The 56,805-nt window shown below is 50.3% G+C and carries 56 protein-coding genes, 7 tRNA genes, 1 rRNA gene and 2 riboswitches; of the genes, 17 read left to right on the top strand and 47 right to left on the bottom strand.

Going from position 1 to position 56,805, the window contains the following annotated elements; all coding sequences use genetic code 11:
- Positions 1-17 precede the first annotated feature (17 nt).
- The 7 genes from cbiB to cobT all read right to left on the bottom strand — a co-directional run bounded on the left by cbiB (position 18) and on the right by cobT (position 5,857).
- Positions 18-1,019 carry an adenosylcobinamide-phosphate synthase CbiB gene (gene cbiB / locus I8U19_RS03180; RefSeq protein WP_052153836.1) on the bottom strand — a complete coding sequence of 334 codons (1,002 nt, stop codon included), beginning with the start codon at positions 1,017-1,019 and terminating at the stop codon, positions 18-20.
- 19 nt (positions 1,020-1,038) lie between these two features.
- The gene (locus tag I8U19_RS03175; RefSeq protein ID WP_052153837.1) at positions 1,039-1,731 is read right to left on the bottom strand and encodes an adenosylcobinamide amidohydrolase; all 693 of its coding nucleotides are present in this window, start codon (positions 1,729-1,731) and stop codon (positions 1,039-1,041) included.
- Positions 1,731-2,342 carry a histidine phosphatase family protein gene (locus I8U19_RS03170; RefSeq protein ID WP_198055176.1) on the bottom strand — a complete coding sequence of 204 codons (612 nt, stop codon included), beginning with the start codon at positions 2,340-2,342 and terminating at the stop codon, positions 1,731-1,733. Before I8U19_RS03170 ends, I8U19_RS03175 begins: the two co-directional genes overlap by 1 nt.
- Positions 2,330-3,085, bottom strand: a complete 756-nt coding sequence (gene cobS, locus I8U19_RS03165) for an adenosylcobinamide-GDP ribazoletransferase (protein ID WP_198055175.1) — start codon at positions 3,083-3,085, stop codon at positions 2,330-2,332. The genes I8U19_RS03170 and cobS overlap by 13 nt, the downstream gene beginning before the upstream one ends.
- A complete protein-coding gene (gene cobU / locus I8U19_RS03160) occupies positions 3,082-3,612 on the bottom strand; it encodes a bifunctional adenosylcobinamide kinase/adenosylcobinamide-phosphate guanylyltransferase (protein ID WP_198055174.1) in 531 nt (176 codons plus the stop codon). The genes cobS and cobU overlap by 4 nt, the downstream gene beginning before the upstream one ends.
- Before the next feature lie 4 nt (positions 3,613-3,616).
- Positions 3,617-4,732 carry a threonine-phosphate decarboxylase CobD gene (gene cobD / locus I8U19_RS03155; protein ID WP_033099104.1) on the bottom strand — a complete coding sequence of 372 codons (1,116 nt, stop codon included), beginning with the start codon at positions 4,730-4,732 and terminating at the stop codon, positions 3,617-3,619.
- Between the two features lie 75 nt (positions 4,733-4,807).
- Positions 4,808-5,857: a nicotinate-nucleotide--dimethylbenzimidazole phosphoribosyltransferase gene (cobT, locus tag I8U19_RS03150; RefSeq protein WP_370589755.1), complete on the bottom strand. Its 1,050-nt coding sequence runs from the start codon at positions 5,855-5,857 to the stop codon at positions 4,808-4,810.
- 224 nt (positions 5,858-6,081) lie between these two features.
- Between cobT and leuC the strand changes: the two genes are divergently transcribed.
- Entirely contained in the window at positions 6,082-7,521 is a 1,440-nt protein-coding gene (gene leuC / locus I8U19_RS03145) for a 3-isopropylmalate dehydratase large subunit (protein ID WP_198055172.1), read from the top strand.
- Positions 7,508-8,116, top strand: a complete 609-nt coding sequence (gene leuD, locus I8U19_RS03140; protein ID WP_198055171.1) for a 3-isopropylmalate dehydratase small subunit — start codon at positions 7,508-7,510, stop codon at positions 8,114-8,116. Before leuC ends, leuD begins: the two co-directional genes overlap by 14 nt.
- Positions 8,117-8,193: 77 nt before the next feature.
- Here leuD and I8U19_RS03135 read toward each other — a convergent pair whose 3' ends face one another.
- Positions 8,194-9,594 (bottom strand): amino acid permease, encoded by a 1,401-nt coding sequence (locus tag I8U19_RS03135; protein ID WP_033099108.1) that lies wholly within the window; start codon positions 9,592-9,594, stop codon positions 8,194-8,196.
- 15 nt (positions 9,595-9,609) lie between these two features.
- Complete coding sequence (locus I8U19_RS03130) at positions 9,610-9,804, bottom strand: YqgQ family protein (protein ID WP_033099109.1); 195 nt, start codon at positions 9,802-9,804, stop codon at positions 9,610-9,612.
- 67 nt (positions 9,805-9,871) lie between these two features.
- Between I8U19_RS03130 and I8U19_RS03125 the strand changes: the two genes are divergently transcribed.
- On the top strand, positions 9,872-10,264 hold the full coding sequence (locus I8U19_RS03125; protein WP_033099110.1) for a hypothetical protein: 393 nt from the start codon (positions 9,872-9,874) through the stop codon (positions 10,262-10,264).
- Between the two features lie 28 nt (positions 10,265-10,292).
- On the opposite strand, the gene I8U19_RS03120 is transcribed toward I8U19_RS03125, so the two are convergent.
- On the bottom strand, positions 10,293-10,862 hold the full coding sequence (locus tag I8U19_RS03120; RefSeq protein ID WP_033099111.1) for a biotin transporter BioY: 570 nt from the start codon (positions 10,860-10,862) through the stop codon (positions 10,293-10,295).
- Positions 10,863-11,047: 185 nt separating this feature from the next.
- Here I8U19_RS03120 and I8U19_RS03115 point away from each other — a divergent pair, with 185 nt between their 5' ends.
- Positions 11,048-11,773 carry a S1C family serine protease gene (locus I8U19_RS03115; RefSeq protein WP_198055170.1) on the top strand — a complete coding sequence of 242 codons (726 nt, stop codon included), beginning with the start codon at positions 11,048-11,050 and terminating at the stop codon, positions 11,771-11,773.
- A 193-nt stretch (positions 11,774-11,966) separates the two neighbouring features.
- Here I8U19_RS03115 and sat read toward each other — a convergent pair whose 3' ends face one another.
- Genes sat through I8U19_RS03090 form a run of 5 tightly spaced genes read right to left on the bottom strand, consistent with a single transcriptional unit; the run spans position 11,967 to position 16,471 of the window.
- Positions 11,967-13,142, bottom strand: coding sequence for a sulfate adenylyltransferase (gene sat / locus I8U19_RS03110; RefSeq protein WP_198055169.1), 1,176 nt, complete (start codon positions 13,140-13,142; stop codon positions 11,967-11,969).
- A gap of 13 nt (positions 13,143-13,155) precedes the next feature.
- Positions 13,156-13,902: a sulfite exporter TauE/SafE family protein gene (locus I8U19_RS03105; RefSeq protein ID WP_052153841.1), complete on the bottom strand. Its 747-nt coding sequence runs from the start codon at positions 13,900-13,902 to the stop codon at positions 13,156-13,158.
- A complete protein-coding gene (locus tag I8U19_RS03100; protein WP_052153842.1) occupies positions 13,902-14,648 on the bottom strand; it encodes a phosphoadenylyl-sulfate reductase in 747 nt (248 codons plus the stop codon). The genes I8U19_RS03105 and I8U19_RS03100 overlap by 1 nt, the downstream gene beginning before the upstream one ends.
- A 24-nt stretch (positions 14,649-14,672) precedes the next feature.
- Positions 14,673-14,894, bottom strand: a complete 222-nt coding sequence (locus I8U19_RS03095) for a DUF3906 family protein (RefSeq protein WP_033099114.1) — start codon at positions 14,892-14,894, stop codon at positions 14,673-14,675.
- The gene (locus tag I8U19_RS03090; RefSeq protein WP_052153846.1) at positions 14,894-16,471 is read right to left on the bottom strand and encodes a nitrite/sulfite reductase; all 1,578 of its coding nucleotides are present in this window, start codon (positions 16,469-16,471) and stop codon (positions 14,894-14,896) included. Before I8U19_RS03090 ends, I8U19_RS03095 begins: the two co-directional genes overlap by 1 nt.
- Positions 16,472-16,582: 111 nt before the next feature.
- A riboswitch (SAM riboswitch) is annotated at positions 16,583-16,680 on the bottom strand.
- A gap of 234 nt (positions 16,681-16,914) precedes the next feature.
- Between I8U19_RS03090 and I8U19_RS03085 the strand changes: the two genes are divergently transcribed.
- Positions 16,915-17,355: a YtoQ family protein gene (locus I8U19_RS03085; RefSeq protein ID WP_033099115.1), complete on the top strand. Its 441-nt coding sequence runs from the start codon at positions 16,915-16,917 to the stop codon at positions 17,353-17,355.
- Positions 17,356-17,439: 84 nt separating this feature from the next.
- Here I8U19_RS03085 and I8U19_RS03080 read toward each other — a convergent pair whose 3' ends face one another.
- Both I8U19_RS03080 and I8U19_RS03075 read right to left on the bottom strand, forming a co-directional pair.
- On the bottom strand, positions 17,440-17,742 hold the full coding sequence (locus I8U19_RS03080) for a spore coat protein GerQ (RefSeq protein WP_198055168.1): 303 nt from the start codon (positions 17,740-17,742) through the stop codon (positions 17,440-17,442).
- A 12-nt stretch (positions 17,743-17,754) separates the two neighbouring features.
- Complete coding sequence (locus tag I8U19_RS03075) at positions 17,755-18,180, bottom strand: cell wall hydrolase (RefSeq protein WP_198055167.1); 426 nt, start codon at positions 18,178-18,180, stop codon at positions 17,755-17,757.
- Positions 18,181-18,439: 259 nt separating this feature from the next.
- On the opposite strand from I8U19_RS03075, the gene I8U19_RS03070 reads away from it, so the two are divergent.
- Positions 18,440-18,859, top strand: coding sequence for an endonuclease domain-containing protein (locus I8U19_RS03070; RefSeq protein ID WP_160173773.1), 420 nt, complete (start codon positions 18,440-18,442; stop codon positions 18,857-18,859).
- A 39-nt stretch (positions 18,860-18,898) separates the two neighbouring features.
- Here I8U19_RS03070 and I8U19_RS03065 read toward each other — a convergent pair whose 3' ends face one another.
- Positions 18,899-20,512, bottom strand: coding sequence for an amidohydrolase (locus tag I8U19_RS03065; protein ID WP_198055166.1), 1,614 nt, complete (start codon positions 20,510-20,512; stop codon positions 18,899-18,901).
- Between the two features lie 158 nt (positions 20,513-20,670).
- Between I8U19_RS03065 and I8U19_RS03060 the strand changes: the two genes are divergently transcribed.
- On the top strand, positions 20,671-21,900 hold the full coding sequence (locus I8U19_RS03060) for a DNA polymerase IV (RefSeq protein ID WP_198055165.1): 1,230 nt from the start codon (positions 20,671-20,673) through the stop codon (positions 21,898-21,900).
- On the top strand, positions 21,897-22,247 hold the full coding sequence (locus I8U19_RS03055; RefSeq protein WP_033099118.1) for a YolD-like family protein: 351 nt from the start codon (positions 21,897-21,899) through the stop codon (positions 22,245-22,247). Before I8U19_RS03060 ends, I8U19_RS03055 begins: the two co-directional genes overlap by 4 nt.
- 199 nt (positions 22,248-22,446) lie before the next feature.
- Here I8U19_RS03055 and I8U19_RS03050 read toward each other — a convergent pair whose 3' ends face one another.
- Positions 22,447-22,830 (bottom strand): hypothetical protein, encoded by a 384-nt coding sequence (locus I8U19_RS03050; RefSeq protein ID WP_033102400.1) that lies wholly within the window; start codon positions 22,828-22,830, stop codon positions 22,447-22,449.
- Between the two features lie 688 nt (positions 22,831-23,518).
- Between I8U19_RS03050 and I8U19_RS03045 the strand changes: the two genes are divergently transcribed.
- Positions 23,519-24,145: a YdbC family protein gene (locus tag I8U19_RS03045; RefSeq protein ID WP_198055164.1), complete on the top strand. Its 627-nt coding sequence runs from the start codon at positions 23,519-23,521 to the stop codon at positions 24,143-24,145.
- A gap of 143 nt (positions 24,146-24,288) precedes the next feature.
- On the opposite strand, the gene I8U19_RS03040 is transcribed toward I8U19_RS03045, so the two are convergent.
- The 3 genes from I8U19_RS03040 to I8U19_RS03030 all read right to left on the bottom strand — a co-directional run bounded on the left by I8U19_RS03040 (position 24,289) and on the right by I8U19_RS03030 (position 27,212).
- The gene (locus I8U19_RS03040) at positions 24,289-24,777 is read right to left on the bottom strand and encodes a GNAT family N-acetyltransferase (protein WP_052154465.1); all 489 of its coding nucleotides are present in this window, start codon (positions 24,775-24,777) and stop codon (positions 24,289-24,291) included.
- 290 nt (positions 24,778-25,067) lie between these two features.
- Positions 25,068-25,580 (bottom strand): SUKH-4 family immunity protein, encoded by a 513-nt coding sequence (locus tag I8U19_RS03035; protein ID WP_198055163.1) that lies wholly within the window; start codon positions 25,578-25,580, stop codon positions 25,068-25,070.
- Between the two features lie 219 nt (positions 25,581-25,799).
- The gene (locus I8U19_RS03030; protein ID WP_198055162.1) at positions 25,800-27,212 is read right to left on the bottom strand and encodes an MDR family MFS transporter; all 1,413 of its coding nucleotides are present in this window, start codon (positions 27,210-27,212) and stop codon (positions 25,800-25,802) included.
- A gap of 169 nt (positions 27,213-27,381) precedes the next feature.
- Between I8U19_RS03030 and I8U19_RS03025 the strand changes: the two genes are divergently transcribed.
- Positions 27,382-27,981, top strand: a complete 600-nt coding sequence (locus I8U19_RS03025; RefSeq protein WP_033102395.1) for a TetR/AcrR family transcriptional regulator — start codon at positions 27,382-27,384, stop codon at positions 27,979-27,981.
- A 312-nt stretch (positions 27,982-28,293) separates the two neighbouring features.
- On the opposite strand, the gene rlmD is transcribed toward I8U19_RS03025, so the two are convergent.
- Entirely contained in the window at positions 28,294-29,685 is a 1,392-nt protein-coding gene (rlmD, locus tag I8U19_RS03020) for a 23S rRNA (uracil(1939)-C(5))-methyltransferase RlmD (RefSeq protein ID WP_232330820.1), read from the bottom strand.
- Between the two features lie 494 nt (positions 29,686-30,179).
- Here rlmD and I8U19_RS03015 point away from each other — a divergent pair, with 494 nt between their 5' ends.
- Positions 30,180-30,719 (top strand): GNAT family N-acetyltransferase, encoded by a 540-nt coding sequence (locus I8U19_RS03015; protein ID WP_198055161.1) that lies wholly within the window; start codon positions 30,180-30,182, stop codon positions 30,717-30,719.
- A gap of 516 nt (positions 30,720-31,235) precedes the next feature.
- On the opposite strand, the gene I8U19_RS03010 is transcribed toward I8U19_RS03015, so the two are convergent.
- The 7 genes from I8U19_RS03010 to I8U19_RS02980 all read right to left on the bottom strand — a co-directional run bounded on the left by I8U19_RS03010 (position 31,236) and on the right by I8U19_RS02980 (position 38,360).
- The gene (locus I8U19_RS03010; RefSeq protein ID WP_198055160.1) at positions 31,236-32,549 is read right to left on the bottom strand and encodes a homoserine dehydrogenase; all 1,314 of its coding nucleotides are present in this window, start codon (positions 32,547-32,549) and stop codon (positions 31,236-31,238) included.
- Positions 32,550-32,625: 76 nt separating this feature from the next.
- A riboswitch (SAM riboswitch) is annotated at positions 32,626-32,738 on the bottom strand.
- Between the two features lie 76 nt (positions 32,739-32,814).
- Positions 32,815-33,822, bottom strand: coding sequence for a fumarylacetoacetate hydrolase family protein (locus I8U19_RS03005; RefSeq protein WP_033102394.1), 1,008 nt, complete (start codon positions 33,820-33,822; stop codon positions 32,815-32,817).
- A gap of 97 nt (positions 33,823-33,919) precedes the next feature.
- Positions 33,920-35,065, bottom strand: a complete 1,146-nt coding sequence (locus tag I8U19_RS03000) for an MGDG synthase family glycosyltransferase (RefSeq protein WP_152568643.1) — start codon at positions 35,063-35,065, stop codon at positions 33,920-33,922.
- A gap of 77 nt (positions 35,066-35,142) precedes the next feature.
- Positions 35,143-35,424: an alpha/beta-type small acid-soluble spore protein gene (locus I8U19_RS02995; RefSeq protein WP_198055159.1), complete on the bottom strand. Its 282-nt coding sequence runs from the start codon at positions 35,422-35,424 to the stop codon at positions 35,143-35,145.
- A gap of 113 nt (positions 35,425-35,537) precedes the next feature.
- On the bottom strand, positions 35,538-36,230 hold the full coding sequence (locus I8U19_RS02990; protein ID WP_370589754.1) for a cell wall hydrolase: 693 nt from the start codon (positions 36,228-36,230) through the stop codon (positions 35,538-35,540).
- Between the two features lie 258 nt (positions 36,231-36,488).
- Positions 36,489-37,103: a superoxide dismutase gene (locus I8U19_RS02985; RefSeq protein ID WP_198055158.1), complete on the bottom strand. Its 615-nt coding sequence runs from the start codon at positions 37,101-37,103 to the stop codon at positions 36,489-36,491.
- Positions 37,104-37,217: 114 nt separating this feature from the next.
- On the bottom strand, positions 37,218-38,360 hold the full coding sequence (locus I8U19_RS02980; RefSeq protein WP_232337218.1) for an HAD family hydrolase: 1,143 nt from the start codon (positions 38,358-38,360) through the stop codon (positions 37,218-37,220).
- A gap of 257 nt (positions 38,361-38,617) precedes the next feature.
- On the opposite strand from I8U19_RS02980, the gene I8U19_RS02975 reads away from it, so the two are divergent.
- Positions 38,618-39,778, top strand: a complete 1,161-nt coding sequence (locus I8U19_RS02975; RefSeq protein ID WP_232337212.1) for an SH3 domain-containing protein — start codon at positions 38,618-38,620, stop codon at positions 39,776-39,778.
- A gap of 164 nt (positions 39,779-39,942) precedes the next feature.
- Here the strand turns inward: I8U19_RS02975 and nadA are convergent, their stop codons facing one another.
- The 3 genes from nadA to I8U19_RS02960 are packed head-to-tail and all read right to left on the bottom strand — an operon-like array spanning position 39,943 to position 43,424.
- A complete protein-coding gene (gene nadA, locus I8U19_RS02970) occupies positions 39,943-41,049 on the bottom strand; it encodes a quinolinate synthase NadA (protein WP_370589197.1) in 1,107 nt (368 codons plus the stop codon).
- Positions 41,049-41,897 (bottom strand): carboxylating nicotinate-nucleotide diphosphorylase, encoded by an 849-nt coding sequence (nadC, locus tag I8U19_RS02965; RefSeq protein ID WP_198055155.1) that lies wholly within the window; start codon positions 41,895-41,897, stop codon positions 41,049-41,051. The genes nadA and nadC overlap by 1 nt, the downstream gene beginning before the upstream one ends.
- A 12-nt stretch (positions 41,898-41,909) precedes the next feature.
- A complete protein-coding gene (locus I8U19_RS02960; protein WP_033102387.1) occupies positions 41,910-43,424 on the bottom strand; it encodes an L-aspartate oxidase in 1,515 nt (504 codons plus the stop codon).
- 240 nt (positions 43,425-43,664) lie between these two features.
- On the opposite strand from I8U19_RS02960, the gene I8U19_RS02955 reads away from it, so the two are divergent.
- Together I8U19_RS02955 and I8U19_RS02950 are read left to right on the top strand one after the other, a co-directional pair.
- Complete coding sequence (locus I8U19_RS02955; protein ID WP_033102386.1) at positions 43,665-44,825, top strand: cysteine desulfurase family protein; 1,161 nt, start codon at positions 43,665-43,667, stop codon at positions 44,823-44,825.
- An 18-nt stretch (positions 44,826-44,843) separates the two neighbouring features.
- A complete protein-coding gene (locus I8U19_RS02950) occupies positions 44,844-45,485 on the top strand; it encodes an Asp23/Gls24 family envelope stress response protein (RefSeq protein ID WP_033102385.1) in 642 nt (213 codons plus the stop codon).
- Between the two features lie 45 nt (positions 45,486-45,530).
- Here the strand turns inward: I8U19_RS02950 and pepV are convergent, their stop codons facing one another.
- From pepV to I8U19_RS02920, 6 genes are all read right to left on the bottom strand, one after another.
- Positions 45,531-46,946, bottom strand: a complete 1,416-nt coding sequence (gene pepV, locus I8U19_RS02945) for a dipeptidase PepV (protein WP_198055154.1) — start codon at positions 46,944-46,946, stop codon at positions 45,531-45,533.
- Positions 46,947-47,217: 271 nt separating this feature from the next.
- On the bottom strand, positions 47,218-48,213 hold the full coding sequence (locus I8U19_RS02940; protein ID WP_198055153.1) for an inorganic phosphate transporter: 996 nt from the start codon (positions 48,211-48,213) through the stop codon (positions 47,218-47,220).
- Positions 48,206-48,826 (bottom strand): DUF47 domain-containing protein, encoded by a 621-nt coding sequence (locus I8U19_RS02935; protein ID WP_033102382.1) that lies wholly within the window; start codon positions 48,824-48,826, stop codon positions 48,206-48,208. Before I8U19_RS02935 ends, I8U19_RS02940 begins: the two co-directional genes overlap by 8 nt.
- A gap of 131 nt (positions 48,827-48,957) precedes the next feature.
- Entirely contained in the window at positions 48,958-50,379 is a 1,422-nt protein-coding gene (locus I8U19_RS02930) for a basic amino acid/polyamine antiporter (RefSeq protein ID WP_198055152.1), read from the bottom strand.
- Between the two features lie 156 nt (positions 50,380-50,535).
- Entirely contained in the window at positions 50,536-50,865 is a 330-nt protein-coding gene (locus I8U19_RS02925) for a hypothetical protein (RefSeq protein WP_033102380.1), read from the bottom strand.
- Positions 50,866-50,892: 27 nt separating this feature from the next.
- Positions 50,893-52,476: a VWA domain-containing protein gene (locus tag I8U19_RS02920; protein ID WP_052154460.1), complete on the bottom strand. Its 1,584-nt coding sequence runs from the start codon at positions 52,474-52,476 to the stop codon at positions 50,893-50,895.
- A 460-nt stretch (positions 52,477-52,936) separates the two neighbouring features.
- Here I8U19_RS02920 and mnmA point away from each other — a divergent pair, with 460 nt between their 5' ends.
- Both mnmA and I8U19_RS02910 read left to right on the top strand, forming a co-directional pair.
- Positions 52,937-54,025 carry a tRNA 2-thiouridine(34) synthase MnmA gene (mnmA, locus tag I8U19_RS02915; protein WP_198055151.1) on the top strand — a complete coding sequence of 363 codons (1,089 nt, stop codon included), beginning with the start codon at positions 52,937-52,939 and terminating at the stop codon, positions 54,023-54,025.
- Between the two features lie 218 nt (positions 54,026-54,243).
- Positions 54,244-54,858, top strand: a complete 615-nt coding sequence (locus I8U19_RS02910) for a hypothetical protein (protein ID WP_198055150.1) — start codon at positions 54,244-54,246, stop codon at positions 54,856-54,858.
- 38 nt (positions 54,859-54,896) lie between these two features.
- Here I8U19_RS02910 and I8U19_RS02905 read toward each other — a convergent pair.
- The 7 genes from I8U19_RS02905 to I8U19_RS02875 all read right to left on the bottom strand — a co-directional run bounded on the left by I8U19_RS02905 (position 54,897) and on the right by I8U19_RS02875 (position 55,555).
- Positions 54,897-54,973 (bottom strand) — tRNA-Arg (locus I8U19_RS02905).
- A 4-nt stretch (positions 54,974-54,977) separates the two neighbouring features.
- Positions 54,978-55,064, bottom strand: a tRNA-Leu gene (locus tag I8U19_RS02900).
- Between the two features lie 18 nt (positions 55,065-55,082).
- A tRNA-Cys gene (locus tag I8U19_RS02895) sits at positions 55,083-55,156 on the bottom strand.
- A gap of 33 nt (positions 55,157-55,189) precedes the next feature.
- Positions 55,190-55,263 (bottom strand) — tRNA-Trp (locus I8U19_RS02890).
- 4 nt (positions 55,264-55,267) lie between these two features.
- Positions 55,268-55,343: transfer RNA gene (locus I8U19_RS02885), tRNA-Thr, on the bottom strand.
- Positions 55,344-55,348: 5 nt separating this feature from the next.
- Positions 55,349-55,424, bottom strand: a tRNA-Phe gene (locus tag I8U19_RS02880).
- A gap of 37 nt (positions 55,425-55,461) precedes the next feature.
- Positions 55,462-55,555, bottom strand: a tRNA-Ser gene (locus tag I8U19_RS02875).
- A 921-nt stretch (positions 55,556-56,476) separates the two neighbouring features.
- Here I8U19_RS02875 and I8U19_RS02870 point away from each other — a divergent pair.
- Positions 56,477-56,644 (top strand): hypothetical protein, encoded by a 168-nt coding sequence (locus I8U19_RS02870; protein ID WP_198055149.1) that lies wholly within the window; start codon positions 56,477-56,479, stop codon positions 56,642-56,644.
- 91 nt (positions 56,645-56,735) lie between these two features.
- Here I8U19_RS02870 and rrf read toward each other — a convergent pair.
- Positions 56,736-56,805: ribosomal RNA gene (gene rrf / locus I8U19_RS17850) — 5S ribosomal RNA — on the bottom strand; the annotation flags it as partial.

Here is a 56,805-nt window from a genome sequence, read left to right as displayed (position 1 = left end):
CTTGCTTGTATTTACCCCTAAAAAGGTGGGATCATGCATGACTGAAAAAACATTTTTTTCCAAACAAGGACAATTTCGCAACAACCGGCGATGAAAAGCACCGTCGTCCACCACATCATGCGCACTGCCAACTTCAGATGCACCCGTTTTTTCGGTTGCCGGGGGTCACCAAGCCGGGCGCGAACTGAAACCTTCCCCTGATAGGTATTGGTTCCCCCGAGTTGAATATTCAACGCCCCTGCCATCAAGGATTCAGGAATGCCGCTGTTGGGGCTGGGGTGCAGATGAGCATCGCGCCGGACCACGCGCCAACCGGAACGGAAATCGAGGCGCAAACAAAAAGCAGCTGCCAGCATGGGGATAACGGTCAGGCGGGCGGGCAGCCAGTTGGCCAGATCGTCAAGCCGGGCCGAAGCCCAGCCCAGATCGATGTACTTTTCATTTCGATAGCCCACCATCGCGTCCAGGGTGTTGACTGCCCGGTAGGCAAAGGCGAGCGGGGCTCCGCCGATCAGCGCATAAAACAAAGGTGAAATCACTGCATCGACAATATTTTCCGCCACCGTTTCCACCCCTCCGCGGACGATTTCATCACAGTCGAGATGCTCCGTATCCCGTCCGACCACCATCGCCAGTTCCCGGCGGGCCTTTTCCACATCTCCCTCCGCCAGCGCCCGGAAGATTTGATTCCCCGCGTCAGCCAGCCCTTTCGGCGCGATCGTCAGCCAAACCAAGACGATTTCACTCACCAGTCCGGCCAGCGGGCTCCAACCATCACACAGTTTTGTGATCCCCCATGCCAGTCCGTAGGTTCCTCCGGCAATCACCAGCGGAAACAGCAACCCGAGCAGGCGGACTTTCCGGCCGGTAACGGCAAGGCGGGAAATCAGGCGGAGAAGCCCTTTTTCCAGCCATGTGATACAGCGGCCGATCCCGGCGACGGGGTGGGGAAGCCAGCGGGGGTCCCCGAACATCAGTTCAAGCAGAAAAGCTCCGCAAATAATCCATATTTTCTCCATCCCGATCCTCTTTCTCCCCTTATCCTCCCGAACCGGCCACCGCCTGGCGAACGGATGCGGACACAGCCTGTCCAATCGCATTGCCGAGCGGTGTAGTCACTCCCGCATACACATGAGTATAACCGGCCAGTTCCATTTGCGTGGCGGCAATGATGACCGCATCAGTCGTTGTTCCTGTCGCCTGTTTTCCATGTGCATCCTTTACATGCAAATCCTGCAGGGCGGCCGCTTTCGCTTCCGTCGCCGTCATCACGGCATTGATCATGGCGGCTGCCGTCATCTTTCCATCGATCACGATCATCAAATTAATCGTTCCGGGTCTTAAGTCAGAATGATGCCAAAAAACGGGATACGCCTCTCCCGCCCGTGCGGCATTGCTCACACCCGCAGTAGCAAAAACAGCGAGGCGAAACGTTTTTTCTTCGATTACCCGCAGGCAGCCGCGATCAATATCGGCTGCGGTAAGCAACACAACCGACTCTTCGGGATCCAAGTTGCTGCGCAAAAGCCACCCGGCGATTTCCCCTTCCGGATCAGAAGCGGCATAGCTCAGCGGCACATGGCGGTTAATCAGGCGAAGCGCCGTTTTTTTCTCCCCTCCGTACACCGCGCTCGACAGTACGGTCAGCGGCCTTTCGGAGGCAACCATCACCCGCTCCGGCGTTTGCTCCCATGTCAATAACCAGCTTCCGTTTTGAAACAACTTTTGCATTATGACTCCTCCGCCCCGTTTCCGGCAAAAATCCGCTCGATTTCCCATCGCTCCTCTTTCACGGCAACCCATGCACCGGCATGAGGAATCTCCAGCCGCCAAAACTGATCCCAATCGCGAAAGACATGTTTCGCCAAAAACCAGCGGATCGGGCCACCATGGGAAAAGACGGCCGCCGTTTTCCCGACTGTTTTTTGTTCCGCTTCCTCCAGCCATGCAGTTAAACGCCGATCCAAATCTCTCAGGCTCTCCCCCTGCGGCGGAGCATGCCGGAACGGATCCCCCAGCCATTTTTGCAAGAGCTCCGGCTCCCGTTCGGCGATCTCCCGGTAGGTCCATCCTTCCCACCGCCCAAATGAGCACTCCCGCAAGTCCGGCGTGATTTCCATCGGGGCATCAGGCCAATGTTTGGCACAAAACCGGGCTGTTTCCCGACAGCGCCGCAAATCGCTCACATACATGATCTCCACGTCGAGATGGGCAAGGGAACGGGCCAGTCGCCCTGCCTGCTCAATGCCGCTGCCGTTTAAAGGCTCATCCAGATGCCCGATATATCTTTTCGCCCGGTTGGCCTCCGTTTCACCATGCCGAATCCAGATCAGACGAACCATTTTTCCACCCCCCTGAGCGACAGAATCAACAGCAGGCAAACTTCCGTGAGCTCAATCATGGCGCCATACAGATCTCCGGTGCAGCCGCCGATCCGCCGCTTGGCGACCAGACCGATGCCCCCGCTGACCAACAGTGCGACGACAGATAAAACGACACCCGGCCAGCCGAGCAAAATCACAGCCGGCAGCAAACAGCAAATCCAGGCGAAAAGCATCCTGATCCAGGTTAAATGTTCTTTCATTCCGACTCCGATCCCGTCCTCGCGAATGTAGGGAAAAAAGAAAATCCCCCAGACCGCTCCCATTCGCCCCAGGGCACAGGCAACAACCAGGACGGATCGAAACAGTGAGGCCGGTCCCTGGGCCAGCGTCCAAACCGCTGCCGCTTTGAACAGGATCAAAAGAACGCCGGCAATCATCCCCATCGCACCAATGCGGGAATCTTTCATAATCGCCAGCATCCGTTCGCGATCCCGGTGGGAGCCAAAGCCGTCAGCGGTATCCATCAATCCGTCGAGATGCAATCCCCCCGTCATAAAAATCCAGACAGCCGTATCGATGAGGGCCCGGAGCGGCGGCGAAAACCAGCGGGCAACCAAAAAATCGATCACGGCCAGGAAAGCGCCCAATCCCACTCCGACCACCGGATACCACATCGTGCTTTTTTCCCAGCCCTCTGATTTCAATCGAACAGGAACCGGAAACCGGGTCAAAAAAGCGACGGCATGCCAAAAAGCGTTCATCCTTTCACCTTCCACGGAATTCCCGAAATAACCATCCAGACTTCATCTGCCTGCTCCGCCACCATTTGATTCACGGTTCCCAACGCGTCCTGAAATTGCCGGGTGACCGGGTGCATCGCCACGCCGCCCAGCCCCACTTCATCCGTGACCACAATCGCGTTTCGCGTTTTGAGCAAAGCGAGCCACTCTCCCGCCTCTTCGATGATCCGTCCGATGGCGTTTTTTTGTCCCGATTCGCCACCATGCCGTTCCAGGCGATTGCTCACCCAAGCGGTGATGCTGTCGAGCAGGATCATTTTTTCAGCCGGAATTCCGGCCAGCGCCCCGGCCAAATGATGGGGTTCCTCCAGCACTTCCCAATCCGCGGGCCTTCTCAGCTGATGTTTTGCGATGCGCGCCTTCATTTCCGCATCTGCCGGCTCACAGGTGGCCAAATAAATCACTTCCTCCCCTCTCTGCCTGCAAAGCGTCTCGGCAAAGGCGCTTTTCCCCGAGCGCACGCCCCCGGTTACCAGAACTAGTCTCATGTTCTCACCCCTCTTGCAAAAGCTCTCCCAACGCCTGAACCAACACCTGATTATCTTCTCTTTTTTTCACGGCGATCCGGAAATACCGCTCATCCAGTCCCGGATACATCGAACAATCCCGAATTAAAATCCCCCGTTTTCCCAGTTGCTGCTGAAGCTGTTCCGACGTCCTCCCGCGGATCGTCCGGATGAGCAAATAATTGGCCTCTCCCGGATAAACCTCGAGTGAAGCGAAACGGCGCAAGGCTTGGCAGAGAAACTTCCGTTCCGCCACGAGCCGGCGCCGCACCTCATCGACGTAGCCATGATAAAAATCCGGATCAGCCACCGCACAGCCGATACGATCCGCCAAACCGCTGACACTCCAGCATACTTGCATCCGTTTCATCCGGCGAATCAGATTCTCACCGGCAACTGCATACCCCAGTCGCAATCCGGGAAGAGCAAACATTTTCGTCAACGATCGCAGGACAGCAACATGCGGGAAACGGGAGAGGCGGGAGATGAACGAACGCGTTTCGCCCTGATCAACGAAATCGATGAACGCTTCATCAATCGCCAGTATCGTGCCAAAGCGCTCTGCCAGCAGGGCCAACTCTTCCAATTGCCCTTCCGTGATGAAATGCCCGGAAGGATTGTTGGGCCTCCCGAGAAAGAGCAGTTCCACATCCCGGATCAATGTTTCCATCTCTTCTGTTTTTGGGAGAAAGTCCTGCTCCCAGCCGGTAATCACACTTTGGACGGGGATCTCTCTTTTCTGCGCTGCCAGGCGATATTCGGAAAAAGCCGGTTCCACCACGCCGACGCGCTTTGGCTTTAACGCCGCAACCAAAAGATCAATCAGTTCGGCTGCTCCGTTTCCGGGCAAGACCATCTCTTCGCTTACCCGGTGCAAACGGGCCAGCTTTTTCCTAAGCAGGCGCAGATCCGGATCGGGATAAACGGCGATCGCCGGCAAACCCGGTTCCCGAAGCACCTTCTCCATCGTCTCCATCACGACGGACGGAGGGCCGAACGGGTTGATATTGGAACTGAAATCAACAAAATCTCTCTGACAGCCAAACATCTCTGCGGCGGTGAGCAGATCGCCGCCATGGCCAAAACGCTCCAGTTTAGCCAAATGACACACTCCCTCTTTTTCCGATGCGATCGATATTGTGTCATGAATCCACCCTTTGCCTCTTGACCAATCACCTCAATCAGGTTCAGGAAGCCCGAGATCGGCAAAGGTGGCCATCCGCTCGGCGAGAGCCACGGCCGCATCGAACAGCGGGAAGGCCAGTGATGCGCCGCTCGCCTCCCCAAGCCTCATCTCTGCGGTGATCAACGGTGTCAGCTGCAAACGATTCAGCAGGATGCGGTGGGCGGGTTCAGCCGAGAGGTGGGATGCGAACAGATAAGACTTCACCTCCGGTTCCATTTCAACGGCGATCGCCGCAGCCACTGTGGAAATCAGGCCATCCATGACAGCAGCCATCCTCATTTGTGCCGCTCCGAGGTATAAACCGACCATGCCGGCAATCTCCAGCCCTCCTACACAAATCAGCGCTTCCATCGCATTCCCGGGTTGATGCAGAGCCAATGCCTGCCGGATCACCTCTTGTTTGCGCACCAGATTTTCATCGGTAATCCCTGTTCCCCGTCCGGTCAACGCCCCGACATCCTTTCCGGTAAGGGCAGCCGCCAGCGCTGAAGCCGAAGTTGTATTGCCGATGCCCATCTCACCGGGGGCGATGAGGCGAACTCCCTGCCCGCCCAGTTGATGCGCCAGCCGCACTCCGACCTCAACCGCTTGGATCACTTCAGAGACGGTCATCGCCGGCTCTTCCAGAAAATTGCGGGTTCCTTTGCGAACTTTACAATCGATCACCCCTTCCGGCACCTGTTCCAGCAAACTGCCGAGGTCGGCCACAATCACAGTGGCCCTGGCCAGCTCTGCAAGCACATTGACCGCCGCTTTGCCGCGAAGGAAATTTTCCATCATCAATCCGGTCACTTCTTGTGGATAGGCGCTCACTCCAGCCTGAGCAACTCCATGATCCCCGCACATCACAACGACGGCCTTTTTCCTGATATCCGGAATCGTCTCACCCGTGATTCCCGCCAGGCGAATAAAAATCTCTTCCAACATCCCGAGGCTCCCCACGGGCTTGGTTAACGAGCGCACCCGTTTGCGGGCCGCTTCTTCCATTTCCACATCCAAATCGGGTATCTCCCGCAAGCGCCACCACTTTTTCTCTCCCACAGCGATTCCTCTTTTCCTGTAAATATTCTTAGTTTTAAATAGCATGATTCTTCCCTTTATTATGTAGGCCAATCTGCCTGCTCCTCAACCTGTTTTTTCTCCCCTGACGAAAATTTACTATTGAAACAGGATGCAATTTTGTTAAAATAGTCTTCAATTATAACTTTTTCGCCAATCTAAATGGTTGATTCTGCTGAGCTGAGAAAAAAGTTGAGGTGAGCCTGATGAAACCACGGACGATGTTTGAAAAGATTTGGGAACGTCATGTGATTGAACAGCAGGAAGGAAAGCCTGCCATTCTGTACATCGATCTTCATCTCATCCATGAGGTCACGTCTCCCCAGGCATTTGAAGGTTTGCGCATGGCCGGGCGAAAAGTGCGCCGCCCCGATTTGACCATCGCCACGATGGATCACAATGTCCCCACAACCGACCGCCGTCTGCCGATCACCGATCCCATCGCCAAAAAGCAAATGGAAACATTGGCGAAAAACTGCGAGGAATTTGGAATCCCGTTGTTTGATCTGCACCATGAGCGCCAAGGGATCGTTCATGTGATCGGCCCCGAACTCGGACTTACCCTTCCCGGAAAAACGATTGTCTGTGGTGACAGCCATACCTCCACCCACGGTGCATTTGGCGCGCTCGCCTTCGGGATCGGCACGAGTGAGGTGGAGCATGTATTGGCAACGCAATGCCTCCAGCAATTGAAACCCAAAACGATGCGGGTTCACTTCCGGGGAAATCTCCCGCCGGGAGTGACGGCCAAGGATGCCATTCTCGCCTTGATCGCGGAAATCGGCACGGACGGAGCGACCGGCCACGTGATCGAATATACGGGAGAAGCGATCCGGAACATGTCGATGGAGGAAAGAATGACCGTCTGCAACATGTCGATCGAGGCAGGCGCCCGAGCCGGCATGATCGCTCCGGATGAGACGACGTTCTCCTACTTGCGCGGACGCCCCTTTGCTCCGTCAGGTGAAGCATTTGAGCGGGCGGTGGAAGAGTGGAAGCAACTGTGTACCGATGAAGGTGCCGTTTTTGACAGTTATGTCGAAATCGATGCCGGAAAAATCGCTCCGCAAGTTACGTGGGGAACCAGTCCGGGAATGGGAACCGATATTACCCAATGCGTCCCCGATCCCGCCTCGTTTGCGACGGAAACGGAACAGAAAGCGGCCCGATTGGCCCTTGAGTATATGGGACTTACCCCGGGGGTTCCGATCAGCGAAATCAAAATCGATCGTGTTTTCATCGGTTCCTGCACCAACTCGCGCATTGAAGACCTGCGCGCTGCAGCCCGGGTAGTCAAAGGTTATAAGGTGGCCCCACACGTCCATGCAATGGTTGTGCCCGGCTCGCAGCTGGTCAAACAGCAAGCCGAAGCAGAAGGATTGGACAAAATATTTACGCAGGCGGGATTTGAATGGCGCGAAGCGGGTTGCAGCATGTGTCTGGCGATGAACCCCGATACCCTGAAGCCGGGAGAACGCTGTGCTTCCACCTCCAACCGGAACTTTGAAGGACGGCAAGGGCGCGGGGGGAGAACACACCTCGTCTCGCCGGCTATGGCCGCTGCAGCTGCGATCGCCGGACATTTTGTCGATGTGCGGGAATGGAAATACCGGGATCAGGAGGATGGGATTTATGCAACCACTTAAACAACACCGCGGAATTGTCGCCCCGTTGGACCGGGCGAATGTCGATACGGATGCGATTATCCCCAAGCAATTTCTGAAACGGATCGAACGGAGCGGATTTGGCCGGTTTCTCTTTTACGACTGGCGTTTTGACGAAAATGGAAACCCAGACCCCTCATTTGTTCTCAATCAACCGGAATACCAAAACAGCAGCATCTTGCTCGCCCGCAAGAACTTCGGTTGCGGTTCTTCCCGCGAACATGCCCCCTGGGCTCTCAATGACTTCGGAATCCGCGTCGTCATCGCTCCTTCCTTCGCCGACATCTTCTATAACAACTGCTTTAAAAACGGGATGCTCCCGGTCAAACTCAGCGAAGAACAGGTGGAAACGTTGTTTGAACGCGCCAGGAAACAGACAGGTTACCAGCTGACGGTCGATTTGGAAGAACAGCGCGTTTACGACGACAGCGGACTTTCTTATTCGTTTGCCATCGATTCCTATCGTCGCTATTGTCTGCTTGAGGGATTGGATGATATCGGCATCACTTTGCAATCGGAAGCGAAAATCGCCGCTTATGAGCGGAACCTGCCGGCCTTCTATTCGGCAAAACTTTAGCAGAAACCGTAAAAAAGCCCCGGGCTCCAAGTGATTTCACTTATCTGCCCAGGGCTTTGATTTCAGAGTCGGAAACATTACGGCTGATGTTCTTTTGCCAACTTACTGTTTCTCTTTCCATAGCCAAAGTAAATAATCAAACCGATCACCAGCCAGATCACAAACCGCTCCCAGGTAACGGCCGGGAGTTTGATGATCAGCCAGATGGAGAATAAAATGCCGACGATGGGGGTAAATGGAACCCAGGGAGTACGGAAAGTGCGTTCCAGGTTCGGCTGTCTCTTCCTCAGCACAATGATCGAGCTGCAAATCAGAATAAAGGCTGACAGCGTTCCGATATTGACCAATTCCGCCACCTCTGCAATCGGAGTAAGCCCGGCCACAAACGCCGTCAACACACCCAAAATCAGGGTCGGGCGATAAGGCGTCTGGAAGCGCGGATGGATTTTGGCAAACCATCCAGGCAACAACCCATCACGGCTCATCGCAAACCAGATGCGCGCCGCAGCCAGCATGAAGGAGAAGAGCACACTCAAAATCCCGGCCACCGCAGCAACGGAGATGATGACCGTCACCCACTTAAGTCCGAGTGCGGCAAATGCGTGGGCCACCGGAGCCGCGTTGTTAAGCGTCGAATATTTGGCGATTCCCGTCAAAACCAATGACATTCCCGCATACAAAATCAGGGCGACCACCAGAGACAGCACAACTGCACGCGGCAAATCGCGCTGCGGGTTTTTCGCTTCTTCGGCCGCTGTTGTCAGCGTGTCGTAACCGAACACGGCGAAAAAGACCAGCGACGCTCCGCTGACGACTCCTCCAAATCCAAACGGCATAAAAGGATGCCACAGCTCCGGTTTCACATAAAAGGCACCGATGCCGATGATCACGACGATAATCGCCAGCTTGATCGCCACCATGATGTTGTTGAAGCGCGCTCCTTCCTTTACTCCGAGCGTCAGAAGACCCGCAATCCCCAAGCTGATGATAAAAGCAAATAAGTCAAAATGATGCCCTGCGCCGGTTCCGGGTGCTCCTTGCGCCCATACAGGCAAATGAAGGCCAAACTGCTCCAGTATCGAATTAAAATAGCCCGACCAGCCAATCGCCACCACGGAAACGACCAAAGCATACTCCAACAGCAGATCCCAACCGATCATCCACGCGGCAAATTCACCGAGCACTGCATAACTATACGTATAGGCACTTCCGGCAACGGGAATCAATCCGGAAAATTCTGCATAACAGAGCGCAGCTGCCGCACTGGCCAGTCCGGCGATGATAAATGACACAATAACCGCGGGGCCCGCATGTTTCGCCGCTGCAACACCGGTCAGAACAAATATTCCGACACCGATAATTCCACCCAACCCGATCGCTGTTAGGGTGGGCAACGATAATACCCTTTTTAAACCGGTTGATTTCAATCCTTCCTGTTGCAGCTGTTTCAGCGATTTCCTTCTTGTAAGCGCATTCAAAAACATTTACCTCCTTTATCCCTTGCCCGACTGAAGCCGCCTTTGCAAGATTAAGGCCGCCTTGAGATAGGTCTCGGAATCGATGGCCCCGATCTCCTTCAATTCTCTGATCTCGTCCTGCATCAACTCGAGATCTCCCTGGCGATCGCCGGTGTAAATCACCGTCCCAAACCTTTTCAATAACTTCTGAATATCAGTTACAGTTTCCATAAATGTCCCTTCCCATTTCATGATACAATAAATTTTAGCATAAATAAAATGAAAGGTGCATATTCTTATGTTTCATTCCGATTTTATTCCCATCAAAGGCCTGGCCGGCCATTTGCTTTTTTCGCAGACAAAAAAAAATTGGAAAGCGACGCTGACCACGAGAGAAATGGTTTTTCAAAAACCGCATCTCTCTTACTATATTCTGTTGAGTGATATTATCGGCCTTATGCCTTATTCTCTTCCACAAATGAACCAAATGCACAAGCCGGAATGGCCAATTGAAATCGAAAGACATGGAAAGCAATATTACAAGCTTTCCGTAGCCCGGTTAAACATCATCAACCGGCACGGGGTACATTCCATCGGAGCAACTGATCTGGTCGTTCCCATGAATGACCGCTTTTTACAGTTTATCCAAAGTCATACCGATCTCATCCCGCTTGCGGTCGATAAAAAATAAGCGCCCCGGATGCAGGGCGCTGCCGCACTCATAATACAGATTGTCCCCGTCCGGGCCTTAACGCGGGCAATGCCCGGTAAACCGCGGATGCCACGGGAGAGGCCACCACAGCTTTTACCAGATCGCCCGGCAGGAAAATAAACAGGGAAGTGATGAAGGTTTTCATGTTTAATGGCAGATGCAGATAAGAGACAACCCACGTGAATCCTACCAAATGAATGAAGGCAACCCCTCCGACAACGTGTGCCACCATTAATTTCCAAACACTGTCTCCCCATCGTTCAATGATCCAGCCGATCAAAAACGCAGCAAACGGCCAACTGATAATATATCCGCCGGTCGGGCCGAGCAAGTGGGCGATTCCTCCCCCGCCTCCGCTCAAGACCGGTGCCCCGACAGCTGCGAGTAAAATAAAAACAACCATGCTGATAAACCCTCGTCTGGCTCCCAACACGGACCCGGCCAGCATCACCACCAGCGTTTGCAACGTGATCGGCACAGGCCCGACCGGAATGGAAAACATTCCGCTGATGGCGAGCAGTGCGACAAACATGGCCATCCATGTCATGTCACGTACGCGTAAAACCGATTTTGTCATGATTCCTATCCCCTTATTGATTCATGATGTCCAACTAAAGTGTAAAATCTTGGCTGTTTAATGTCAACTTAAAATAAAAATTAGGTTTACAAACCCCAGGTTCCTCCACGCCCGCCCGGTCTTCTCCTGTCTCTCCGGCATAAGATATAGCGCCCTTGATCTGTCAGGGCGGGGGAGTGATGAAGATGTCCCGAGGAAAACTGCGCGTTTATCGAGGTGGAACCCAGATTGCCTCCATGCATCCGGCCAACGTCTTTGTCTCCGTCTTCCGGCGCATAAAAAAGAGCATCGTTTCCATTGAAGCCGACCGCCGCCTGACAACCGGATCACTGCAAAGGAACCTGTTCGACTTTCTGTTTCCCGAAACCCATGACTTCCAAGCGAATCGGGAAGGACAGTTCGGTTCCGGATTTGTCATCCATCCGAAAGGATATATTTTAACCAATGAACATGTGATCCACCAGGCATCCCGCATCCGAGTCAAAGTGGAAGGAATCAAACACCCGTTGCCGGCCACACCGATTTGGGCTGATGAAAGAAAGGATTTGGCAGTGATCCGCATTCCCTTGCCCCATCCGCTGAAACCGCTGCCGCTCGGCACATCGGCAAATACCCAGGTGGGGGAATGGGTGCTGGCAGTGGGCAATCCATACGGTTTGGAACAGACCGTCACCGTCGGCGTAATCAGTGGAAAAAACAGACCTCTGCGCGTGGGCAACCGTTCATATGAAAATGTCGTGCAGACGGATGCAGCCATCAACCCCGGCAACAGCGGCGGGCCACTGGTCAACATATTGGGAGAAGTGATCGGAATCAATACATTGATCATTTATCCCTCACAATGCATCGGATTTGCCATTCCAATCGAGGATGTCCGTCCCCACATCCAGCGTTTTCTGGCACGGCCCTGAAAAAAACGAAGGCGAGAAAGGAGTTATCCTTCCTCGCCGTCAGCATGTTGACAAAATCCCTAAACGTAAGTTCGCCGGGCCGGGTGCTTTTTCTTTGCTCCCGGTTCCTTCGTCACAAAGGTCGCTGCAGAAAAAACACCCATCCCCTCCTATTGAATTTTGTCATCATCCTTCTCGCCTTTTTCATGTCCCCTTACAAGCTCGTTTTCGCTTTTTCCCTCATTCCTTCGATTAACACCTTCACCACTTCCGGACGGGAGAATTCCGGAGGCGGATAAATGCCTTCGCTCAACATTTGGCGCACTTTTGTCCCGGACAGAATGACCCGGTCTTCATCGCTGTGGGGGCAGGTTTTGTAGGAAGCCATTCCCGCACATTTTTTGCAATAGAAGCTGTGTTCAAAAAAGAGAGGGGTAATCCCCAGTTCCGTTTCGGTAAATTGGGTGAAAATTTTTTGGGAATCATAAGTTCCGTAATAATTCCCCACTCCGGCGTGATCCCGTCCGACAATAAAATGGGTACACCCGTAATTTTTGCGGGCGAGCGCATGAAAGATCGCCTCACGCGGTCCGGCATAGCGCATGGCCGCCGGATAGACGCCAAACAGAACCCGATCCTGCGGATAGTAATGCTTTAAAATCACTTCATAGCTTTTGACACGGACATCCGCAGGAATATCATCTGCCTTCGTTTCCCCGACCAACGGATGCAAAAACAAAGCATCAACCGTTTCCAGGGCGCATTTTTGCAGATATTCATGGGCGCGGTGCACCGGATTGCGGGTTTGGAATCCGACCACTTTGCGCCAGCCGCGTTCGATAAACATCTGTCTCGTCTCCGCGGGATCATACGTATATCGGGCAAATCGGCCGCGGTCCGGGCGATTGACAAGCCAGATGTCACCGCCAAGGTAATACGGAGACTGTCGCAATAACCGGGCCACCCCCGGATGTTTCTCATCATCCGTGCGATATACCTTGCGCGCCTCTTCCCGTTGGTCCACCCGGTAAAGGCTGTGGACTTCCTGTACGGCAATCACCGTTCCTTCCGAATCAGTCAACGTCACATAATCCGCTTTTTTGATTTCTTCGACCTTTTCTTCCGGCACCGGCAGGGTGATCGGGATGCTCCAAACCGTTCCATCACTTAAACGCATCGAATCCCGGACCGATTTGTAATCCTCTTCGGACAAAAAGCCCGTGAGAGGCGAAAAGACCCCTGTCGCGATGCATGCCAAGTCTGACAGTGTCACTTTTGATACGGTGATTTGCGGAAAAGAAGCCGCCCGCTCCAGCCATTCCTGCTTCTTTTCTCCTTCCAGGATGCGATTGATTAAACGTCCGCCGTGAGGGGCGATTGTATATTCCATGACGCTTCTCCTTTCATATCATTTTAATGCCGGTGATGAACAGGACGAGAATAATCAAAAAACGCAGCCATAGATCGGGAACCTTTAAGGTAAGACGTCCCCCGATGAGAATGCCCGGAATCGACCCGAGCAGCAGCCACAGCACAAATGAAACATCCACATGCCCAAACGAAGCATGCACCAGACCCGCGCTCAATGTCAGAAAAAAAGCATGAACGACATCCGTTCCAACCAATTTCGAGGCCGTCAGGCCCGTGCTGGATAGCAGGACGACCATAAACATGGAACCGCTTCCCACCGAGGTAAGACCCACCAGGAGTCCGCCGGCCAGCCCCACCAGGGTGAGCGGGGCGTTAAAGCGGATTTTCGGGCCATTTTTCCGGTTCAGCAAAAGTTGCGCAAACATCAGAATCGCCACAAAAACAAAGGTAAAACCGATCACTCTTCCCAAAACATCTTCAACCGGAAATGGTGTGAGCCGCTTGAGCAATTGGATCAGCCACACACCGATGATTCCGCCCGGAATACTGCCGATCGCCAGCTTTCGGACAATCTGCCAATCCAGTGTTTTTTGCTGGATATGTTGCCAGCTTCCAACCGCTTTTGTCACCGCTGCATAAATCAAATCCGTTCCAACGGCCATGGTGGGCGAAAAACCATAAAAGAGAATGAGGAGCGGAGTCATTAACAATCCGCCGCCCATCCCGGTCAACCCTACCAGCAAACCGACGACAAAACCGGTGAAAACGATGGAAATCATCAGCGTACCGGGCTGTTATGAAGCCCGCATTCCGTTTTGTCTAAACCTGCCCAGCGTCCGGCACGCGGATCTTCTCCCGGTTTGACGGGACGCGTGCAAGGCTGGCAGCCAATGCTGGGATACGATTGATCATGCAGTTTATTGTACGGAATGTCATTGCTGTAAATATATTCCCAAACTTGCGCATTGGTCCAATAAGCAAGCGGATTGATCTTAACCAGGCCAAACGCCCGATCCCACTCGACCACTTCGGTATGGGCCCTGGTTGGGGACTGCTCACGCCGGATCCCCGTGATCCAGCCTTGATATCCGCGCAAAAATTGTTTGAGCGGCTCCACCTTCCGAATGCGGCAGCACTGGTCGGGATTCACTTTCCACAATTCATCCCCGTATTTTTCCGCCTGCTCCTCCAGGGTAAGCGCCGGGGATACGCGGATAAAGTCTTTCTGGTAACGCTCTTTCAACCGATCGCGCACCTCATAAGTTTCTGCAAAGTGAAGATCGGTATCCAAATAGAAAATATCCACGTCTTTATCCACTTTTAACAGCATATCCACCAGGGCCACATCTTCCGCCCCGAAGCTGCAGGCCAATGTGATCCCGGAAACGCCCACTTGTTCAATGCCAAAGCGAATGATCTCAATCGGATGTTCATTTTTCAACTGATGAGCTGCTTCCTGCAAAAATTCGAGTTTAGCCTGTTCGGACTCGACCAAAACCGATGACTTTCCGTTTTGATTAGCCATACGACTTCCCTTTCCTTTCTATCTCTAGCTGCATGATTCCAAAACATAACCGCTGCCTGGACGGATCCGCTTCTTCTCGATCAGGTTCCATTCGCTGATCACCGGCGTTACGAGAACCTGGCGTTCCAGTTCCTTTTCCGCATCTTGAAACGCCTTTTCATCCGTCGGGGAAACAACTATGATCGTATACTGTTTTCCTTCCCCGCCCGCTGCCGTCAGCCGGTACAGATAGAGTTCATTTTCCATTATGAGGAGACCACCTGCCCCAAAATCCGATCCAATTCCGTTTGAAAGACTTCTATGCCAACGCGTTCCACAAATTGCGTAAAACGCTCTTGTTCGTTGCGATTTTCCTTGTAAAAGAGAATCAGCTCTTTCAGCACAAACGGTACGTGATCCTTGACCACTCGTCCTTTTAACTGCGTATTGAATCTTCCCTCTCCCAAAAGATGGCCGCCGACGGAAATCGTATAAGACTCTACCATCCCCCGAGCCGTTTTGCTTTTCCCCCCCATTAAGCCAATATCCGCAATTTGCTGCTGGCCGCATGAGTTGGGACATCCGTTAATATGGATACGTACGGGACTGTCCAGTTGAACGTGTGCATCTAAATAATCCACTACTTCTTTCATCAGCCCTTTTGTTTCTGTTAAGGCCAAATTACAAAATTCGTTTCCCGTGCAGGAGACCGCATAGCCTTCAAATGTTTTTGGAAATGGAGTCAAACGCTTGAGCAGCGGCTCTTTTAACAGCTCTTCCACTTTTTCATCCGGAACATCCGAAATGATGATATTTTGCGTATTGACGGTGCGCAAAGTTCCTGAACCGTAGCGATCGGCCAGGTCGGCCAAGGCGAAAAACTCTTCCGACGACGTGCGCCCGACCGGCACATTCAAGCCGACATAAGACAAACCTTTTTGCTTTTGCGGATGAACTCCGGTGAAATATCCCGCATTCCACCCGATGGTTCGGTCTTCTCCCCGCGAGGGATAGGGGCCGATCACCTCAGTCAGCACTTCCAAAAACTTCTCTGTTCCCCAGTCCGCCACCAAAAACTTCAGACGGGCGCGATGTCTTTTTTGCCGGTAGCCGTAATCGCGGAATACCTTGGTCACACCAATCGCCACATCCACCACTTGCTCGGGCCGCACAAACAGATCCAGCTGCCGGGCGAGATGAGGTCGGTTCGACAGCCCGCCGCCTACCCAGACATGGAACCCGACCACTTCTTCTCCATTGATGTTTTTTACTGCCGGAGTGAAGGCCAGATCGTTAATCTGGGCATGGGCCGGATTATAGACACTGGCCGATATCGAAATTTTGTACTTTCGCGGGAGGTTGGAAAATTCTTTATTCAAACGGAATTTTTCATCCAGTTCCTTTACGATGGAAGACGTATCGACCAATTCGTTGGGATCAATCCCCGCCAGCGGATTGCCGATGATCGTCCGGGGGCAATCGCCGCATGCTTCGTAAGTATAAAGTCCTACTTCATTGAGCCGCCGAAAAATATCGGGCAAATTTTCCACGCGCAGCCAATGATATTGAACCGCCTGCCTGGTGGTGATATCGATCAAGCCGCGCCCGTACTCCTGTGCCAGCTCGGCGATCACGCGCGCTTGCCCGCTTGTCAAAATTCCCGTGGGAATTCTTATACGCAACATAAAATAACCATCTTTTTTGGGACGTTGTTGGTAGACGCCAGCCCATTTAAACAGAGAAAATTTTTCTTCCGGAATGGACTCAAAGCCTTTATTAGAATAGATATGAATAATCTCATCAATAATGTCTAATCCATCCTGTTTTAATTTAAGTTGTTCCATCTGGTTCAACTGCTCGGGATTTTCCGCCCATTTCCACTGTTGGCCCACCTTTTTCACTCCTTATAATAAAATCCCCTTCCGGAGAGAAAGGGGCTGATTTCCATGCTTCTCTCCTCATCTTTGAACAAACGTTCTCTGGACTTGGCACCAAGCATCCGCCGGTTGCCGAGAGTTCATCGGGCCAGTCCCTCCCTCTCTCTTCATGAGGATTATAATTTTATCCACTTTAAAAAAACACAAATTCCTATAAATTAACTCGGTTTAATGGTTGTGTTTAGAATAGCAGAAAATAATATCAATTGTCAACTCCCTGTCACATTAACCGATTAAAGCGGCAAAAGCTTGCTATATTGTGCTCGATGACCCTGTTCGGGATGTTTTTCTCATGTTAAAATAAAAGGAGAAATGTGTCCAAATATCGAACATTTAGAAAGGGGAACCTGATGGAACTCGTTGTATACCTGGCAGGTCAAATCCATGATGATTGGCGCGACAAACTGCGCCAAATGGCAAAAGAACGCAATCTGCCTCTCATTTTCAAAGGTCCCCAGGAAGACCATGATCTTTCCGATGACATCGGGGAGCGTATTAAGGGAAAACAGCCAAACGCCGTCTACCGTGACCAGGCTGCTTCTGAAGTGAATAATCTGCGGACGCGGATCTGGATGCAGAAAGCAGATGTCGTCATCGCTCTCTTCGGCGAAAAATACCGGCAATGGAACACGGCCATGGACGCAGCAATGGCCATTGCTGCCCAGAAACCCCTGATCCTCATCCGCCCCGAAAGCCTGCATCATCCTTTAAAAGAATTATCACAGAGGGCGCAACTTGTTGTGGAAACACCCGAACAGGCACTCGATGCGCTCGCATATGTACTTGAATAAAAACGGAATCAGGGTTCCCGAATTCATCAGGGAACCCTGACCAGACCCAAGACCGGGAATTTGTTTTTGTGACGGTATGCGTGATCATCTGCCTTCCGGAATCAATGTCGCCGGCTGTTCCTCAAAGACAATATAGTTCAGATTGATGTTCAGAAGCATAATATCCTTGCCGGTCTTCTGGTCTCTCAGCACAAAAAAATCCCGTCCGACTTGTCGCAATATTCCTGTAAAAATACGGTTGCGCCAGTGCTCGCTTCCTTCATAGGTCAGATAGGCCGTCACTTTCTTTCCGACATTGGCCTGCATCAAGTCTTCGGAAAAGCGGCGCTCTTCCCTCTGCGAAATCTGGATCGGATATGAAGCGGAATAAGGATAAGACCAGTACATCGCATCGCCTCCTCAATGGTAAACTGACGGACAGTCGCTCTGACGGGGAATGTAGAAACAATGGCTTTTGTAGCGGCCGCTGTTGGTCTGGTTAAACCATGTTCCCGGGCATTCTGCCGGCGGTTTGAAAAACCACAAGGCATTCCGGGCCGGATGAACAAGTCTCCCCCGGATCACCTGCCTGGCCAGCCTCATGTCCTGCGCTCTGGCCGGCTGGTAAAAATACGGCTTTTGCACCGCTTCAAACCCGCCCGGTGACTGAAAAACCATCTGTCGAATATTGCGAATCCCTTCAAAATCGAGGCAGTTTCCCCGCACCCGGTTGACTCCGACATTGCCGACGAGAATCATGCCCATCTGCCCATCTCCTTCGGCTTCGGCTCTCATCAGGCGCGCAAGCAAACGCGTCTGCTCCGTTGTCGTATTAATCACCGGCATACAATCCCTCCTCTAAAGTAACGTATGTAGGGTAACCATAAAAAAGAACCAATCGGCTTTGCCTTTCCTTTTGACAGGTTCTATTTTTATAATTTTGATACTAAATATATTGAAATATAAAAATATTATGTTGTATCTTTAAAGTAAGAGGTGATGGCTTTTGTTTTTATTCATCTCAAAAGCGTTTTCTTCCATAGAAATAAAATTTCGCCTTCTTCGGTGGAGGTATATCAAATTCAAGCGAAACATGAGCTGGCGGGTGAAATTAATCCTGCTCCCGCTTGTGATCCTCAAATATATGGTGGAGCAAGTATGCCTCGGGCATTTCCCCGGCTTCGACTTCGGGATGCTGAAGACAAAAAGCCGGTTGGAACGCCGGCTTTATTACGCGATTCGCCACAAATACAAAGGAAAAATCAAGGCACAATATCCCTGCGGTCCTTACTCGATCGATTTCGCCCTGCCCAAGTACAAACTGGCTCTCGAATGCGATGGCAACGGGTATTTTTCCCAAAAGCGGGTCAAATACCGCCGCAGGGATGAATATCTGAAAAAGCATGGCTGGAAAGTGATGCGCTTTACGGGAAACAGGCTGAAACACCAGCTCGATGAAACGGTCAATGAAATCACCGAGTATACGACGAAAATGGATCTTTATAAATGGCCTTTTACCCGCTGACGCAAAATGCAAACGCTTTCCAGGAATAACGATCCATCGTTAAGGAGCAGCGTAAGCGATTTTGCCATTGGTGATCGTGCAGATGGCTTTCGTTTGCAACAGCTCATCCGGATTCACCTTCAAAAGATCCCGGTCAAACACGGTCATGTCGGCATATTTTCCGACGGCAAGGGTGCCGCGCTCATGTTCTTCCCCTGCGGCAACCGCGCTTCCCGCAGTAAAGAGCCGCAAGGCTTGCTCCGCCGTCAGCTTTTGTTCGGGAAAATACCCTGGATGATCCCCTGCCTCTTCCGGATGACGACGCGTGACAGCCGCATGAATGCCGAGAAGCGGATGCAAGGGCTCAATCGGAGAATCACTTCCCCCGGCCAGACGAACTCCTGCATCGAGCAGGGATTTCCATGCATAGGCATAACGAGCCCTTTCGCTCCCCACCCGCTCCAATACCCACGGAAAATCGCTGGCGACAAAGCGGGGTTGGACATCGACGACCACATCCATCCCGGCCAGGCGCCCAATCAGATCTTTTCGCAAAAACTGCCCGTGAATCAGGCGGTGCCGAAGCCGCCGATCCCCGCGTACGGACAAGGGATGGTGCTCCATCACGCCGATCACCCGATCTGCCGCTTCATCGCCGATCGCGTGAACGGCAATGGGCATGCCGCGCTTTACTGCCAGCCGCGCCAATTCATGCAGCTCTTCATCTGAATGGATCAGCAATCCCCGATTTTTCTCGTTATCCGCATACGGCTCAGACAGACGCGCCGTTCCGCCCCCGATTGATCCGTCAGCAAAGATCTTCATGGCTCCGATGCGAAACCACTCATCACCGTCTCCCGCTTTTAGCCCGATCTCATCCAACTGCCGCAGATACGGATGGTAAATCAGCTGATGCGTCCGCAAAAAAAGCCCCTCTTCGACCAGATCGCGCCAGACTGCCACCATTTCCTCCACACTTTCAAAAAAGCGCAAGTCTTCCGTATGTACTGCTGTCAAGCCGCTGGCCAGCGCCGCTTTGACCGCTTGGCGAATGGTATCCTTTTTTTCTCTGAGATCGGGTTTTGGCATGGCCGCATAAAAGGCGTTGGATGCATTTTCATAAACCCAGCCGTTCAGCTTCCCTGATTCATCCCGGCCAAATGCGCCATCCTCGGGATCGGACTGATCTTCTCCGATCCCCGCCAAGCGGTAGGCAGCGGTATTGACGAGATGAGCATGAAAGCAGACCCGGGTCAGGAACACCGGATGCCCTTTGCTCACTTCATCCAGTTCCTTCAAGGACGGAACATCCCCCTGCAATCGGTTTTCGTCCAGCCCCAATCCCAAAATCCACTCCCCGTCTTTCGCTTCTCTCGCCCGCTTTTGAATCTCCTTCAACATCTCTTCTCCGGTTTGGCAGAGGCTTAAATCGAGCATACGCATCTTTTGTCCGACACCGGAGAGGTGAATATGGCTGTCCGTCAATCCCGGATAAACATATCCTCCCATCAAATCCACTTTCTGATGACCGGCCCGTCCGAAGTCCAGCAACAGTTCCTCCTTCGTTCCCACTGCCACAATGCGTCCGCCTTTGCTGACAATCGCCTCCGCATACGGACAGGCGGGATCGAGTGTCGCAATCTGCCCGTTGTAAAAAATGACCGTTTGCTCCATCCCCGTTTTCTCCTTCCCGAAAATTTGCTCTTCGTTTTCATCTTATCCGGATCAATTTTTCAGGGCAAACTGGAAACATTTTTCGGTGTTACCCGAACATATATTTGCATATAATCTTATCAGAACCAATCATATGTTCGCATTTCAGGTGAAGGACTATGGAATCTGTGGTTTTTCTCGTCGATATTCAATCGTTTTATGCCAGCATCGAAAAAGCACTGCGCCCTGAACTGGAGGGAAAACCGGTCGTCGTGGCCGGCGATCCCGAGCGGCGCGGGGGCGTCATTCTCGCAGCCTGCCCGCTCGCCAAATCATACGGCATTCAAAATGCAATCACCTTGAGCGAAGCGACCAGACTCTGTCCCCATTTGACTGTGGTACGTCCGCGCATGGGGCTCTATCTCAAAGCCTCGCTTTCCATCACGGAAATTCTGGAACGTTTCAGCGATCTGGTTGAACCTTATTCCATTGATGAACAATTTGTTTCCATCAGCGGAAGCGAAAAGCTGTTTGGCGACCCGCTGACGATCGCACGCAAAATCCAGGCGGCGATCCGCACGGAACTGGGAGTTTACGCCCGGGTGGGCATCGGTCCCAACAAAGTGCTGAGCAAAATGGCTTGCGATCAATTCGCCAAAAAGAGGAAGACCGGCATTTTCTCCCTGACGCATGACAATTTGCAGAGAGATTTGTGGCCGCTTCCCGTGGAAAAACTGTTTGGAGTGGGAAAAAGGATGGGACGCCATTTGCGTTCGATCGGCATCCGCACCATTGGTGAACTGGCGCGTTTCCCGCTCGAACGCCTGAAGCGGAAATGGGGCGTGAACGGTCATGTGCTCTGGATGACCGCCAACGGATTTGACCTCTCTCCAGTCACGCCGCAAACCTTTCACAGCCAAAAGGCGATCGGCCACCATATGACCTTGCCGCGGGATTACCGGACAGCGGAGGAGATTCAGGTCGTCCTGTTGGAACTGTGCGAGGAAGTATGCCGCCGCGCCCGCCGTCACCATTTGCTCGGGCAGACGGTAAGCGTCGGCTGCCGCGGTGCCGACTTTGACTTTCCCACCGGCTTTTACCGCCAGATGAAAATGCCGGAGGCGACCAACCAGACCATGGATCTTTTTCATCATGCCTGGAATCTGTTCCTCCGTTTCTGGGACGGCCAGCCGATTCGCTCTCTCGGCGTCAGCCTGGGCGGATTTGCATCCGATGACGCCATCCAGCTCCATCTGTTTGACGACCGTGAAAAAAAATGGAAGCTCGGCTATGTCATGGATGAAATCAGGCAGCGCTTTGGCCCGACTTCGATTGTGCGCGCCATCTCCCTAACCCCGTCCGGCCAGGCCTATGAACGGGCACAAAAGATTGGAGGTCATTACCGATGAGTGAAATTCTCGATCGTAAAAATATGCTGTGGGAAGGAAGCCGCATGTTTTTGCCGGAACATCGGCAGGCGCTGGCCGAACAGCGGGCCCGTGCCGATGATTTCATCCCGCCGGAACTGGATGACGACCGGTGGGATGAAATCAACAGGCTGATTTTGGAGGCCCTTCACAGCGATTTCCCCTTGCTCATCCGTTATGTGGAAAACCGCCGGCCCCGGGAACGATGCGGCTTCATCCAAAAAATCATCCCTCACGAACGCCGCCTCTGCCTCGCCGACGGGCGTCATCTTTACACCATCTCCTTTGCAGACATCTACGACGTTGAACCGGTTTCCGGAGGGGATTAAACCGCAGATCACATCGGTTACAATTTTTATCATAAAGATTGAGCCCGCCTCTAATATGCCTGTTTGAATCCAAGCCCGCTGAAAAGACCTGCACAGGCAAAAGAGGAGCCGCTTGTCGAAAGCGGCTCATTGAAAACAATGATAACCATTATGCCTGCGGCGGTTCGCCGATGAAGATACGCATAAGGCCTCACCTCCTTTAAAGCATTGACTTCAATCGCAAAATCGCCTGCGTGATCGCTTCAAATTCCAATGCATTCCGGGTGGTGGAAACGGGCAATTGCTGCTCCTCAATGCACTGAAAGCAGGCAGGCAGTTCGAGATCGGTGTCGAGATCGAGCACCAGTTTCAGCCCGGTTCTGCTTTTGCGGCTCCCGCAGAAGCGGCAATATCCCGTTAAATCGGTTAAATACGGCTCCGGTCCCCCATGTTGAATCGTTTGCAAAATATTTTTTTCGTAATAGTCGATCAATTGCTCAAATTCTTTATCCTTGCTCATAACCATCCCTTTCTTAATCCCTTCTTCTTTCTTCCGGTATTCTTTCCGGTTTGGCCGGCAACAGGCAGATGATCTTCCGTTCAAATCAGGGACAATCCAAACTTTTCATCTGATCACCTCCGGCCGCACACCGTCTTTCCAATGATTTGGATTCCCTGATTCCGACAAAAACATCCAGGGCCAAAAACGGCAAGATGATCGGTTTGCGATTAACTCCGAGAAGGATCATCTCACAGACTTTTCATAGAATATTTTTTATATCTCTGTCTCACATTCCTTCTAATCTGATTTGTTGTTTTGTTGCCTCAACCGAAACAATCCATTTTTCACCATACCCGCGACTGTGGACGAGCATTTGTGGCAATAGACCAGGGGATCAAGGCATTTGCAGAAAACAGGGAACGACGGAAATTCAAAATCATGTTCACCTCTCAGAGGTTATATTTCTTGCATATGTGCCAGAACATCCCCATAGCCGGCAGGAACAAAATCCGGCCCCCGTCCGGAAGACCCGAAAGCCGGTGAGAAAGCAAGGAAAGTATTTTTGCCCGTACAAACCTTTGGTAAAATTAATGAAAGAGTTCAATGGATGAAACATCGCATCAGACTGACTTCCGTTCGCACCCTGAATATCAAAGCTCCCGCTTCCTTCGCAGCACAAAAACACCCATTCCCTCCTATTGAACTTTGTCCACATCCTCCCTTTTCATTTGGAAAGACTTTTTCTCTTTTTGCAATGCGCGATTCCGATCGGAAAGGAAGAATAAAGCACATGCTGATCAAATGGATCGTCTGCCAAGTGCCTGAAGAAAAGCGGGCTGACTTTTCCAGAGCACAGGAGTCCTGGAAAGATCTGGCGGGCGCAGACGGATTTTACTGGCAGCGGGGCGGCTGGAACCGACATCGTCCCTCTGAGGCTTGCATCCTCTCCTGCTGGCGGGATCAACACGCTTATGATCAGTTTATGGCCTCACTTCATGACACCATTTTTCAGGCGAACCACCAGCAACAGACGTACGAATCCATTGCCGTCACCTTGGCCGATATCATCATGGAAATCCCGGACAAAGGCAGCATCACCCGCACCTTAAAGGGAAAATGGCTGCGGGCCGCTGACTGCATGATTGCCCCTGGTCAGGAGACACACTTTCTCAACGTCCAGCAAACGGTTTGGAATCCGGCGCTCGCCCAAAGCGCAGGCATGTTCGGCGGAATGGTGGCAAAAGCGATCCATCCCCCTGTCCGTTACCTGATCTTCAGTTTCTGGGAAGAAGAAGCCCAGCGGACATACACAAAAAAAGTTGCCCAGCTGCGGCAACAAGCGGAAACAGACCGAGATACAATCACGATCACCGGTTATTTGGTTGAAGAAAATGAACGTTGGCTGGTGACAGGCTAGCATCCCCCGCCTGCCGACTGCGAACGATGCAGACGAATCCCGCCGGCAAAGCGGTTCAGACCCCCGTTTTGCCAGCGGGATTCGTTGACCACCGACGTCTGGCCGTTCCTGCAACCGGCTGAACGTTTCCTCTATTTTAACCTTCACCGAAACGAACGAACCATCACCTGATAATTGCCTTCCTCACGCTTCACTTTAAAATCAAGGCGGTCATACAAACCCTTGGCCGGGTTGTTTTTATGAACCGTCACAGACAATCCCGGATACCCTTCGAGCCGTGCCTGGTCAATCAGACGGGTGAGCAGTTGCCGGCCCAGCCCCTGATTTTGATATTCCGGCAACACAGCCAGAATCAGTTCGGGAATTGCCTCGTCAACGAAGCCGAACCCGGGTTCCTCTTTGCTGAACTGACGAAACCAGACAGCCCCGATCGGCTTTTTCTCTTTTTTCAAAGCAACAAAAAAACCTAAATCTCCCGGTTGTCCCCAGTTGTCCAAATACCGCCGATGCTCCGGTTTCTCAAGCAAACTCTCCTCTGCGGCTCCATCCCCGGGAACAGTGAGCGCCATAGTCAAAAAATCCTTGAGAAAGGGGGCGTCTTTCGGTCTGATGATGCGAAATACAAGCTCCAAGGTGTTTCATCCCCTTTTGTCATGATCAGCCACATTGTAAGCCAAAGTGTGAGCTTCGGATAAGAACCTATATTCGACCGTCACCGACAGTTAACCTGCTAAACATTTAAATATTGTAGAAAAAAATGTGAATAAAAACAGCGGTGCGCGTTACATAACCGTTTTTTGAAAACAAACCTGCTTTGCTCGCTGCCAACAATTTTGACAATGAAAATAATTTGAGCAACACCGTAAAGATCCCCGTCGCAGGCGCGTTGATTTGCAAACCAGCTATGTACAGCTGTTGTGTGTCAACAGGACAATCCCTCTTCAACCTGTTCAAGTATAACAGACCAATATGACTCTTCATCCGATAAAGCTTTTGAATCCGCTTGATTAAATTGCCGTTTAATCTCATTCACTATTACTGATCTCTTTTCTTCATCATCTTCGCACTCCATCGCATTCACCAACTGAGGGCGGTAACGCAAATAGATCTTTAAAAACATAAGGAATTTCCCTATATCCGAATTAATAAATCTCCTTTGTACAGAAACTGGATCAGCACTTAAAAAATAGAGTTCCCCTGTTTCAACATATATTCCTATCTCGCTTCCTTCATTATCACCTAGAATGATATAATCACCGCCTTGAGCTAAACGGGGTTCGTTATAAAAATGGATATAAAAAGGATCTTCTTTCATTTCTTCTGCATTCATCGGTAATCCAACCGTTGCAAGAATTTCTTTGGTTTGCTGTGTCAGGTCAAACGGATCAAGTGTTCCATCATTGATTGTCACCAGATCCTTATCCCAACCATTCATGATTTCGTCCCTTAAGAAATCCATATAACCTTCTTCCTCTCAGATTGATGTCTTGGGCCGATTTTCAAATCCTGTGAATGCGAAAACATGTCGATCAGTTTTTTGTTGTTTTGGAGAAACTGAAGTACGAGGGAACATATCTACATTTAATTAATATTAAAAGCAAAACCTGCCACGAAAAAATCGGACAGGTTTTGTATATAAGCTGATCCTATTGCTTTAGCATCCTTTAGACTCCATAGGTTTGCCCATCAGTTTATTTGTCAAAAACAGTGCGGGCAGAATGCTAATCACCATGAAGATTAAGCTCGTAATAAATCCTGTGTGGTAAGCATCAGTAATGTTAACTGCCGTAACATCCTTCACATATTGAGCGTTACTGACTACTGTTGCCAAAATTGCGGAGCCAAAGGCGGCCCCAACGTTTTGGATAATGCGGGTGGCAACGCTGGCTGCCGGGACCTGCGGCTTCTGAAGTCCTACGTAAGAATCACTCATCACAGGGATCGTGATTCCTCCAACGCCTATTCCGCGTACGAACAGTACAAGCCATATGAGCCACTGCGCTGTTCCGGCATCAAAATATACAAATGGAAGCGTAGCAATGATGGTTATGCCGATTGAAGGCAATACGACAAACCTGGCTCCGAACTTATCAGTCATTTTGCCAACCAAAGTCCGTATTACCAGCGTTCCCACACCTTGGGGAATCAGCCAAAGTGCCGATGTAATGACGTTCAGGCCGCGTACATTTTGAAAAAACATCGGAAAGAGAAGCATAGGCCCATTGGTGGCGAATCCGGCTAAAAATAAAGAAAGAAACGATGCGCTGAAATTTTTTGATTTGAACAAATCCAGCGGTATCAATGCCTGATCCTTTCTCTTCCATGCATAAAGCAAGTATGCAATCAGCGAGACGGTGCCAATCACAAATGCAAGGATGCCTGTTGCTCGCATGCTCTGTGTCCTGATCTCCGTCACTCCAAAGACAAACATCCCCGATAACATTGCCAGCAACAGAATACCAAACCAGTCCAGTTTTGCAGATTTATCCACAGCCTCGAACTTCGGCAGCTTCCATTTTGTAATAAATATTGCAATAACCCCAATAGGAAGGTTTACAAAAAACAACCATTGCCACTGTAGGTGCTGTAAAATCAATCCTCCGATGACCGGCCCGACAATCGGGCCAAAAACAATCGGAAGCCCGACAATGGACATGATACGCCCCAAGTTTTCACTGCCGGCGGCTTGCACAATCAAGGCGGTAAGCGTTGGAATTATGATGCCTGAAGCAAAGCCCTGCAGCGCGCGAAATGCGATTAAGCTCTGCATATCCCATGCAAGGCCGCATAGCAGAGATCCTGCCAAAAACAAGCCCATTGCGCTCATATATACTTTTTTGCCGTCAAACCTTCGCATCATCCAACCGGAAAATGGAACGGCAATTCCCAAAGCCAAGACATATCCGGTCACAACCCATTGCGTAACGACAAAGCTGGCAGAGAACACTTTTGCCAAATTATTTACTGCAATATTGACAATGGTGGTATCCAGCATCGGCGGGAGTGCACCGAACACTAAAATCCACGCGATGCTGATAATTCCTTTTGGTAATTTTTCTTTTTCCAATATCTCCACCCCTTAAGGTACACTTTGCACCTTATAAGTATACACGCTTTTAAAATAAGGTGCAACATGTACCTTATTTTAATCCCGACAAAATGGTATAATGTTTTAGAATCAGTTGCAAAACTTACTTGTATACTTAATTATTGCTGGAAAGAGGTTGGACACAGGAATGAACAATTCAGGCAGGAACATGCGCAGGCGCGGAGACGCACTGAGTGAAAGCATTTATGATGCCACTATAGAAATGATCCAAAAAGTTGGCTATACCAATCTTACATTTCAGCAAATCGCGCAAGCCGCAAAAACAAGCCGTACCGTAATGTACCGCCGCTGGAAAACCAAATATGATTTGATTCGCGAAATAATGGTATATAAAATGACGAACATACTGGGCGGTGAATTGATTGACAGGATTGAGGACACAGGAAGCCTGCGTGGTGACTTGCTACAGTTGCTTACACTTTATCAAAGCATTTATGCAGAGATTGGACCTGAAATAATGAATGCGATTTTATTTGAGATAGGGCAAGACCGCAAAAAAAAGATTGAAATTGAAGTTAACGCCACAAATAAAAATATCCTGGTCATGCGTAAATTGCTCGGGTTCGCCAAAAACAGGGGTGAAAAAATAAAAGAGGTCAGCGATGCGACACTGACCCTGCCTTTTGACTTGATCCGTGTAGAAAATCTTCTGCGGAAAGATGTGATTGACAGAAACCGGCTTGAGTTATTGGTTGATGAAATACTGCTTCCGGTTTTTCTTGCATAACGTCCATTCCCAAGGAACCGGAAAAGTTCGATGAACGACTGGCACAATTTATGGAATGATCTAAATATGTTTTTGAAGAAAACCGGAATAAGCTCCGGAAGAAGAATAAAACACATACCAAATCAGCAATCGGGAATAAACAATGAACTTTCGTGATACTCCCAGGCAGGTACCGGTTATGTAAGTATATTATAAAAATTTCATTTATCTGATAATAACCATCCGGGTTTCCTGACATTGTCACTGCCAACACAGTGATTCCGCAAAAGCTCAATGCCTGGAAACCCTTTATTTACAAGTTTTTCAGCCCTTCTATTGATCCTCCCTTGTCATCAATGTCACACTCTCGACATGTGCCGTTTGCGGGAACATGTCAAGCGGGACCACTTTTTTCAGGCTGTAGCCCCCGCGCAGCAAACGGTCGCAATCTTTGGCCAGCGTGGCCGGATTGCAGGAAACATAGACGATCCGCGGCACTTTAAGGTTGAGAAGGGTGTCGATCAAAGCATCATGCAGACCGGTTCGGGGCGGATCGACGACCACGACGTCCGGCCGCAGCCCTTCTCCGGCCCAGACAGGCAAAAGCGCTTCCGCTTGCCCTGTGTAAAACTCGGCATTTTCAATCCCGTTTCGCTTTGCATTCTCTTTCGCATCAGCAACCGCATCGGGAATGACTTCCACCCCGATCACCCGTTTGGCTTTTGCCGCCAGCCAAAGCCCGATCGTTCCCACACCGCAATACGCATCGACAACCGTTTCCGTTCCGGTAAGGTGAGCCACCTTGGCCACTTCATCATAAAGCTTTTCCGTCTGCAACGGGTTTAATTGAAAGAAAGCACGCGGGGACAGCAGAAAAACCAGATCACCGATGCGTTCTTCCAGTTTTTCTTTCCCCCACAACAGGCGGTTTTTCTCACCCAAAACCAACGAGGTTCGGTTCGGATTGTGATTGAGGATGATGCTTTTCACCTGCGGAGCCTGTTTGCACATTTCCGCAACAAAGGCTTGTTCCTGCGGGAAAGTTTTCGTCCTGGTCACGAGAACCAGTTGTATTTCCCCGGTTGCAAAGGAAATTCGCGCCACCAGATGACGCAAAACCCCTTCATGCTTCTTCTCATCATAGATGGAGATTCCCAGTTTCTCCGATATATCCCTGGCGGTTTGCAACGTTTTGTTGATAAGAGGATGCTGCACCAAGCAATCACTCACATCGACCAAACGCCGGGATGAGGCAGAATACATCCCCATCACGACCTTTCCCGCGATCATGCTGACAGGAAGCTGTGCTTTATTGCGGTAAAACCAGGGATCATCCATGGTAATCGTCGGCTCGATCGGAATCGTGGAAAGCCGGGTGTATTTGGCAAATGCCTCCTCAAGCAACTCCCGTTTCAAACGTCGCTGCATTCTCCGATCGATGTGTTGCAGTTGGCAGCCGCCGCATTGATGGTAAACCGGACAACGCGGCTCGACCCGGTAGGCTGACTTCTTTTTCCATTTGATGAGCTTCGCCCGGACAAACGAAGGTTTCACCTGAGTGACGCGGGCGCTGACGATTTCTCCAGGGATAGCGCCGTCAATAAACACTACTTGTTGCTGATGGTAACCGATCCCTTCGCCGTTGATGCCGATGCGGCGGATCGGAACTTCAATCACCTGTCCTTTTTTCAAGCGAACTTTATGCTGATACTCCGTTTTTCCCATCTGACTTATCCCTTTCCCATATGATCTCATAACGATTCCTTGAAGAGCATGGACTGCCTTTTTGAACAGCTCCGGAACCTCATCCCCGCCCCGTCCCCTCTTTGCGGCAGAGCCCCTCTCCTCTTTCATTACTCCGTCCCGCACTCCTGATCCCAAACATTTTACCATTTTCCCCAAGGCATGGGACAGCAAGTCAAAGAAAACAAAGATTGTTGAAAGAGTTTTTAAAGCGGAGTCTGCCGGATCCGGGCGTTTCTCTTTGCCCCCGGTTACTTTCCATAAAGGACGCGGCTGAAAAACACTCCCCCGCTTCACCTGAACATCTGCCAACTTTCAGCCATCGCTTTCCGATGGAGCATCCTTCTTCCTCTCAAATCTTTTTTCCGCTATGATATATTAAAACGAAATAAGCCCGGAAGCTTCTGTTCCTTCCGGGCGATGAAACAATGACGGCTGATGGGTGGCAATGTCATTCCTTTCAAGGGGGGGTTCTTATGAATATTCGCCCTGCGATGATCGCAGATGCCCGGGAAATCGCCAAAGTGCATGTGAAAAGCTGGCAAACCACGTACAGAGGCATCGTGTCAGAGGATTATTTGACCAGTCTCAATCCGGAAGAGAGCGCAGCCCGCTGGGAAAAACATCTGCGCAGTGACAGTGTGACGTATGTGGCAGAAACACCGGAGAAAAAAATCGCCGGATTCATCTGCGGCGGCAAAATCCGAAGCCAACAGCCGGTGCAAACCGGAGAGGTTTATGCGCTTTACCTTTTGCAAGAAGTACAGAGACAACAACTCGGAACCCGGTTGATGCGGCAGCTCGCCGAATCGTTACAAAAGCAAGGATGCAATTCTCTCGTGGTCTATGTAATAAAAGACAATCCTGCCAGGCGCTTTTATGAAAAGCTCGGTGCCATCCCCGTGAACTCGGAAACCTCTTGGATCGGGGATCAGGAAGTAGAAGAAATCCGGTATGAATGGGTCTCGCTTGATTCACTTTTAAAAAAGGCCGAGCAATCGACCACACATCAATGACAAAAACTCCCTCTTGCAGTCCACCGTGCGACAGGCCGCTTTTCACGGGATCAGGTCAAGAGCCGGAGAAAAGGCTGGACGGGGTAAGAACGGAAACAAATTTGTCACAAATTTCTATTTGATATAATAATCAAATCATTCGATAAACCATTTATGACATCTATTGATAAAAGCATCGGACAAACAACAGAACCGTTTAAAATTCCGATCCTTTTCTATCGAATTCATTCTGACAGTCGGAGGAGGAAAGGAGTATAATAAAGAAAGGCAGCACGACAACTTCGTATCCCTCCCTCCCCCTCGTTGGCAGGGGGGCTTTTTGTCACCCAATCTATTATTCGCATCCAAACTTCGTTTTTTGTCCCCGTCGGACGATTTTTTTGTAAAAAAACAGACGAACATGCCGAAGATGTCCGTCTCAGCCTCGTAACGGAGTTTCAAAAAAAGTCACCGGATCTTGGTGCTGTTCTTTGCTCCCGGTTCCTTCGTCACAAAATACCGTAATCCCCCGCAGTTTTATCCAACTGTCAATCGCGCCATTTTTTCTTCTTTACTTTTCACTGATCCTCCCAAAAAGACCGGACGCTTGGTGACGATTTGTGCATTCCGTCCCGTTTTTGTGATCAAATCCGCCTCTGTCTCTTCATTCCATCCCGATACGATGCAGCCGATTTCCGTTTCCCTCTCCTTCTGCCTGAACGCCCAGCCGTGGAACTCCATTCCCCGACCGCTCCAGCGCTTTACCTGCTCCTCCCAGTCAGATTCCGTAACCGCATCTCCCGAGCGCAAGTAAATAAACTGTGTTCCCGCTTCTGCCGCCCCTTCGACAATCCAGGGTTCGGCCTTTTTGACCCGTCGGAAGGACTGCCAGCGTTCAATGTTGCACAAATCTTCGACCATGGCACTGGCAGTCGGATTTTCACCCGCTCCCTGCCCGATCAAGGTGAGATCCTGAATCCGGTCACCCTCGAGGTAAACGGCATTGTATACATCATTTACCTTTGACAGCAAATGCGATTTAGGAATGAGCGTCGGACAGACAGAACAGGCGATCGGCCCGCTTTCGCCAAATTGCTCCGCCTGGGCCAACAGTTTTACCGTATAGCCGAGCCTGTCCGCCAGTTCCAGCTCACCTGAAGTAACGTCGGTAATTCCCCGGCAGCGAATTTGCTCGACGGGAACATCGGCATCAAATGCCAGCCGGATTAAAATGGACAATTTATAAGCCGCATCACGCCCTTCGACATCGGAGGAGGGGTCAGCTTCAGCATATCCTTTTTCCTGCGCCTCCTTCAGAATTTCTGTGTATTCGCGTTTTTGCTCACTCAATTGCGACAGGATATAATTCGTCGTTCCATTTAATATCCCGCAAATCCGATAAACATGATTTGCCTTCAGGAAATGTTCCAGGGTGCCGATCACCGGAATTCCGCCGCCGACACTCGCTTCATACAAGAGCCGTACCCCATGCTGTTCCGCCAGTTCTTCCAGCTCGCGGCCGTGTTTGGCGATTAACTCCTTATTGGCTGTCACGACATGACACCCTTTTTTGATCGCTTCGATCAGATAGGTGCGGGCTGGTTCAACACCTCCTATCGCCTCAATGACAACATGGATCTGCTGGCGCAAAATCTGGTTATAATCGTCGGTCAACAGATGATGGATCTCCTGTATTTCCCGCTTTTTCTCGAGGTTTTTGACCAGAATGGAACGAATATTGAAAAATCTGCCCGTGCGCCGGGCGATCACATCCTGATTCTGCTGAATCATCTTAAAAACTCCGCTTCCCACTGTTCCCAAACCGAGAAGTGCCACCTGAACTTGTTCCACGCTCTTCCCCTCCTGATCCAAAATAAAAACCCCCTTCAGATAAGAAGAGGGTTCTGTTCCAAGAAAAACCTTTGCCTTCTTATCTCTCAGTGCCAGATGCACTGCAGGAATTAGCACCTTGTTTGCCCATACGGGCAAAACGGTTGCCGGGCTTCATCGGGCCAGTCCCTCAACCACTCTTGATAAGAAATGAAGGATATTCTCTTTATCGTGACATAGTTGAAATTATTATGGAATGGATAACCCTGATTGTCAAGATCCAATGTCAAATAATTTCGTTTTTCAAAACGCCGAGCCTCTCGATCTCCAGTTCAACCTGATCACCGGGTTCCAGCCAGCGATGCACTTCTTCCCCCAATTCCAAGATACAGCCGGTGCCCACCGTGCCGGAGCCAATCACATCACCGGGGGCCAATACACATTCGGACGAGGCCCGTTCAATCATTTGCGCAAATGTCCAATAGAGATCTTTGACATTGCCCCTGGAGACTTCGCGGCCGTTGATGCGCGCGGTCATCTGTAAATCCCAGCGCTCGCCCTGCCTGCGGTCCTCCAGTTCATCCAGGGTGACCAGATACGGACCGAGCGATGTGGCAAAATCTTTTCCCTTGGCCGGGCCCAGACCTACCGCCATTTCCTGCCGCTGCGCATCCCTGGCGCTCCAGTCATTCATGATCGTAAAGCCGGCGATATACTCCAGTGCCTTGTCACGGGCAATATTTTTTCCTTTTTTCCCGATAATACAGGCAATTTCCAATTCAAAATCGAGGCAATGGGTATACGACGGCTTCTTCACTACATCTTGGTGGCCGACAACCGCATGGTGATTGGAAAAATAAAAGACAGGAATCTGGTACCATTCCGGAACCATATCAAGGCCGCGTCGGGCCCGGCAGGTTTTCACATGCTGTTCAAAGGCGTAAAAATCACGGACGCTGGGTGGAACCGGAAGCGGGGAAAACAATTTTACCTCTTGCAGGGGAATGGTGACAGGTTCCCCCTCGACAAACAATCGCTCAAGCGGCTGCAAACGAATCAGCCGATCCAGTTCCTTCAGTAAAACAAGTTCCCCCTCCCCTCGTTTTAAACAAGATAGCAGATCGGTGGCCAATTCGTACGGAAGGGAAACACCTTTTTCTACTTCCAGCCACTTTTGCGCAAATCCGACATCAACCACATGCCGGCCGATAATCCAACCGAACCTCGCCCCGGCATCATCGCGGGTATGAATGTTCAGGTCGTCCTCTTTCACTTTGTATGTAACCAGTTTCAAACCGTATCCCCCCTTAGCTTAAGCATATTCGCGCCAAAATATCTTTTGCAAGTGCCTGAAGAAAAACAGACTTTATCAAGATCGGCTCGCACGATCTTCATAAAGTCTGTACAACAGGCTCTTTCGCCGTCAGTGTTTCGCGCACGATCCGCCGGCTTGCTCCCGGTGAGAGAAGCGGCGTAAATCTCTCACGAATCCGCTGGCGATTAAAGCCGGGCGAAAAAAATTTTTCAATCTGAATGCGAATGGTGGAGGGACGTGTAATCATCGCCACCCGATGATGCAATAAATACTGCTGGTTTGCTTCTTCCTGGCCGGGAAAAGCCTCAAAAAGAAACATCGGTAATCGCTTGGCAATCGCTTCACTGATCGTCAGGCCACCCGGTTTTGTCACAAGCAGATCAGCAGCCGACATGAACAAGGCCACATCGCGCCGGAACGCTTCAATGAGAATATGGGGACAATCGTGTTTTTTCTTGAGACGTTGGTAGAGATTGTGGTTTTTTCCGGTTAAAACGACAAACTGAATCCAGGTGAATCCCTTCAGCTCTTCGACAATTTGTTCCAGCGGACCCAGGCCTGTACCGCCGCCCATGATGAGCACCACGGGCCGGTTTGGATCAAGCCCCAACTGCAAGCGGGCCTCCAAAGCGGAAACTTCTTCATAAAACGCGGGATTGATCGGGATGCCCGTTTCCAGCAATTTCAATCCTGTTTTCCATTGAATGCGTTCCAGATCCCCGCGCCTGAGCAACTGTTTCGGTACACACAAAACATCCGGAACCCTGGCGAGCCAAATCGGGTGCAACTCATAATCGGTAACCACGCCGACAGTAAGAACGTTTTCCCAGTCAGCCGGACAGAGCAGTGTGCCGAAGGGATGGGTCGTCACAATGCGCGCCGGTTCATCCGGAAAGAGCTGGCTCAGTTTTTTCCGGATCGTCCAACCCATTTTTTCGATCATCTCGCTCGAGACATAGCGAATAATTTTATTGTGATGAGTCCAATCATAAAGGTAATGATACAGGGTTGGAAATTTATTCAACATACCCTGATAACCGGATTGCAACAGGGGATGGAAGGATCCAGGAATCAATTTTAAAAGGTCGACCACTTCAACCGAAAGATGCGGCCGTTGTTTTGCAAATTGGCATTCTAACGCTTTCGCAGCAGCATTATGGCCTGTCCCAAATCCCATTGAAAGCAGCAATATGCGTTCGATAGCGATTCCCCCCCTTTGCACCGTTCATCCCCATTATACTTTTCCCGTCCCGTCAATGGATAAAATCCACATTTTTTATGAGCAATATTAACCATCTTTCAATCTTTCCGAGCCATCGACCGTTGCGCCAAGCGGACCATTTCTTTTACCATGTTTCCGCCGATGAACCCGCCGATTTTCCCTGCATCTTCTGCCCGGATGTCTCCATTTCCTCCTCTTTTCCGGAGGGGGATATCAAACTGTTTGGCCACTTCCATTTTTACGTCTTCCGAATTGGTTATATTCGTCCCGAGCACCTGGTTTACCACTTCTTTTTTAAAGCGGTTCACCCCTTCTTCAGCACCCGGAACCAACAGGCGATTTCTCCCCCGCCTCGGCATGCAAACCACCTCCTTGAAGGTAGTGTGCGAGTTATGGACCGTGATTATGAGGGGAAGCCGTATTTTTATATTCTACACTATTTTAAACACCGAGCAAAAGAAAAAGGAGATGGTTATTTCAGAAACAGATGATTGCCGATGTGAATCGCTTTTCGGTGCTTCGCCTTTTTCTCCATCCAGGTGGAGGTGGCAATTTCAGGGTTGTAATAATAAAGGGCTCCATGCGTCGGATCCGCCCCTGCCAGCGCTTCTTTTACCGCCCGATACGCTTCCTGATCCGGTTTTAAATGAATCTGCCCGTCATCGACCGCAGTAAAAGCGTTGGGCTGGTAGATCACCCCGCGAATGGAATGAGGAAATTCATCGCTTTGGACGCGGTTGAGAATGACGGCGGCCACAGCCACTTGTCCCTTAAACGATTCTCCGCGCGCTTCCCCGTAAACGGTGTGGGCCAGGAGGGCTAATTCCTCCGGCGAAACACGCATCTTGGGGCGATGCCGTTCCGGATGATGTTTCACTTCGGTTTCCCTGCGCATATCCCTGTCGCTCTTGCTGACTTGTCGTAAATGATATTTCCTCGTCACGTATTGAACCGCTGCGTCCGCAAACGTGGTCTTATTTGTCCAGTCTTTATAGTTAAAACCCGCTTGTAATTGCTGTTTCATTTTCATGGCAACACTCTCTTGTTTCATCTTGACCAGTGTGATCTTCTTCTCCGCTTCAGCCTGACGCTGTTGAAAGGGCAATATCCCCAGCGTCAGCAAGAATGAAACGACAAGCGGGAAGGTTATTTTCGCAATATTCACTCAATTACCTCCCCTATTGTTTATTCCCTTTCACACCGCCGTTTTATGAATGAACCTGCGCCTGAAAGGGGTGAAATTAAATACAAGTATTTTAATTTTACATCAGTCATTCTATAGCAATCCTCTGTGCACCTCAATAGTAAGTTCCTGCCAGTTAATCCGGACAAACGCGTACTCTGTTCGATTCGCCCCCGGCACCCGAAAGATGCAAAAAACCTCCAGCCGGGAAAGGCTGAAGGTTTTTTTGTACCTGATATATTAGCCGCGTGCAGCGAGGAAGCGTTTGTTTACTTCTTCCCAGTTGACCACGTTCCAGAATGCTTTAATGTATTCCGGACGTTTGTTTTGATATTTGAGGTAATAAGCATGCTCCCAAACATCGAGCCCGAGGATCGGGGTTCCGCTGCCGTCCATCAGCGGATTGTCCTGGTTCGGGGTGCTGAGGATTTCCAGTTTGCCGTCTTTGACAACGAGCCAAGCCCAGCCGCTTCCAAAACGTTTGGCCGCAGCATTGGCAAATTTTTCTTTGAATGCGTCAAAGCTGCCGAAGGTTTCGTCAATGGCTTTGGCTACTTCGCCGGTCGGTTGTCCGCCGCCGTTCGGGCTGAGAATTTGCCAGAAAAGGCTGTGGTTGGCATGACCGCCACCATTGTTGCGGACAGCGGTGCGAATGCTTTCCGGCAAGGCATTCAGGTTGGAGATGAGCTCTTCCACCGTTTTTTCCCCTACGTTTTGCCCTTCAATCGCAGCATTCAGATTGTTGACATAGGTTGCATGATGGCGATCATGGTGAATTTCCATGGTTTGCGCATCAATATGCGGTTCCAGAGCGTTAAAAGCATAGGGTAAAGCCGGCAATTCATATTTAGCCATATCAAACCCTCCTATGTAATCATTAAAAATAGATCCTTGGCAAAGGCCAAGGGAGTTAAATCAAATTGTTACACCTCTTTATTATTATGCTAAAAATCGATTCTTATAGTCAACCTAAACGGACCCGTTCGCAAAAATCTTCTCCAGGCAAGTCACATCTTCCAGGATAAAATCAGCACCCAACTCTTCAAATTTCGCCCGTGCCGCCTGCCCCGTCAACCCGGTCAAGGTGGCGGCAAAATCGCACCCCATCTTGCGGGCGGCCAGGAAATCCGCAACCGAATCTCCGACGATCAAAATTTGTTTTCCATCGGCAAGCGGTAAAGCTTCCCGCAGGCATGCAGAAATTTCAGCTTCTCTGCCCAGATACGCTTTCACATAGGTATACGGCTCCGGCTTTCCCAGCGGGGCAAACTCCGGATAAGCCTCTTCCGCAGCAATGACATCCGTGGCCGTCGCAATATGATTTTCCGCAAACAGCGGGAAGAGATCCAACTGTTCAAACGGAACCTTTGTTTCCAGGAAGGACCGTCCCGTCCCGATGCCGATCGTAATCCCTTGCTCACGCAAACCGGTCAACAGCTTGCGGATCTTCTCCGGCTGTGCCAGCGGAATCTCCTGATATAAAAAACCTTTTTTGCCCGATTCCCTCGCGTCTCTCCCTTCGGTCTGCCTGTAAAGCTCCGCTCCGAGATACCATTCCTGATAAACCGAATATCCCAGTTCCCATAATGAGCTGTTGCGGGAAAACTGGGTGACCGGAATGGAAAACCACTCGGAAGCGAGTTCATTGAAATAGGTGAGCAACTCATGTTTGCTGATCGCTTGCTTCCCTTTGAAAAGTTGGGGAAATGCCGCAAATGATGGCCGGAACGAGGTGATTTCCGCTTCGCCCCAGCCGGCCAAGGAACGAAGGGATTCTTCGGTAATCGGTTCAAGCAAAAACCGTTCCACCTTTTCTTTATGCCGGGGTACCAGAGTTTTCAAAAGCTGCAAAAGCTGTGCGGAAAATCCCAAAAAAACCATATCCCAATTGGAATTGATTCCCTTTGACTTCATCCAGTCCAAAACGCGGTCATGATCAAACACGGTCTCCCGGATGAATCGAATCTGCTCTTCCCCGGGCTGCGTCGTATGCCTGTCTTTTTCCGCCGCCAAAAAATGCGGAGCGTAGAGCAGTTCCCAAATCGACAAGGCCGAAGCATCAAAGCAGCGTTCTTCACTTAAAAAAACTCCATCGACATCAAATAATATCATCTTGTACAAAGCCGGTTCCTCCTACCGATGTGCAATTTGCTTTATTGTAATAAAGGAAACAGAATACTGCAAGGCTTCCGTCATCGTGATGTGCATAAATTTGGATGACCGCATCTTTAATAATTTACTAATCTCGTAAAAAACAATACTTCACATCGCATAATGAATAGATTATGATCGAAATAGACAGAAGAAATTTGCCATTTTTTGTCCGTTGCGAGCATAATTCCCAAACATAAATGGGAGGGGAAGACTCATTGCCAAAGAATAAATGGCTCCGCTATCTTTCCTGTCTTGTCGCGCTCGCGCTGATTGTGATCCTGTTTCCTGCCAACACGCACGCGGCCGCTTTTCCCGATTACAAGATCGAAGTGAACAAAACCACCAATAAACTCTATCTCTATCAAAACGGAAAAGTGATCCGGTCCTATCCCGTTGCCACGGGGCGAAGCAAGAATCTGACGCCGGAGGGAACTTTTCCGATTGTTGTGAAAATCGTAAACCCGGGATGGAAAAACATTCCCGGCGGACGGGCCGACAACCCTCTCGGGGTTCGTTGGAACGGAATCAGCGTTAACGGCGACCGCGGACGTACTTATGGCATCCACGGGACAAACAATCCCAATTCGATCGGAAAACATGTTTCCAATGGATGCATCCGCATGAATAACAAAGATGTGATCGCCTTATACAACACGATTTATGAGGGAACCCCCGTCTGGATTCACTCCGGCAAAAGCGATAACCATTGGCGGGGTGACAGTCGCGTCGGCTTAAAGCCTGCCACGGGTACGGCCACCATTACCGGACAAAATGTGAATGCGCGCACCGGCCCTTCCACAGGGTCATTTGTTCTGACCACCTTAAAAAAGGGAACGCGTCTGTCGTTGACCGGGATCTCCGGTGACTGGTACCAGGTGAAATTGCCAAACGGGCGCACCGGTTTTGTCTACAAACCCTACGTAAAAGTCTCGGGCGTTAAGACCGGACCGGCACCGACTCCGGCTCCGCAGTTCCATTCGGCGAACGGCCAGATTGCCATCACGGTTAACAGGGCCAATATCCGCACAAGTCCCAGCTTGAATTCAGCCATTTTCACGCAGGCCGGCAAGGGAAGCAAATTTACATTGACTGCCGACAGCACGGAATGGTATCGGATTCGCTTGAGCAGCGGAAAAACGGCCTACGTCCATCATTCCGTGGCAAAGGTTGTTTCAACCGCAAAGCCATCTGCATCCAAACTGACGGTCACGGCCTATCTTGCCAATATCCGTTCTGCTCCCTCGCTTTCCGCATCGGTTCTGCAACGCGTAAGCAAGGGCACCATACTTACGAAGACAGGGTCTGCAGGCGATTTCTTTCAAATCCGCTTAAAGAGCGGGCAAACTGCTTATATTCATAAGTCCTGTGTAAAATAATTCCATGATACTCGCAACGGTTTATCGGGCGCCGGGGAATGCGCCCGTTTTTCTTTTTGCCTCCACTCCTCAGGGGCTGTCGGCACCATGTATCTCTCTTTTTCCGGCTCGTGGTCGCTGCCCGATAAATAGAAAGGAGTGGAATATCTCCACTCCTCCACATTTCATTTTAACGACAGCATGCGATCCAAAGCTACTTTGGACCATTTTTTCGTTTCTTCATCCACTTCGATTCTGTGAATCGGGCGGCCTTCCAGGATACTTTCCAATGCCCACAGCAAATGCGGACGGTCGATCCGGTTCATCGTCAGGCAGGGGCACATGGTGGTGCTGAGCAATACGATTTTCTGTTCCGGATGCTCCTCCGCCAGGCGGTGAACCAGATTCACTTCGGTTCCGATCGCCCATTTGCTTCCGGGCGGAGCGGCTTCAATCGTTTTAATGATATAGTCCGTTGAACCCGCCTGATCAGCGAGCTGCACCACTTCAAAAGAACATTCGGGATGGACAATCACTTTCATCTCCGGATCCTGTTTGCGGATGCGGTGAATCTGCTCGGGGGTAAATTTTTGATGCACGGAACAATGCCCTTTCCACAAAATCATCCGCGTATCCTGCAAACTCCCTTTGTTCTCTTCGAACTGGCCGCTTTGCGGATTCCATATGACCATTTGCTCCAGCGGAATGCCCATTTTGTAGGCTGTATTTCTTCCAAGATGCTGGTCCGGCAAGAAGAGGATGCGTTTTTTCTGTTTAAAGGCCCACTCCAGAACGAGATGCGCGTTGGACGAAGTGCAGGTCGTTCCCCCGTGCCGTCCGACAAACGCTTTGATCGCCGCGGTGGAGTTCACGTAAGTGACCGGAATGATCGTGTCCCCAAACTCCTCCTGCAACACTTCCCATGCTTCTTCCACTTCTTCAATATCAGCCATGTCCGCCATTGAACAGCCGGCCCTCAAATCGGGCAAAATGACCATTTGCTCATCCTGCGCCAGCGTATCCGCTGTTTCGGCCATAAAATGGACGCCGCAGAAAATAATATACTTGGCTTCTTTCTGCTCTGAGCCAATCCGGGCCAGGCGCAGGGAATCACCGCGAAAATCGGCAAATTTGATCACATCATCCCGCTGATAATGGTGTCCCAGGATCACAAGATCTTTGCCCAGCCGCTCCTTGGCGCTCCGGATTCGCGCATCCAATTCTTCGCTTCCCATCGTACGGTACTGTTCAGGCATTTCCATATCGACATAGCCAAGCAGATCCATCGCCATCAGGCATCCCCCGTTCCTTTTTCAAAGTCCAAACTGATATCGAGTGAGGTGACCGAATGTGTTAACCAGCCGAGCGAAACGGCATCCACACCTGTTTCGGCAATCGCGCGAATCGTCTCCGGTGTGATTCCCCCCGACGCTTCCGTCCACACTTTTCCATCGATCAGCCGTACGGCTTCCCGCAAGGTCTCCAGATCCATATTATCCAGCAAAATGGCGTCTACATCGTATTTCAAAATCTCTTTAACCTGATCCAGCGTGTCCGCTTCCACTTCGATTTGCACCATATGACCGACATAGTTGCGCGCCTTTTCAATCGCTTTGGCCAGACTGCCCGCCATCGCAATATGATTGTCCTTGATCATCACCCCGTGGCTTAAGCCAAAGCGGTGATTGCTCCCCCCGCCGACGCGGACTGCATACTTCTCCAGCTGGCGCAAACCCGGTGTCGTTTTGCGGGTATCCAGCACTTTGCAATTCAAACCTTCCAGTTTCTTTACCAACCGGCGGGTGATGGTGGCGATGCCGGACATGCGCTGCAACAGATTGAGGGCAACCCGTTCCCCGGTCAAAATGGCACTCGTCGGACCGGAGATTCGCGCAACCGGAGTCCCTTTTTCCACTTCCGCCCCTTCCTCGACCAATGCCGTCCAGGCAATCTGCGGCTCCAGCTCTTCAAACACCATCTTCGCCACGGGCAAGCCCGCAATGACGCCGGGTTGTTTGGCGATAAAGACACAAGAGCTTTGATGCCCGGCAGGAACGAGCGCTTCGGTCGTCAAATCCCCGACTCCCAGGTCTTCGTTCAAAGCTTCACGAATAAATTGCCGTAACGCAACTGTGTTCATCCTTGGTCCCCCTTAAATCACATTGTGCCTTTGCACCCAATCCGGACTTGGATCAGGATAGTCAAAGCGATAGTGACCTCCGCGGCTCTCTTTGCGCCACAATGCTGCTTTCATGATGATTTGTGCAGTTGTTAACATATTTAAACATTCCAGCATCCCGGGTCTCACTTGTTTTTTTACTTCATCCAACAGGGAAAGCCCCTGTTTAAGCCCCTCGGACGAGCGAACAATTCCCGCGTGATCCCACATGATCTCCCGGATGCGGTCTTTGATCGTTTCCTCAGTTTGCTTATCACTGCACAAAATTGGAGATACAAATTCTCCGTCAAACGCCGCTCCACTCCGCTCGCTGTAGGATGAAAGCTCTGCCGCCACTCTCTGCGCGAAAACCGCCCCCTCCAAAAGCGAGTTGCTCGCCAGCCGGTTGGCTCCATGCACTCCGGTGCAAGCGACTTCCCCACAGGCAAACAACCGCGGAAGCGAAGTCCGGCCTTGGAGATCGGTACGAATTCCGCCCATGATAAAATGAGCCGCCGGTGTAACCGGGATCAGGTCATGTTCGGGATCGATGCCGCAAAGCACCGCCTGGCGATGGATTTTGGGGAACCTCTCCTTAAATGTCCGTCCCAGCTTCGTCGCATCCAGATAAACGGATCTCCCTGCTTGCATTTCCATATAAATCGCCCGGGAAACCACATCACGCGGCGCCAAGTCTTTCCAAGGGTGAACCCGCTCCATAAATGCTTCACCCTCATCGTTTACCAGAACCGCTCCTTCTCCCCGAACCGCTTCGGAAACAAGAAACATCGGGTTTTGCTCGACTGCCAGCGCGGTCGGGTGAAACTGGATAAACTCCATATCCATCAACTTGACTCCGGCACGGTGAGCCATCGCAAATCCATCGCCCGTCGTGACAAGGTGATTGGTCGTATACCGGTAGATTTGACCGCAGCCACCGGTCGCCAGGACAACCCCTTTTTTTGCAAAATAACCAATCGGTTCCCGATCCGGATCCGCGACGACCACTCCGGCACAAACTCCGTCTTTTACCAGCAAATCGGCTACCATCGTATGCGTTTCAAGAGTGATGTTTGCATGCGCGACGGCCTGCTTCAACAACGCGGATGTGATGCCGGCGCCGGTTGAATCTCCCATCACGTGCAAAATTCGGGAAACGGTATGCGATCCTTCCCGACCGAGGGCAAACTGATCTCCTCTTTTGTCAAAGGGAGTTCCCCAATCCGATAACATCCGGATGGTTTCCGGAGCCATTTTTACCATGCATTCCACCGATTTCGGATCACAAAGTTCCACACCGGTACGCAAGGTGTCCTCGAGATGCAATTCAGGCGAATCGTCTTCCCCGATCGCCGCCGCAATCCCCCCCTGGGCCCGGTAGGAATTGCTGTCGGCTTTCTGCGACTTGGTCAAAACGGCAACTTTTCCCGTTTCAGCCAAAGAAAGCGCTGTCACCAATCCTGCAATACCGCTCCCTACCACCACGTAATCGGTCATTTCTCGGATCATGTTTGTTTATCCTTTCACAAATTCTTAACAAATTGCTCACCTTTATTTTCTCAGGATTGTTCAGAAAGTCAACCACCAAAATTATCTTTTTCATTTTAAATCAGAAGGTAACAGAGAAAAATGTGATTAATCTCACTTGCCTCTCGATTGGTTTTTTGACAGATTGGCAAAGTGAGACCTATCTTTTTCTTTTTTCGCTATAATAATGAAAGAACAATTTCAGGAAGCGGAGTTGGGTGTATGAAAACCATTTATCTCGATTATGGAGCCACCAGTCCGGTCAGGGAGGAAGCGCTTCAAGCCATGCTCCCTTATTTCAGGGAAAAGTACGGCAACTCCGGCAGCATTCACGACTTCGGGCAAGTCAGCCGCGAAGCGATCGAACACGCCCGCCGGCAAGTGGCTGAAGCGATCGATGCCGACTCTCCGCGCGAAATCATTTTTGTCGGCAGCGGCACCGAAGCCAACAATCTCGCCTTGATCGGAGCAGCTCGCAAACACAGAAACAAAGGCAACCACATCATTACTTCTTCCATCGAACATCCGTCTGTGCTGGAAGCCTGCCGTCAACTGGAAAGAGAAGGATTTGAGGTGACATACCTCCCTGTCGACCGGTTCGGGCTTGTCCGCAGCGAAGATGTGAAAAAAGCCCTTACGGATAAAACGATTCTCGTCAGCATCATGGCGGCCAACAACGAGGTCGGAACGATACAGCCGATCGCGGAAATCAGCCGGCTGCTGAAGAGAAGTTCCATTTTGTTTCATACCGACGCCGTGCAATATTTCGGAAAAGTCCCCATGTCCGTGGCCGATCTGGGCGTGGATCTGCTCTCGATCGGCAGTCACAAGATCGGAGGTCCAAAGGGAATCGGCGCTTTGTACATCCGTAAAGGGGTGCGAATCGAACCCCTTTTCCACGGCGGCGGTCAGGAACGGGGATTGCGTCCGAGCACGTTAAATACCCCGGCCATCGTCGGGTTTGGTGCAGCCGCCTATTTGGCCGCACAGGAAGCGGAAGCGGAATCCGCGCGCTTAACCCGATTGCGGGATGCTTGTTGGCAGCGCATCCGTGATGAAATCGGCGAAGTGGTGTTAAACGGTCATCCCACCCGGCGCTTGCCAAACAACCTTAATCTGAGCTTTCACCGCGTGGAGGGGCAGGCCGTGTTGTTGGAGCTTAGTCGCAATAAAATTTATGTTTCCAGCGGTTCGGCTTGCAGTGCGGGAAAACATGCCGCTTCCCATGTGCTGATGGCCATGGGCACAGATGAAGAAACAGCTTTTCAAAGCCTGCGAATCACGTTTGGAAAAGAAACGACCGAAGCTGAACTCCAGCGTTTTATCACCTGTTTGAAAAAGGTGATGGATGAACTGCGCTCTCTTTTAATCAATGAATCCTAAAGATGGAGGATCGACTCATTGGGTAAGTTTTTCTCCGTTATACTCAGACTGATCGTCATTTTCGCTGTCGCCTTTGCCGCCTGGATTTTGTTCTTCACCCTGCAACAGATGAACTATACGGAGCCTGACCAGGTATACTTAAGCGGAACACCGATCTCACACGCTTTTGTGTTCGCCTTTTTTTGCCTGGTCGCCCTTTTTATCACCATGTTTATTCAACAACGGAAAAATCCGGGCCGTCTCAAAAGGCTGTTCTTCCTTTTTTCGGCCTTTTATCTGCTCTGCAGCCCGTTTGTGGTTCTCTCCTTTGACAACTATCTGCTGGTCACCCGGCGTGGTATCGCCTACAACGAATTTTGGAATATGGAAACCATGAAAGCCAAGCGCTGGCAAGATATCGATCACATCGAGCTGGATTATCGTCCGGAACGTTGGCCGTTCAATCCAGGCCCTTACCGTTTGGTCTACCTCGTTTTCTTTAAGGACGGGCAAACAGTGGATTTGAACAATTATAATTCTCCCCTGTACGACGCCAGGGAGTTTGAGGCGATTCACCGGACAATGATCAAGCAAGGGATTCCGATCGAGATCGCGCGGCAACTGCCCGGCGATACCAATCCGCACTCTTTTCTCTACAAGATCTATAAGATGGAACCATGAGAAACCCCCCTCTCACCGGAAGAATCGAGAGGGGGGTTTTGCATGTTATTTGGCCAATTCATAAATCGCCTGGGCATAGATGGCCGTCGCTTTTAACAAGTCTTCAACCACAATGTGTTCATCCCGCTGATGTGCCGTTTCTTCCCGTCCCTTGAACAATGGCCCAAAAGCGACTCCGACATCGAGGACGCGCGCATAAGTGCCTCCGCCAATCGCCAACAGTTCTGCTTTTTCTCCGGTTTGCTCCTCATAAACCTTGGACAAGATCCGAATCAGGGAATGATCGGGTTCAACAAAGTGGGCGGGTTTATGGTCGATCTCCGTGATGCGGAAATGATCGTCCGCCAGTTTTTCTTCAATCGCCTCGCAAATTTTTTCTCCCTCACCCGATTTCGGATAGCGGACGTTCAGGCGAATCATCCGTTCACCTTCCGCTTCATAGCTGAAAATGCCGGCATTCACCGTCAAACGGCCTGTAAACTCGTCTTCCATGGCAATCCCCAGTTTTTCTCCGAAGAAGCTATCCACCAGATAGCGATTGATTGTCTCAATGAATTGCCGCCCTGCGGAATCGAGCGGAATTGCAGCCAGGAGCCGGGCCATTTCCAATGCGGCATTCAACCCTTTTTCCGGTTCCGATCCATGATGGGCACGCCCTTTGATCGAGATGGTAACTCCTTCATTTCTTTCTTCGGCATATCCCTGTATTCGATGGGTCAGCAAAAAGTCCTGCACTTTCTCTTTCAGTTCAAACACATCGCCTTCGCCCGCCAGCTTCACTTCTGCCAGGTCAGGAACCACATTGACCCGCTGTCCCGCTTTGAATTGCACCAGTTTCCATTCGCCGTCTTTCGCTTCGCTCTTTTCATTGGTTCCCGCAAAACGAAGATCCAAAAGTCCTTTTTCCGCCGAGATAATCGGAAAGTCAGCATCGGGAGAAAATCCCATTGTCGGCATCTCTTCACGCTCAAAATAATGTGCCATACAACGCCACTGCGATTCTTCATCTCCGCCCAAGATGAGACGAACGCGTTTGGACAGCGGCAAACCGAGTTCCTTGACGATTTTTAGGGCAAAATAGGCCGCCATCGCAGGTCCCTTATCATCGATGGCTCCCCGTGCATACAATTTTCCGTCACGAATCTCCGGGGCAAAAGGAGGAGAGGTCCATCCGTCACCGGCCGGAACGACATCGACATGAGCGAGCACGCCGATCAGTTCTTCTCCTTCCCCGTATTCGATATGCCCTGCATAGCCATCGACATTTTTGGTTTTAAAACCGTCCCTCTCGCCCAATTTCAGCATATATTCCAGCGCTTCGGCAATTTTCCGGCCAAACGGGGCTCCCAATCCGCTGTCGGCCTCATCTAAAACGCTTTCAATCGCCAGGAACTCTTTCAGTTCTTCCAGCATCTCGTCTTTGCGTTTGAGGACTTCATCGTACCATGCCACCTCTGTCATCAACGACTCCTCCTGCTTTTTCCATATCATATGCCGTTTTTCTCCCCTTCCCTTATGTATCAGCCCAAACCGGGATTCATACTTTAAATTTAAAATAATTGGAGGCATTTGAGCCTTTAGCTTGGAAATTTTTGCTTTATTTTTTCACTGCTTTTACTATATCACGCCTGTCCTGTTTCCGCCAAATCAGCAACGAAAAAATCGTTCCTTCATGCCGTGCCAAAAAGAAAAAACAGCCTGTTCGTCATGATGAACAGGCTGTTGCCGCAGCTTAGGGTTCAAGGAATTTCAAGGCCATATACAGTAAGTACGACATCACGGCTGTTCCCGGCAAAGTGAGCACCCAGGCGTAGATAATTTTGCCGGCAACGCTCCAGCGGACACTGCGCAAGCGTTCCGCCGCTCCCACCCCGATGATCGAGCCGGTGATGGTGTGTGTCGTACTGACGGGCACTCCGATTTTCGCCACCGTGGTCAGCAAAAAAGCAGCTCCCGTCTCTGCGGCAAAACCTTGCGGGGTTTCCAGGCGACTCAGACGCGATCCAATCGTATGAATCACTTTACGTCCTCCTGCAGCTGTTCCCACCCCCATGATCAGTGCCGATGCAGCTGTGGCCCACCATGGAACCGTAAATTGCGAGTGCGAACCGAAAGCGAAGAGAGCCATCCCAATCACTCCCATCGCCTTTTGCGCATCAGACGCACCATGGCTGAACGCCATAAAAGCGGAGGAAAGAATCTGCAAATACTTGAAGATCGTTTTCACCCGCGAACGGGGGATATTGCTGAAAAATCCGCGAATCAATTTGATGATGGCAGCACTGACGATCCCGCCCAGAACGGGAGAAATGAGCATCGCAATTAAAATCGTAATAATGCCGTGATATTGCAGGATCGAAGGACCCTTGTAAGCCAGGGCGGCACCGATAATGCTGCCGATCAGGGCGTGGGAAGAGCTGGTCGGCAATCCCATTAAAACCGTAATCACATTCCAGACGATCACGGCGATTAACGCGGAAAGAAGCACAATTAAAGTAACATAATGGATGTTGACAATATCTTCCCCAATCGCTTTGGCCACTTCCGTTGAGAAAAACGCACCCGCCAAATTGAGAACAGCTGCCAGCAAAATGGCCATCCACGGCGACAGCGTCCGCGTACCGACCACCGTCGCAATCGCATTGGCGGTATCGTGCCAACCATTGGTAAAGTTAAAAACCAGAGCAAGCGCGATCACAGCCACCAATATCCAAAAAGGATCAAGCATACTTCATGACCACGCTTTCCATGATATCCATCACGTCTTCAAAGGTATCTGTCACGTCCTCCAGTTTTTCGTAGATTTCTTTCATCTTGATTAACTGGATCAAGTCGACCGGCTCCTCAAACAGAGAGCTGATTCCTTCACGCATTAATTTATCCGCTTCATTCTCCAGCATATTGATTTCAATCGAGATCTTGCGAATCCCGGCATAGTCCCTTTTTTCCAAAGCCCTGAAGGCGTCTTGCAGGTACACGGCCGATTTTTCAAAGATCTCCCCAAATTTGCTGAGATACGGGGTGGGATTGTCAACATGCATATAAACGAAACGGGCGGCACACGCTTCGATCCCGTCGATCACATCGTCCAAGGTTTGTGCCAATTTTAAAATATCTTCATGATCGAGCGGAGTCACAAAGGTTTGATTCAACTCTTTGATGAGCAGGTGAGTATACTCATCCCCTTTGCTTTCCAGCTCTTTGATTTGCTCCGCATATCTTTCTTTCTCTTCGAGTGTTTCCACATTCTCACGGAACAATTGCACAGCTTCAATGATATTGGCTGTGGCATCCACCATCATTTGATAAAAAAGGCGATCCTTAGAGCGGTTAAAAAGCACGTGATTTCCTCCCAGTCAACCAAAATTCAACCAAGAATATATTAATCTTTAATATTGTGTACTGAAAACCGGTTCAACACACTTTTTATAAATCCTTTAATCTTGATTAACAAAAACTTTACAATGGTAAATTATGGGGATAAGTTGCCAGTGAGGATCATCCCGATCGCTGCGATTCCCGCACCGGAAATGGCCAAGGCGACCAGCCAGTCCTGGCCTTTGAACAGCTTTCTCTTCCTGGACAGTTGCATGGGGATGTAGAGCACAAATCCCGCCAGATAAAGAGAAGAGACCATCAGCAAATAATCCAGGCCCGCGGCATACAGGAGCCAGCAAGAATAAAGTGCAGCCAGAAATCCGATCAGACCATCCCGCACTTTATCTTTATCATTAAGATAAGTTTCCCCCGTTTTTACCAACTTTAATTGATATAGTGTTGACAGGAGGTAGGGAATTAAAACCGCCACACTGGCCATCGAATAAACCGCCTGATAAGTGGATGCGGAGAAATGAACGATAATGACGAATGCTTCCGTGATCAGGCTTGTCCACCACAGGGAAACGATCGGCGTATTTTTGCGGTTTTCCCGCATAAAGCTGCGGGGAAACATGCCATCCTGCGCAGCCACATAGGGAATCTCAATCGTGAGCAGAATCCAGCTCAACATCGCTCCCGCAATCGAAATGATCAACCCGACATTGATAAGAACAGCCCCCCACGGTCCGACGATCTTAGCGAGAACATAAGCCATGGACGGCTCCGGCAACGCCTGCAGTTGCTCTCTGCTCAAAACCCCCAAGGACAAAATGGAGATCAGCATATAGACCAACAATGTGCCCAATAAACCGAATACGGTCGCCGTGCCGACATCCCGATGCCGTTTGGCCCTTCCGGACAAAACAACGGCTCCTTCAATACCGACAAATGCCCATAAGGTAACCAGCATCGAATCCTTTACCTGTTTCATGATAAGAGTCCAGGAAAACGAACCGTTTCCCCAGAAGTCCGTGAAAAAGATTCCGCGGTGAAAGGCAAAGACCAGGAAGATGATGAAAATGAAAATAGGCATCAATTTTCCAATCGTGGTGATAAAGTTGACAAAAGCCGCCTCTTTCACCCCGCGCATGACCAAAAAATGAAAAGCCCAGACAAAAAGGGTTCCGCCCAGCAGAGAAGGAAGATTGTTTCCCTCTCCAAAGATCGGATAAAAATAATTCAGGGTGCTGAACAAAAGCGGAATAAAGGAAACCAGTCCCAAAATCGAGGCAATCCAATAACCCCACGCGCTGTTAAACCCGATAAACGCTCCGAATCCCGCCCGCGCATAGCTGTAGATTCCCCCGGTCAGTTCGCTTTTGCGCAAGGTCAAATTTTGGAATACCAGGGCCAGCATCACCATTCCCGCCCCCGTAATCAGCCAGGCGATCATCACCGCTCCGCTGTTGGCGGCTGATGCCATATCCTTGGGCAGATTAAAGGCTGCTCCCCCGATCACCGAACCGATGATGGCTGCCATCAGCGCCCATAAACCCAATTGCCTTTGTTGTCCCATTCTTCATTCACTCCATTGATGAGCTTTATATCGATATAAATGACAATTTATCGCACACATTTATGTATACTATATTAATTCGTTAATTTAGTAAAGTGATAAAGATTGGAAGCAACATAAAAGGCGCCAAGCTCCTTTTCGGCTTGGCGCCTCCGTTCAGGCGTGAACATTTGCGGCCAGATAGGTTCCTTCAATATGTAAGTATAGGATATTCAAATCGCAAATTCGCCTTGACAACTCATTCATTTCCTCCGTCAGCCGCAAAAATGAAGTTTCGTCGTCCATTTCCTTCAGATCATTGAATTTCTGCATATACTCCCTTTCCAACATCTTGACCCGTTCAGGAATTTGCGAACAAATCTCCTGGCATTTCAATTCAAATTCATCTTGAAGTTCTTTAGACAACGCCTCATATTCCTGATGTAAAAAGGGACGCTTGATCCCCAGCCGCTGGTCGTATCGAAACTCAAACGGCACCGTATCCATCGATGATTCTCCCTTGCCTTTTTGTCACTAGTGCACGTCTGCTTGATTTTGTTTCAGTTTATACAAATCCATTTGTTTTTTCAACAGATCGTTTTGCAACAATTGCTTGGCCTGTTTAATAATCTCGGTTTTATCTCCGCCTTCTTTGCTCCAGTCATCAAGCAGAACGTTCGCCTGATTTTGCCAGTTCTTATCCAGCTCCATAGAGATTTCCTGCTGGCGCCGATCGGAATAATCCTTCAATTGGGATTTGCGTTCATGAATCCAATTATTAATCGTGTCGAAGGTTTCCGTATCGACTTTGCCTGTCTTTTCAACGAAATGGTTCGCCTGATCCAGGCGGTTGTATTCTTGCTCGATCTTGCCGACCAGATTGTCATGAAACTGCTCCAGCCGATTTTCATCCAAACGGTGCTCTTTGATGATCGAATCAAGCGCTCTCATTTGCCATGGAGAATTGGCCATTTTCAAAGAGAGCTTTCGCTCTTGAAAGGCTTGATCCAATTTTTTCGGATCGTCAACCGCTGTATAGTCGCCACCTGTGACATCGGTCACTTGCTTCAGTTTGGTTTCCGTTTTCGGATCGACATCGATGCCGATGACATGAACATTGGCCAGCGCGTTGGAGAGGTGGAGATTCTCAGCCGCCTTAACCGGATCACCGCCACAGTTTTCATAGCCGTCGCTGACGATGATCAACTGATTTTCCGCTTGCGTCGGAGCCCCCGGCATCATGTCCTGCTTGCTGGTTAGAATCGCGAGGGCCATGGGAGTATAGCCGGTCGGTTTGATCTTGTCCAGCACTTCCTTCCATTTGGACTGATCCGGCACGGCACCCGAAACCAATTTGGCGGTGCTTTGGCAAGAAAGCGGTTTGTCCTTTTCCTCGGCACTTCCCTGATTGCCGTAAACCCTCAACTGAAAAGCCGTCTTATCCTTGGGCAGGGAGTCGGCAAATTTTTGGATCGCCTCTTTGGCATAATCCATCTTCGTCTTTCCATTTATTTCCCCGTCCATGCTCTTGCTTGTATCCAAAAGGACGACAAAATTTATTTTTTTCGGAGCAGTGGGTTTTGCCGGCAACGTGCTGGCTGAAGCAGATGAATTCGCACCGGATTTTTGCGTTGTGTCTGCCTTCCATCGGTTAGCGACCTGCTGCCATGCATTCACTTTATCTTCATAGCTGGTTTTACCCAATTCATCAAAAAACTGAACATCATTTTTATAATTTTCGCCAACCAACCCTAACAGATAAGCATACGCTTTGTCATCCGACAATCCTTTCGGCATCTGCTTCAACGCCTTGATCACCCTTGATTGGTTGTACTTGTCGCCGGCGTATTCTCCTTCTCCCCGGTCTGCAAGGATATCCGGCAAGTCCGTATGTGGAGCCGGGCTTCGCGGAAGATCATCTTGTTCGATTTCCTTTTCCTCCTGGGTTGATTGATTGTCTTTGATCGCCAGTTGATCCAAATGATTTAATTGGTCCGGCTTATCAATTTGGCTTCCTGCCGTCTGTTTGATTTGCTGGAGCACCGGAGAGCAACCACTCAGAGAAAAGGCAGCGACAAGCATCCCGAATAGCAGAAAACAAAACTTTCTTTTTTGCATAAGCCCTCCTTCTGAGTCGGCTTTTTGGTTGAAGGGATGCCCCTTCACCTTCTGGTGTACCAGTTTGATTTTAGCTTACTTGAACTGTACTCATTTGACAACATCCGGCCGGCGGAGCGATTGACAATCTTGCGGCATTTTTCATTTCCCATCCACGTTTTTCACTTGCACCGCTGTTAAGGAAACTTCCTCCCGGGCGCTACGACAGCCGATGGCTCGCTCCCCTTCAAACATGGACGGGGATGATGTAAATCCAGTTTATTCAATGTTTCCGGCAAAATGAACCGTTCACCAAGATCGTTCTCCTTCAGGGGCAAATGCAGGCGCTACGATTGTGCCATTTGGTTCCATTGATTCCTTTGTTTGTTGAAATAAAAGGATTTCGGTATAATAACGGTTAGGGACAAGTTGCCCTGACAGAGGAGAGCTGTTAAGAATTTTTCACATAGGACGGATCGTTATGAGCAAAAACAACCAATTGCGTGTCGTAGTCGGCATGTCCGGTGGTGTCGATTCATCGGTCACCGCTCTGCTTTTAAAAGAACAAGGCTATGATGTGATCGGCCTGTTTATGAAAAACTGGGACGACACGGATGAATTCGGACACTGCACGGCAACGGAAGACTTTGAAGATGTGCGGCGTGTCTGTGCGCACATCGGCATTCCCTATTACTCGGTTAATTTCGAAAAAGAGTATGAGCAAAAAGTCTTTCAGTATTTTTTGGATGAATACCGCAAAGGCCGCACGCCGAACCCCGATGTGATGTGCAACCGCGAAATCAAATTCGGGGAGTTTTTAAATAAAGCCAAACAACTGGGTGCTGATTATATCGCCACGGGCCATTATGCTCAAATCATTGAACGGGACGGTCAAAAATATCTTGCCCGCGGTGCCGATCCAAACAAAGACCAAACCTATTTTCTTTATGCTGTGCACAAACCCCAGCTGATGCAGGCCATCTTTCCCATCGGACACATGCAAAAGAAGGAAGTGCGGAAACTGGCTGAGGAAGCGGGTTTGCCTACTGCCAAAAAGAAAGACAGCACAGGCATTTGCTTTATCGGCGAACGGAATTTCCGTGAGTTTTTAAGCCAGTATCTCCCTGCACAGCCAGGTGAAATTCGGACACTGGACGGGGAATATAAAGGAACTCATGATGGTTTGATGTATTACACGCTCGGGCAGCGCCAAGGTTTGGGCATTGGCGGCAGCGGAACCGGTGAACCCTGGTTTGTCGTAAAAAAAGATTTGTCCACCAATACCTTATATGTTGCCCAGGGGCATGATCATGAAGCTCTTTATTCGAGCGGACTGATTGCAACGGATATCAACTGGCTGGGCGATGGAACCCCGCAAAGTCCGTTTGAATGCACGGCCAAATTTCGCTATCGCCAACAAGATCAGCCCGTTCTCGTCACCCCGCAAGCGGACGGCACATTTCGCGTCGAGTACAAAGAGCGGCAACGTGCAGTAACTCCCGGTCAGTCCGTGGTCTTTTATCAGGATGAAATCTGCCTTGGCGGAGGAATTATCGATCAGACCTTTTAAATATAACTTGGAAAAGGGCTCTTTCAGTAAAAAACTCGAAAGAGCTCCTTTTAAATTTCATCCTCGCTCTGTGGAAAAAGTTTCTTTGGATACACCGGAATCATGGAAGGAATTTCCGCGCAAGGTTGCGAATTTATTCTATTACCATCGACATAATCTTTTCTTTATTCCCTCTATTTTTAAATCCGTCGAAACCGCGAGGCAGGGAGGTTTCCTCAATGAAAGGTAAACAGAATACTCCGGTTCGCAAGCCGGACGATTTGTCTCCCGAAGACTTCAGCTTACAGATCAGACGAAAAGCGATTGGGTTTATCAGTGCCGGCGTTGCATGCTCGATCATGTCATTCGGCGCCTACTGTCTCACTTCCACCGCTGCGGTCAGAAATCAAACCGATGCTGCACCAGTCATCCAGAATCCTGAACCCAAAACAGAAGTGATCCAAACAGCCACGGATCACAAGACTGAAAGCCCGTCACCCCGTCAAATCGCTTCCCGAGGCAATCTACAAACGGAAAAAAGCACATCACTCCCCGCAAATGAAACCGATTTGGCAACGAACCAGGAACGGATCAGCACGCATGTGCCCCATTTGAAGGAGAAAAGCCCATCCACCCATTCGACTTCCCAGCTTTCTCCTGTCGTGGCTCTCAATGATTCCACAAAAGATTCCACAAAAGAAAAAGAGGAACCCGTCTATGAAAGTGATAAGAAGGCAGCAGAGAAACAGCCCAAGCCGATCGATTATTTCGATTTTGATCAACCCGGTCTGATCCAGGAACTGGAGAAAAACGTTAAATGGGCCCAGCCAAAATCAGATTATGCGACCAAATAAAAATAAAAAGGATCGATCAAAACGACCGATCCTTTTTTTGGCGTGCCCTGGAAGATTCGAACTCCCGACCTTCTGATCCGTAGTCAGACGCTCTGTCCAGCTGAGCTAAGGGCACATATTGGTGCGGACGAAGGGACTCGAACCCCCACAGCCTTGCGGCCACAAGAACCTGAATCTTGCGCGTCTGCCAATTCCGCCACGTCCGCACGATTATCAATTTTTCATGGAGGCGGCACCCGGATTCGAACCGGGGGTAAAGGTTTTGCAGACCTCTGCCTTACCACTTGGCTATGCCGCCATATGAATCGATTCATCAGCAATACGATCATACTGGCAGGGGCGGTAGGAATCGAACCCACACTGGAGGTTTTGGAGACCTCTGTTCTGCCATTAAACTACGCCCCTTCAATGGTGCTGGTGAGAGGACTTGAACCCCCAACCTACTGATTACAAGTCAGTTGCTCTACCAATTGAGCTACACCAGCGAAAGTGGTGGCTCGGGACGGAATCGAACCGCCGACACGAGGATTTTCAGTCCTCTGCTCTACCGACTGAGCTACCGAGCCTTATTCAGTCCTCTTTCCTCGATCATCATTTGTTAAGTGGCGGAGAGAGAGGGATTCGAACCCTCGAGACGGGTTTTGCCCGCCTACACGATTTCCAATCGTGCTCCTTCGGCCAACTCGGACATCTCTCCATGTTATTTAGCAAATCATTTGTCTCAATCGAGGCATTTTTTACTTCGTATCGCATCGACAAATATTATATTACACAGGTTCAATTATAATGTCAACAGGAATTTTGATTTAAATTTATTCTGAAATTTTGTTGCCCATGTTTGTATTTTTACGTTTTTTGGAGCGTCATTCTTTCTTTCTGTAAAAGTGTATTGCAGGTACGGGTTGCGTTGTCCCTGCAATCTTCCCGTATTTCCAAATCCCTGTCTGCGACGGATCATTCCCCGCCCCGCTTTTGACAGCTTTCATGCCCTTGTTGTCATTGCCAAAACGCGGGAGGTTTGTCTTTGCTTCTTTTCCCGTAGCAAGAACGGTGAAAGGAAAAGTTTTGCTAACCCTTGCCAAAACTTCTTCCAAACCAATTTTGCCTTATGTTCAAACATGGCGTCAAACTCAGCCCATCGGCATCCGTGATGGATTTTTCCGGCTTATGTTTCCTTACCATGTGCTTGACTTGAGAGCCTTCCAAATTGTTCCGCCGAGAGCACCACTGGATATCCTGGTGCAGATTCTTTGATCTTCGCGGATCCATTTGGTGAACGTGCAACGGTGCAACTAACTGAAGGGGCACATTTGGAGGAATCAATACACAATCCATCCTTCTCCTGCTCTTTTGCATACCATTAACATCTCTTCCATCTGATCTCCCTCACAGAGGAAAACAGCGCTCTTCATCGATATTTGAGAAGAACAGCAGAATCCTTGCAGTCGATCATAACATCCGGATTGCTTTGAACCGTTTCCCATGTATCATCTGTTCCAATTTCACCACGATCCCAGAGAGTTCAAAAAAAGAGTGCAAGACCAGCTCATCCCCTCATCTGACGCCCACTCCCATCTAGCTGGAAGAACTGAAAAAGTTCCTGGCGATTGAAAGCGTTTTGGATGACGCCGACAGCGGATTGGGAGCCCCGTTTGGCCGGAAAATTGCCGAAGCGCTGGAATATATGCTCAAATTGGGCGAGAGGGACGGTTTTAAAACCAAAAATGTCGATGGCTATGCAGGGCATATCGAATACGGCATAGCATATCGAATACGGCATAACTGAAGTCAGAGGTTGGTTTTCTCGATCGTTTCTTGACCCACTGGCTTTTACAGAATACAAAAAAACCACCTCCAACGAGGTGGCTTGTATCTTTGCCTGGCAACGACCTACTCTCCCAGGGGTGAACCCCAAGTACCATCGGCGCTGGAGGGCTTAACTTCCGT

The sequence above is a fragment of the Thermoactinomyces sp. CICC 10523 genome (assembly GCF_016055105.1).
GTDB classification, from domain to species: Bacteria; Bacillota; Bacilli; order Thermoactinomycetales; family Thermoactinomycetaceae; genus Thermoactinomyces_A; species Thermoactinomyces_A daqus.
The sequence above is the reverse complement of the archived record's forward strand: the minus strand, read 5'-3'. Positions and strand labels throughout refer to the sequence as shown.

What these genes read in the sequence shown, in the direction of transcription:
- cbiB (WP_052153836.1), bottom strand. Translation starts at nt 1,019, where the DNA reads ATGGAGAAAATATGGATTATTTGCGGAGCTTTTCTGCTTGAACTGATG.
- I8U19_RS03175 (WP_052153837.1), bottom strand. Translation starts at nt 1,731, where the DNA reads ATGCAAAAGTTGTTTCAAAACGGAAGCTGGTTATTGACATGGGAGCAA.
- I8U19_RS03170 (WP_198055176.1), bottom strand. Translation starts at nt 2,342, where the DNA reads ATGGTTCGTCTGATCTGGATTCGGCATGGTGAAACGGAGGCCAACCGG.
- cobS (WP_198055175.1), bottom strand. Translation starts at nt 3,085, where the DNA reads ATGAACGCTTTTTGGCATGCCGTCGCTTTTTTGACCCGGTTTCCGGTT.
- cobU (WP_198055174.1), bottom strand. Translation starts at nt 3,612, where the DNA reads ATGAGACTAGTTCTGGTAACCGGGGGCGTGCGCTCGGGGAAAAGCGCC.
- leuC (WP_198055172.1), top strand. Translation starts at nt 6,082, where the DNA reads ATGAAACCACGGACGATGTTTGAAAAGATTTGGGAACGTCATGTGATT.
- leuD (WP_198055171.1), top strand. Translation starts at nt 7,508, where the DNA reads ATGCAACCACTTAAACAACACCGCGGAATTGTCGCCCCGTTGGACCGG.
- I8U19_RS03130 (WP_033099109.1), bottom strand. Translation starts at nt 9,804, where the DNA reads ATGGAAACTGTAACTGATATTCAGAAGTTATTGAAAAGGTTTGGGACG.
- I8U19_RS03125 (WP_033099110.1), top strand. Translation starts at nt 9,872, where the DNA reads ATGTTTCATTCCGATTTTATTCCCATCAAAGGCCTGGCCGGCCATTTG.
- I8U19_RS03120 (WP_033099111.1), bottom strand. Translation starts at nt 10,862, where the DNA reads ATGACAAAATCGGTTTTACGCGTACGTGACATGACATGGATGGCCATG.
- I8U19_RS03115 (WP_198055170.1), top strand. Translation starts at nt 11,048, where the DNA reads ATGTCCCGAGGAAAACTGCGCGTTTATCGAGGTGGAACCCAGATTGCC.
- sat (WP_198055169.1), bottom strand. Translation starts at nt 13,142, where the DNA reads ATGGAATATACAATCGCCCCTCACGGCGGACGTTTAATCAATCGCATC.
- I8U19_RS03105 (WP_052153841.1), bottom strand. Translation starts at nt 13,902, where the DNA reads ATGATTTCCATCGTTTTCACCGGTTTTGTCGTCGGTTTGCTGGTAGGG.
- I8U19_RS03100 (WP_052153842.1), bottom strand. Translation starts at nt 14,648, where the DNA reads ATGGCTAATCAAAACGGAAAGTCATCGGTTTTGGTCGAGTCCGAACAG.
- I8U19_RS03095 (WP_033099114.1), bottom strand. Translation starts at nt 14,894, where the DNA reads ATGGAAAATGAACTCTATCTGTACCGGCTGACGGCAGCGGGCGGGGAA.
- I8U19_RS03090 (WP_052153846.1), bottom strand. Translation starts at nt 16,471, where the DNA reads ATGGAACAACTTAAATTAAAACAGGATGGATTAGACATTATTGATGAG.
- I8U19_RS03085 (WP_033099115.1), top strand. Translation starts at nt 16,915, where the DNA reads ATGGAACTCGTTGTATACCTGGCAGGTCAAATCCATGATGATTGGCGC.
- I8U19_RS03080 (WP_198055168.1), bottom strand. Translation starts at nt 17,742, where the DNA reads ATGTACTGGTCTTATCCTTATTCCGCTTCATATCCGATCCAGATTTCG.
- I8U19_RS03075 (WP_198055167.1), bottom strand. Translation starts at nt 18,180, where the DNA reads ATGCCGGTGATTAATACGACAACGGAGCAGACGCGTTTGCTTGCGCGC.
- I8U19_RS03065 (WP_198055166.1), bottom strand. Translation starts at nt 20,512, where the DNA reads ATGGAGCAAACGGTCATTTTTTACAACGGGCAGATTGCGACACTCGAT.
- I8U19_RS03060 (WP_198055165.1), top strand. Translation starts at nt 20,671, where the DNA reads ATGGAATCTGTGGTTTTTCTCGTCGATATTCAATCGTTTTATGCCAGC.
- I8U19_RS03055 (WP_033099118.1), top strand. Translation starts at nt 21,897, where the DNA reads ATGAGTGAAATTCTCGATCGTAAAAATATGCTGTGGGAAGGAAGCCGC.
- I8U19_RS03045 (WP_198055164.1), top strand. Translation starts at nt 23,519, where the DNA reads ATGCTGATCAAATGGATCGTCTGCCAAGTGCCTGAAGAAAAGCGGGCT.
- I8U19_RS03035 (WP_198055163.1), bottom strand. Translation starts at nt 25,580, where the DNA reads ATGAATGGTTGGGATAAGGATCTGGTGACAATCAATGATGGAACACTT.
- I8U19_RS03025 (WP_033102395.1), top strand. Translation starts at nt 27,382, where the DNA reads ATGAACAATTCAGGCAGGAACATGCGCAGGCGCGGAGACGCACTGAGT.
- rlmD (WP_232330820.1), bottom strand. Translation starts at nt 29,685, where the DNA reads ATGGGAAAAACGGAGTATCAGCATAAAGTTCGCTTGAAAAAAGGACAG.
- I8U19_RS03015 (WP_198055161.1), top strand. Translation starts at nt 30,180, where the DNA reads ATGAATATTCGCCCTGCGATGATCGCAGATGCCCGGGAAATCGCCAAA.
- I8U19_RS02995 (WP_198055159.1), bottom strand. Translation starts at nt 35,424, where the DNA reads ATGCCGAGGCGGGGGAGAAATCGCCTGTTGGTTCCGGGTGCTGAAGAA.
- I8U19_RS02985 (WP_198055158.1), bottom strand. Translation starts at nt 37,103, where the DNA reads ATGGCTAAATATGAATTGCCGGCTTTACCCTATGCTTTTAACGCTCTG.
- I8U19_RS02980 (WP_232337218.1), bottom strand. Translation starts at nt 38,360, where the DNA reads ATGATATTATTTGATGTCGATGGAGTTTTTTTAAGTGAAGAACGCTGC.
- nadA (WP_370589197.1), bottom strand. Translation starts at nt 41,049, where the DNA reads ATGGCGATGGATCTGCTTGGCTATGTCGATATGGAAATGCCTGAACAG.
- nadC (WP_198055155.1), bottom strand. Translation starts at nt 41,897, where the DNA reads ATGAACACAGTTGCGTTACGGCAATTTATTCGTGAAGCTTTGAACGAA.
- I8U19_RS02960 (WP_033102387.1), bottom strand. Translation starts at nt 43,424, where the DNA reads ATGATCCGAGAAATGACCGATTACGTGGTGGTAGGGAGCGGTATTGCA.
- I8U19_RS02955 (WP_033102386.1), top strand. Translation starts at nt 43,665, where the DNA reads ATGAAAACCATTTATCTCGATTATGGAGCCACCAGTCCGGTCAGGGAG.
- pepV (WP_198055154.1), bottom strand. Translation starts at nt 46,946, where the DNA reads ATGACAGAGGTGGCATGGTACGATGAAGTCCTCAAACGCAAAGACGAG.
- I8U19_RS02940 (WP_198055153.1), bottom strand. Translation starts at nt 48,213, where the DNA reads ATGCTTGATCCTTTTTGGATATTGGTGGCTGTGATCGCGCTTGCTCTG.
- I8U19_RS02930 (WP_198055152.1), bottom strand. Translation starts at nt 50,379, where the DNA reads ATGGGACAACAAAGGCAATTGGGTTTATGGGCGCTGATGGCAGCCATC.
- I8U19_RS02925 (WP_033102380.1), bottom strand. Translation starts at nt 50,865, where the DNA reads ATGGATACGGTGCCGTTTGAGTTTCGATACGACCAGCGGCTGGGGATC.
- I8U19_RS02920 (WP_052154460.1), bottom strand. Translation starts at nt 52,476, where the DNA reads ATGCAAAAAAGAAAGTTTTGTTTTCTGCTATTCGGGATGCTTGTCGCT.
- mnmA (WP_198055151.1), top strand. Translation starts at nt 52,937, where the DNA reads ATGAGCAAAAACAACCAATTGCGTGTCGTAGTCGGCATGTCCGGTGGT.
- I8U19_RS02910 (WP_198055150.1), top strand. Translation starts at nt 54,244, where the DNA reads ATGAAAGGTAAACAGAATACTCCGGTTCGCAAGCCGGACGATTTGTCT.